The organism is Roseovarius carneus, from assembly GCF_020141465.1.
Taxonomy (GTDB): Bacteria; Pseudomonadota; Alphaproteobacteria; order Rhodobacterales; family Rhodobacteraceae; genus Roseovarius; species Roseovarius carneus.
In genome coordinates, this window is the sequence record NZ_JAHSPD010000001.1 from 1,831,595 (window position 1) to 1,888,521 (window position 56,927).

Consider the following 56,927-nt stretch of genomic DNA (forward strand, 5'->3'; position numbering starts at 1 on the left):
GCGCGCGCGCTGGCAGACCGGCTGGGTGCGCCGCTGATTATTCAGCGCTACAGCCGCCTGGTGCTTGATTGCAACCGCCCTGCGGGCTCTGCCGGGTCAATCCCCGAGGTGAGCGATGGCATCGCCGTGCCCGGCAATCAGGGGATTTCGGATCAGGACCGCGCGGCGCGACAAGAGATGATTTTCGATCCGCTCAACGCCGCCATTGATCAGGGCTTTGCCCATGTCCCACGACGCGCCGCCTTTTCTATTCACAGCTATACAAGGCGGATGCAGGACGGCGTGCGCCGCACATGGGATGCGGGGTTTCTCAGCCGCCATGATCTGGTGACGGCGCAGACCTTCGTGGACAGTATCTCAGGGTTGGAGCCGGGGCTGGTTCTTGGGGTCAACCAGCCCTACCAGATCGAAGCGGACAGCGATTGGTTCATCCCGCATCATGCGGAGCGGCGCGGGATGCGCCATACCTTGGTCGAGGTGTGCAACGATCAGCTGGGCACTGATGCGCAGGTCGCGCGTTGGGCCGATCTTCTGGCACATGCGGTGGGCGAGATACTGGCCGCGCCTTAAGCGTCAGCCCTGCCAAAGCGCCACTTCGGCCAGAACCTTGTCCAGCGTCTCCGTGATCATGTCCACGTCATCCGCCTCAATCGTCAGGGGCGGGCGGATTTTCAGGATGTTGTCCTTTGGCCCCTCGCTGCCGATCAGGATGCGGTGATCGCGCATCCGGTTCTTCACATAGGCGCAGATTGCGGTGCTTTCCGACCCATCCGTTTCGATTAACTCCACGCCCAGAAAAAGCCCCATACCGCGCACATCGCCCACGCAAGCGTGCCGCGCCTCAAGCGTGCGAAGCTGCGCCATCAACCGCGTGCCCATCGCCTCTGCGTTGCCCTGCAATCCTTCGTCATCGACGATATCAAGCACTTCCTTGCCGATCCGGCAGGACAGTGTGGATCCCCCGAAGGTGGAGAAAAACTCGATCCCGTTGTCAAAGCTCTGGGCGATTTCGCGCGTGGTGATCACCGCGCCGATAGGATGCCCGTTGCCGATAGGCTTGCCCAGAACGACCATATCGGGAAGGGCCTCTTGCTGCTCAAACCCGAAATAATACTGCCCCAGACGGCCCAACCCGGTCTGCACTTCGTCGGCGATACACAGCCCGCCGCTCTCGCGGATTTTTGCGTAGACCGCTTTGAGGTATCCCTTGGGCGGGATAATCTGTCCACCCACGGAGGGAAACGTCTCGGCGATGAATCCCGCAAGCCCGTGGCCGCGGGCCTTGAGCGCGGTGATGGCCGGGTCCACCAGATCCGCGAATTTATCCGCCCGCTCAGGATCATCGCGGCGGAAGGGCCCGCGATACTCATCGGCCACCTCGACCAGCTCCACCCAATCGGGTTTGCCGCTGCCGCCGGGCTTGGCGAATTTATAGGCCGAGATATCGACCGCCCCGGTGGTGTTGCCGTGATAGCCGTGATCGGGCGTGATCATCCCCTTGGCCCCGGTATGGGCGCGCGCGAGCCGCAGGGCCAGCTCGTTCGCCTCGGAGCCGGAATTGACAAAATAACAGACCTCGAACCTCTCAGGCAGCTTGGAGAGGATTTTTGCGGCAAAGGCGCTCTGGGCCGGGTGCAGATAGCGGGTGTTCGTGTTGATCCGGTGAAGCTGCTCTGCCGCCACGGCCTGAATACGCGGGTGTGCGTGGCCCACATGTGGCACGTTGTTATAGGCATCAAGATAGGCACGGCCCCATTCGTCAAACATATGGTGTCGCCAGCCGCGCAGAAGCATCACAGGCTCGGTATAGGTCAGGCTGAGATTGCCGCCGAAATGCTGCGCGCGACCTTGCGCGACCTTCGCCTTGGGCGGTGGGTCATAGCGGGTCTTGGCGTCGGGCAGATTCATCAGGCAGGCGGGATTGGGGCTGAGCGCCTCCCACATTTCCAGATCATCGGGGTCGGCCACGCCGGGCCATGAGGGGGCCATGCCATGCGAGGTCATCAAGAGCTGAAAATGCAAATGCGGGGCCCAGCCGCCGTTGCAAGCCTGCGTGCCAAGGGTGCAGAATGCCGCGCCTTTTGCGATCTGCGTGCCGGGGCTGAGATGCTCCAGAAACCCCGGATCAAGATGGCCGTAGAGGGTGAAGAACGCGTCACCCTCGGGTGTCTCATGGCGCAGGATGATCATCCCGCCATAATCCAGCGGATCGGCGCGGTATTCGGCAATCACGACCTCACCATTCAGCGGTGCGGAGACGGCCGCACCGGCAGGGGCGAAGATATCCACGCCCAGATGCACGCTGCGCCTGTCAGAGGCCTTCCAGCGGCCGGTGCGAAACGCCTTGTCGGTGTAGATCAACCTCGGCTCGCGGTAATATCCGAGCCACGGGCCACGCCCCTTCGCCGGATCGCCGCCCAAAAGAGCCGCCTCAGCTTGGGTGAGGTTGAACGGGTCCTGCGGCTCGGCGGAATGCTCTATCGACAAGGGGCCGAGCGGGGCTTCAGCCAGATCACCGTCCATAAGCGGTGCGAAGCTGCCGCGCGCGGTCTCGAGCCACGCCAGAACCCGCTCTGCGCCGTCGGCCACAGGCAGCCCGCAAGCGGCCCGTAGGCGGGCGCGGACCAGCGACGGATCGTGGGGCGCACCTTCCAAAAACCGCCATGCGGGCGCTTGGGAGATGGTTATGTAAGGATCATCTGGGTTTTCGCGCGCCATCAAGGTGGAATTTACCACGCTGACCGCAAGGCGCGCGCGCAGGAGGGGCCAGATAAGATCAACCTCCGCCGGGCTCAGCGGATTGGCCGCGTGATAGCCCTTGATCAGCGCGCCGAACGCGCGTTCGGGCGTGTCATGGTCCAGCACCATATAGGCCGCCGCAATTGCCAGATCGCACACCCGTGGTGCAGCGCACATATCGCCCAGATCAATCAGGCCCGACACGCCGAGCGCCTGTCCCATGCCACCCTCTATGAGAATGTTGTAATCATTCGCGTCGTTGTGGATCGCCTGCACGGGGAGGGCCGCCAGAGCGGGTTTGATGCGGGCGAAATCCTCGGTAATCTCGGCGATCAGAGCGCGGCGGGACGGGTCCTCCAGGCAAGTCAGATCATCCGCGATCCAATCCGCCTTCATCAGGTTCCATTTGAAATCGCGTGCGAGGCCGGGGTGGTCGAAATCCGCAAGCGCCAGTGCCGTGCCACCCAAAACGTGGCCCACTTGCTGGATCAGATCGAGGCCCTTGGGCGCGACCTGTGCATAGCAGCGCCCGGAAAGCTTGCTGAGCACCCATATGAGCCGCGTTTGCCCGTCTACATCCGCCGCTTCGGCAAACCCCGCGCCGTCTTTGGTGCGGATCACAGCGGGCAGGGGCAGGTCGGGGGCCTTGGCTGCGATATGCTCCAACGCGCGAATTTGCAGGTCGATCAGCTCGGGTGCGCAGCCCGCACGCATCACCTTCACGATATGGTCGTGGCCATCCGTGCCTTGCGCCAGAAAGTTGAGGTCATATTCCCCATCAAGCGGATGCAGCTGCGCCGTGATGTGCCAGTCCTTGGCCAGGGCCTGCGCCCACATATCCGTCGTCATGGTGTTTTCCTCGGGCTCTGCTGGGGCCGCTCAGCGCTTTTGTAGCGGGCCTCAGCGGCGTAGTAATCATCAAAGCCCACGGTGCGGCGCAGCTCATCAAAGGGCATCAGGGCGCCTGAGGGATCCTCGCCGGATTTAAGCGCCGCCAGTGCGCCCGTCATGGCGCGCATCGATGCCGATAGGCAGGTGAGCGGGTAGGCCGCAATCGCAAAGCCCAAATCGGCCAGCTGGGCAGGGGGCAGGATCGGCGTCTGCCCACCCTCCAGCATATTGGCCACCATCGGCGCGTCCACCTCCGAACAAAGCGTGCGCATTTCATCTACGCTCAGCGGCTCCTCAATGAAGACGATATCCGCGCCCAGCTCGGCAAACATCTGCGCGCGGGTGATGGCTTCTGCCAGCCCGTGACCCCGTCGCGCATCGGTGCGCGCCTTGATCAAGATGTCCGCGCGGCCCCTTGCCGCCACCGCAGCACGGATGCGATCGTAAGCCTCCTCGCGGTCCACCACGGCCTTGCCCGCCGTATGCCCGCAGCGTTTTGGCGCGATCTGATCCTCGATCATCACGCCCGCGCACCCTGCGCGCGCAAACCCTTCGACCGTGCGCTCCACATTCATCGGGTTGCCATAGCCGGTATCGCCATCCACCATCATCGGAATATCGATCCCCTCCAGCACGTTACGCGCCTGATCGCGGACCTCGCCATAGCTCATCAACCCCACATCCGGCGCGCCGATCCGCGCGGCGGAGGCGGCAAATCCCGACAGGAACGTCAGATCAAACCCCGCCTGCTGAATGAGCTTGGCCGAAAGCGCGTCAAAGCAGCACGGCATCATGATCAGAGCGTCATCCGCCAAGAGGGCGCGCAGCCGGTCGGCCATTGGGTTGGGGCGGGGATCAGTCATGGGGGCGCTTTCCTCGTCTGGTGGTCGCTGGGATGGTAGGGCAGCCGATAGGGTGTTGCGCTCTGCCCGGAATATTGATCAGTTTCATGCGTGTTACCCTATAAGGGAAATCAACACGGCTCCAACCGCAATGACGCAAGACGGCGCGTTTGGAGCGGATCAGCGAGGGGGAGGGCGGACCATATGCAGAGCTTTGCAGAGCGCGCCGCGCGTCTCACCGAGACGGCTCTGGCGGTCGCGCTTATTGCCTTGATGCTGGCCGTGGTGGTGCAGGTCGTGGCCAGCGCGCTGGATGTGAACCCGTTGCTGCGGCTCTCGGGCTCTGTGCCGCTGATCGGTGGCGCGGTAACGCTCAACAGCATGCTTGATTTGCAATGGCATCTTCTGGTGTGTCTGGGTCTCTTGCCCGCCGGGCTGGTCTGGCAGCGCAATGCCCATGTGCGGGTCGATTTTCTCTATCAGCACTACAGCCCTGCATGGAAAGCGCGGCTGGACCTCATGGGGAATCTGACCTTTGCGCTGCCGTTTTTCGCGCTGATCCTGCCTGCGTCCGTGGGCTTCATGCAGCGCGCGTGGCGCTCGGACGAAGGCTCGCGCAATGGGGGGCTGGAGGATCTGTGGTTGATCAAATCGGTGCTGCCGATGGGGCTTGGCCTCGTGGCGCTTTACGTGGCGCTTGAGACCCTGCGTCTGATCCGGGCCGCGCGATGAGCGCCTATGCCTTGCCCCTTACCATGGCGGTCGTGACACTTGCGGGCATCCTCGCGGGCTACCGCGTGGGCATGGTGCTGGCGGGGACGGCGGCGCTCTTCATCCTGATATCTGATCTGCCCTTGGCCTATTTCAACCTGCTGGTCAGCCGGATTTACGCCAATGTCCTGTCGAACTGGCTTCTGGTGGCGATCCCGATGTTCATTTTCATGGGGCTGATCCTGGAGAAATCAGGCGTGGCCGAGCGGGCGTTGCGCGCGGCGCAAACAGCGCTTGGCGGCTCGGCGGCGGGAATGGGCATCTCGGTGCTGCTGATCGGGGTGCTTCTGGCGGCGTCCTCGGGCATCGTGGGGGCGTCGGTGGTGCTTTTGGCCACGCTGGCCTTGCCGCGCTTGCAGGAGGCGGGGTATTGCAACGCGACCTCCGCGGGGCTTATTGCCTCGTCGGGCACGCTGGCCATATTGATCCCGCCTTCGGTCATGCTCATCGTGCTGGGGGATCAGCTTCAGACGCCCGTGCCGGATATGTTCGCGGGGGCGATCCTGCCGGGGCTGCTGCTGGTCGCCGCTTACGGCGTGCTGGTAATTCTCCGCGCACGTGGCCTGCCCCGGCAAGAGCGGAGCGCGCGCACCTCTCCACTGCGATTGATGATTGATCTGGGCCCACTTATCGCGCTTGTCGTCAGCGTACTTGGCTCCATCATCGCGGGTCTTGCGACGCCCACAGAGGCGAGCGGGCTGGGCGCGTTTGGCGCGATTTTGATCACCGCGATCTATGGCAAATTCCGCCTCTCTATCGTGATGGATGCCGCCCGCAAGACGGTAACGACGACAAGCATGGTTCTGCTTGTGATGATTGGAGCCACCTGTTTTGCAGCAGTCTTCAAAGCCATCGGCGGGGGCGATATGGCGCGCGCGGGGCTGACGGCCTTTGGCGAGGGGCCTTACACGGTGCTTTTTGTGGTGATGATGGCGGTGTTCATCCTTGGCTTCGTGCTGGATTGGTTGGAGATCACGCTGATCCTCGTGCCGATTTTTGCGCCCGTTGTGGCGGGGCTTGATTTTGGCAATGGCCTCACGGGGGAGGCCTTGATGATCTGGTTTGGTGTTCTCATCGCCGTGAACCTGCAAACCAGCTTTCTGACACCGCCGTTTGGCTTTTCGCTCTTCTATCTGCGGGGCGCGGTCGGGGATGCGCTCAGCATGTCCGAGATTTATCGCGGCGTTTTGCCGTTCATTGGCCTGCAACTCCTCGTTTTGGGGGTTCTGGTTGCATTTCCCGGTTTGATCACCGGGTTTGACTGACATGATTTACGTGTATGATTTAACGGGAGGAAAATGATATGAAACTGCACCTGACATTGGCCGCCATGGCGCTGGCGGCGACGCCCGCTTTTGCAGAGACCTACAATATGCAAAGCGCTTTTGGCACGGGCCTGCCGGTGCTTGGGCCTGCCGCCGACCGGTTCGTGGCCAATGTGGCAACGCTCACCGGCGGCGAGGTCACGTTCAAGCATCTGGGCGCGGGAGAGATGTCTCCTCCCTTCGAGATTTTCAACAATGTGGGCGTGGGCGCGATCGAGGCCGGCTGGTCCTTTGCCGCCTATGCCTCGGGCGAGGAGCCTGCGGCGGCGCTTTTCGGCTCCGTGCCCTTTGGGGGTGATCCGCTGTCCTATATCTCATGGCTCAACCATGGTGGCGGGATCGAACTTTGGCGCGAACTTTACGCGCCCTACAACCTCGTGCCCATGGCCTGCGGCGTGATCCTGAGCGAGGCAGGCGGGTGGTACACGCGCGAGATCACCGCGCCTGAGGATTTTCAGGGCCTGAACGTGCGTATTGGCGGGCTTGGTGGCGCGATCCTGTCGCGGCTCGGGGCCAATGCGATGGAGCTTCCGGCGGGCGAGATTTCGACCTCTCTGGAGACGGGCCGTCTCGATGCGACCGAGCTTAGCTTTCCTCTGGTGGACCGTCTTCTGGGCTTCAACAAGGTGGCGGAGAATTACTATTTCCCCGGCTGGCATCAGCCTGCGGGCTTTATCGAGTTCTACGTCAACAAGGACGTGTGGGACGCATTCACGGATGCGCAGCGCACCGCGATTGAGGTGTCTTGCAATGATATCAACCTCTGGACGTTGGGCGTGGCCGCAGGCGCGCAGGCCGAGGTTTTGGCCGAGTTTCGCGCAGGTGGCACCAATGTGCAGCGCTTCCCCGACAGCGTTCTGGGCGCGCTGCGCGTGGCCGCCGATGAGGTCTATGCCGAGAAGGCCGCCGAGGATGAGATGTTCGCACGGGTGATCGAAAGCTATCGCGCCTATGCAGCGGCCTACGCCGAGTATCAGGACCTTTCAGCGCTGGATTGACCTTCGAGGGCTCCGGCTATCTGCGCCGGGGCCGGGGCCGCGGGCGAGAATGGGAGCGGCATATGGCCTATAGCCTGCGCGATTTCGGCAGCTACACAGTGGGCGGGCGGATGCATGAGGTGACTTTTACGCGCGAAGCGTCCTTCACCTATGACCCGCGCGGCCATTTTGCGGTTGAGCAGACCTATGTGCAGTATTTCATTCCCGAGCGGCGTTTGGATGCCCCGCCCGTGGTGCTTGTTCATGGCGGCGGCATGACGGGCAGCACGTGGGAGACGACGCCAGATGGGCGGCCCGGATGGCTGCATCTCTTGCTCGACCGGGGTTACGCTGTGCATGTGGTCGACCTGCCCGAGCGGGGGCGCGCGGGCTTTGCGGCGGGTATCTGGGACGCGGCACCAATCCTGCGCTCCGCCGAGGAGGCATGGGGGCTGTTCCGCTTTGGCAGGGCTGAGGGTTTTGCCACGCGACAGCCCTTTGAGGGGCTCCAATTCCCGGTCGCGGCGTTTGATCCGTTCATGCAGCGGATCGTACCACGCTGGCTCGACACCACGCCGCTGCAAACCGCCGGGCTGGCGCATGTCCTGCGCCGTCTGGAGGCCGCCACGGTGATCTGTCATTCCCAAGGGGCCGAGATCGCGTTTGATGCGGCGCGTGCGGCCCCCGGCACGGTGCTGGGGATCGTTGCGGTAGAGCCGTCATCGCAACCGGGCGATGGGCTTGCCTGCCCGCTGATCATTCTGGGCGGGGATAACCTTGATTGCGCCGAACACTGGGATGCACGCGGGCGGGCTTGGGCCGCGTCCTGTGCGCGGATCACGCATGCGGGGGGTGCTGCGCGGTATCTCGACACTGCCGCTGAGGTCGCGCCGGGCGGCAGTCATTTTCTGATGATGGACGCGCATATGGCGGAGGTTCTGGACCTTGGGCTGAGGCATCTTGCCCGGCTGGCTCAGTAGTCCTTCTCAAAGAACACGCCCAAGCCGCTGCCGCCTTCGCTATCCACACTGCCCCGCACGGTGACATTGCGCGACACATCAAGGTTAAGGTTGATTTCCTCGCGCCCCTCGCTGTTGGCGGTGACTTCGGAATAGAGATTGTCCGCGATATATGTACCCGCACGCAGCTCGGTCGTGCCGTCCGCATTGGTGGCCACGTCCAGATCGCTGAGACCGACGGAGTTGCGCAACTGGCCCAGAACATCGTTTTCCGAGCGCCCGGCGAGGGTGGCCACGGCGGAGGCCAGCTGTGCCGCTTGCAGGGGGGAGATCGACGCGAGGTTACGGCCTAGAATAAGCTGGGAGATGATTTCTTCCTGCGGCAAGTCAGGCTCAGATTCGAACGCGATCTCAATCTCGCTGGCCAGCCCTTCGGCCACGATCCGCACCACGATGTCATTCGCTGTCGTCTCGGCGACAAAGCGCAGATAGGGATCGAGCGCGCCGCGCATATCCACCAGGCCTTCGGTCAGCAAAAGCCGTTTGCCCAAAAGGTCGTGCCGCCCACGGATCAGTTGGAAAGACCCGGACGGCACAACATCTTTGGTGGTGCCGCCCAGACGGATCTGCCCGCGCAACTCCGCGTCGAGCCCGCGGCCGCGCACGAACAAGCGCCGCGGTGCGTTGATGATCAGATTGAGCCCGAATGGGGCCGCGGCGCTGTTGCTTTCCTCAGCGATAAGGCCTGCAAACCGGCGCGTCTGGGTGACGGCGGGTGGCGCGCCTTCATGGGCCAGATCCTCAAAGATGACCGAGGACGTGGCGGTGCTGGAGGGGATACGGATCTCCGTCTCGTCCAAGGTGATGTTGCCGCCAATCACAGCGCCGCCCGTAAGGGGGCCGGTGATCGAGGCGGTGCCAGCTAGAAGAGATGTGTAGGTCAGATTGTCGGTGAGGCGAATGGAGGTCAACTGTGCGCTGAGATCGGCGTTGAAAGGGGCGGTGAGGGCGATGGGGCCAGTGACGGTAAAGGTGCCACCCTCCCGAAGTCGGCCCGCAAGCTGCGTCTGCGCGCGTCCACCCGTGAGGGTGATATCGCCAGTGAGCCCCTCAATCGCGATGCCGAGGCGCGGCAGTGCGATCCGCGCGCCCTGCGTGGACAGCGCGCCAGAGAGCGACGAAAGCGCGGGGCGGCCATCGATGCGCAGGTCATAGCGCGCTGTGCCCTCGATGGATTGGGGTTTGATGAACGCGTTGGCAAGGCCCAGCGGCGCGGACCCTTGCAGATCAAGCGCCATGCGCGCGCCAAGGTCAAATAGCGTGCCGCGCAGCGCGGCGGTTGTGCCACCCGGCCCCTCGGCGTTCAGGTTTAGCGACATCTCACGCGCCTCGGGGCCTTTGATCTGTGCCTGTCCTGTCGCGCTCACCGGGCCGCTGAAATCTGGCGCGAAGAGGCCCAGATTGGCGAGCCGGAAGCGCAGGTCGAGCGGCGCGCCGGGCGCGCCCGAGACCGCATTGGCGTTGAGCGAAAGCTGCCCCGTCTCGACGGAAATAGCGCGGATATTGATCGCATCTCCTGTCCTCCCGCCATCGGCCGAGATCGTGACATCGCCGGTCAAAAGCTTGTCCAACTCCGCAATCCCGCTGCGCAATCCGCTGCCCCTGAGGGCGGTTTGCAGATCAAACGTGCCTGCCTGCAGCGCTGCACGTCCGCTCAGATCGGCGTTGAGATTGCCCGCCAGACGTTGCCCGGCAAGGGCGGCAAACCGCGACAGGTCCGCGATCTGCGCAGAAAGCTGCCCCTTGGCGGGCAGGCCGGGCGCATCGGGCGAAACCGTGCCTGAGGCGGTGATGCGGCTCTGGGCCACCTCAAGCGTCAGGTTTTCCACGTTGACGGCCCCACCGAATTCCCAATTGAGCGCTGTGTTGACCTCTGCGGGGCCGGTGAGGCGTGGCTCTGCACGCGAGACATCAGGCATTTGGGCGCTCAGGCTCAGCGCGCCGCGCGTCTCGTCGCTGCGTCCTTGAGCATTCAGCGACAGGGCTGAATTGGTGATCTCCAACTGCTCCAGAACGGTCGCTTCGGTGTCGCGCCGCACCCGCACGGCCAGATCGCTGGCACCCGCCAGAAGCGGGTCGAGCCGCGCGATACCCGTCTGAAGGTCTTGGGTCTGGGCGGTGAGGGCCAGATCGAACGCCCCGCCCAGAAGTGCTCCGGTGCCGCTCAGCTCTGCGGTCCCGGCCCCGCCCAGATCGCGGTCCGCCAGAGCGGCAAAGCGGCTGAGATTGCCCATGCGCAGGGCGACCTCGCCAGAGGCGGGAAAACCCGCCTCAAGCGTGCCGAGCGTGCCCGCGCCTGTGATGCGCAGATCGCCCGAGATCACGTCCAAGGCGCTGATGCTGAGCGGCGTGCCGCTTGCCCAATCCGCCTGCAATTGGCCGCGCAGGGCGGTGCCGAGGGCCTCCGCTATGGCGGCATCTTCATGGGACGCGCCCGCTGCGCTGAACGTGATTGTGGCTGAGACGCCTTGGGGCGCGTCCCGGCGGATCGTGCCATTCGCACGCAAGCTGCCGCTGTCGATCTCAAGCGCCTCTTGCGCAAACCCGTCAAAGCGGATCTCGGCGCGCCATTCATTGCCCGAGGCGGCATCAAAGGCCGCAGAGATGCGGGCGCCGTCAATGAAGGTGGCCGGGCCGGAGCCGGGCAGGCGCAGCGGGGCATCAGCGCTCATTGAGCCGCGTGTCGGCGGGGCCAGCGTGCCGTTCAGATCAAAGCGGGTGGGCCAGCGATCCGCCCCCAGCGCGAGCTGCCCGGTGAGTGACAGAGCGGCGGAGCGGAGCGACAGCTCCGACAGGTCAAGCGCGCCATCTGAGGCGCGGAGCCCCTCCACGCGCAACGCGCTGTCACCGCCGAAAAAGGGATGAAACGCAGGCTCAAAAAGGGGGCGCAAGTCCCCATCGAGCGCGGCTGAGAAGCGCTGCGTGCTGGTCTCGTCCTCGCGTATCTCAACGGTGCCGCCCAAGCGCTCGGTCCCGTCCGAGCTGAGCGTGATGGCGGCAGTATAGTCCGAGAGCGGGTCCTCGCCCTGTACCGAAAGCGCCAGCGCAGGCTGCCCCGGCAGGTCCAGAAGCCGCGCGATGATCCCGCCTTCCTCCTCCTCCAGCGCCAGATCAAGGGCGAGAAATCTCGTCTCGTTGGCATAGCTCGCCTCAAGCCCAAAGGTGCCGCGCCCGTCGCCGCGCAGAACGCTGAGGTCCATCGCACCTGCGCCATCCGCGAGCGAGACGGAGCCTTCTACCGAAAGGGTGACCGCCTCACCCAGAATGGGTGTGCCAAGGCTGACGCGGGTCGCAGTGATCTCGCCGATCTGCACACTGACGGGCAGGTCGGGCAGGGCGAATTCGGTCGCGACGGTGGCCTCGGGCGTGACGCCTTCTTCCGTGTTGGGTAGGCGCGGCACGTCGATTGTGGCCGCCGACAGGGTGTTGATGCTCAGCCGTCCGCGCAACAGGGCCGCACGGTTCCAATCCAGCACCAGATCGGTGAGGGTGATCCACACGCCCGCATCATCGGAGATGGTCAGTTGCTCCATCGTGGCTTGCGACGACAACGCGCCTTTGAATCCCACAATGCGCACCTCGCGGCCCGCGCCCGAAAGGGTATCCTCCAAGAGGGCCTGCAAATACCCGCGGTCTTCGGCCTCCTGTGTGGCCTCCGCTGTGACCTCGTCCTGCGCCCAAGCCGATTGGGGCAGGGCGAGTGCTGCGCAAAGCGTAAGCAGGGCGATAAGCTGTTTCATCAAAACGCCTGTCCGATGCCGATATAGATCTCGAAATCCTGCCCCGCATCGCCATCCAGCGGCGTGGCCAGATCAATGCGGATGGGCCCCAGCCCGGTATTGTAGCGCCCGCCAAGCCCGGCGCCGCTATGCCAATCGCCCACGCCTTCCCCCAGCGCATCGCCCCCGATAAACCCGGTATCCGCAAAGGCTACGATCTGAAACGTGTCGTTTATGTCGGCGCGAATTTCGCCGCTGAACCCCAGAAAAGACCGCCCGCCGACGCGTTGCCCGCCCGGCAATGTGATGGCGAGCGATTGGTAGGGCTGTCCGCGCACCGTGTCCGGTCCGCCGGAGAAAAACAAAAGGCCCGGCGGCACGTCGGCGGTGCTGGCACCGGCCACCGTGCCAAGCTGCGCGCGTGCGGCAAAGGTCAGCCCGTCTTCGGCTCCGATTGTGCGGTAGGCCCGTGCATCCGCAAACACCCGTGTCCCGTTGCCGCCGCCGCTCAACCCGAGAAACGCCGTGGTATCCAGCCCGATATAGAAACCGCGATTGGCATCCAGCGGGTCGTCACGCGTGTCCCAGCGCAGCTCTGCGGGGGCGAATAGCTGCTCAATTGTGCGCGAGCCGAAAGCGTCGTCAATCTCGCTATAGCGATAGCCGATGCCCAATTCTCCCTCAAGCTCGTCGGAGAAAATATGAGTGAAGCCGCCGCCCACCTCTACTTTGCGCTCGCGGTATTCGGGCTCGCTTTCTTCCGAAATGGTCGCTCCGAGGTAGAGGCCGGTATCGGGTGTGAAGGTCGCCGGGCGCTCAAACCGCACCCCGAGAGAGTAATCCTCACCGCCCGAATTGCCGCCAATGCCGCCCACCTCTATGTCAAAGCGCAGCCGTTCGGCCCCGCCCAGCAGGTTGCGGTGCAGCCAGAACGCCGAGAGGCCCAGACCTTCGAGCGAGGAGAGCTCGATCCCCACGCCCACGCGCCGCCGCCGGGCATCTGCCAGTTCGGCGTTGATATCGAGCCTGTCGCCCGGCCCGATGTCCTCGGCATCCTTCAGAGCGACCGAGCGGAACGCGCCGCTGCGCCGTAGGCGGTCGGCGGAGCGTTTGAGCTTTGCCGGGTCATAGATCTCGCCCGTGGGCAGGCCCGCAATCTCGCGGATGCGCGCATCCCGTACGCGGCTCTCGCCGGGTATGTTGAGCGCGCCGAAGGTCAGGCGCGGGCCGGGGGCGAGGGTGATTTGGGCCGAGAGGGCGCTTTGCGGGTGCAGGGCTGTGATCTTCTGCCCCGTGACGGCAACCTTTGCGTGGCCTGCATCGCGCCAGGCGGCCACGCTCGCGTCGGCGGCATTTTGGACCAGATCGCCGCGGGCTTGCGCGCCTGTGCGGAACTCTTCGGGCAGCTTGGTGCCCGGCGCAAGCGGGGTCACTTCGGCGCGTGAAAATGTGAAGGGCGCGCCTTGGTCCACGGTTATGTCAATGCGGTTGACCTGCGAGGGCGCGCCCAAGGGCGGCACGCTGCCCGCCTCGCGCCCGTCCACCTTGATTGAGATGACGGGGCCGTAATATCCGGCCGCATAAAGCACCCCGATAAGCCGGTTGTAATCGGCTTGAGCGGCAGCCAGCAGGTCCTGCGGGGCGGCGTTGCCGTCAGCCGCGCTTTGGATGCTGAGCGACGCGGATTTCAGCCTGTCGGTGAAGCCCTCAGATGCGCCGGGCGCTGTCAGGTTGACCTCGGTGGCCAGAACGCTGCCAGCCAGATAGATCGCCAGAAAGGCGCTCAGCGAAGCACTGATGAAGGGTCTTGCGAGCACGTATGTGCCTCCATTGGCTGAGCCGGAGTATATCGCATGTTTGGGGTGAGGATAACACCTGAAGATGCGTGTTTTCTAGACGCGGGGGTTTTGCGCCGGTGGCCTCAATAGTGGGTGAAAGTCATTGTGGCACAAGGTGTTGCGGGTGGTTGTCGGTTTGGCCGTGAACTGCGGATCATCGCATGGGGCGCACACGCCGCGAATATGCATAGGTTTCGCGCCAGTGAAAGCTGAGATTTCGGCGTTGTTTTTAGGCAGGGCGAATAGCCAGAGCGGGCCCGTCCAGCAATGATTCGACTTGGTGGAATTCGGCGTCTCGCCTCCCTCTCGCTTGGGGGTAAGGGTTTATGCGGCAGGTAAGCCGCTGCTTTCAAACGATACCCCCCGTGCGGTGTCAAGATAACTAGACACTTTGCTATGATCGGGTATTTTGGTCGCAGGGCGTCGGTGCAGTATTTCCTTAGTGTTACACTCAGGATAAGATTAAGCTGCAAAGATTCGTGCCGAGATTGAGGACCGCGATGGTTTTGAGGCTAAGACAAGAGGCGTATCCAGCCCCCGACCCGGTGGCACCGGAAGGTGGGCTGACGCTGATCAATCATCTTCGGGTGATCGGACTGCGCTGCCGCGCGGCGCGCGAGGCGGCCCCTTTGGAAAGCTGTGCCCTGATCGGTGCGACCGACGATACAGCGCGGGCGCTTCATGCGGAAACGCTGATGCGTGCGCTGCCACATGCGCTGGGGCACGCGCCGGTGCTCTACCGTCCGGGCAGCGCGGCGCTTTCGTTTGACGAGGCTTGGATCATGCAGTTGGCGCGCGCTTTGGCATCAGGCGACATGCCGAGCGCCGAATTTTTGCTGCGGTCTCGTGTCCCGCTTCATGCACGCAGGAGCCTTTCTTTCTTGCTGCGCTCAGTATCCGAGCATTTTACTCTGATTTAGAATTATTCTAAAAACTACTTGGCAAGCGCGTTTGAGACCTTATGTATGGCTCAAGCCAGCCAGCCCTGTTGCCAGCCAGCACCCGAAAATCCATCATCATCGAACCTCTATAAAAGGGAGATATCACGTGACCCAGACCGCAATCTCGCTCACGCCGGACGCAACGGCAGCCATTGCCGAAGCACTCAATCAGGCTGTGGCGGAAACCGCTGTGACCACCATGCTGGCACAGAATTTTCATTGGAACGTCACGGGCATGTCCTTTGGACCGCTCCATGAGATGTTCCAGAAAATCTATGAGGACCATTTCGTCGCACAAGACGATCTGGCTGAACGGGTCAAGGCGTTGGGCGCACATGCGGATGGCACGCTGGCCGGGATGCTGAAACGCTCCAAGGTCGCCGAGCATGATGGCACGGCCACTGCCGAAGAAATGCTCGCAGCGATGCTGAAAGCCCAAGAAACGCTGGCCGCAACGCTGGCCGCTGCGGGGGCTCTGGCGTCGGAGCATGGCGATACGCTGACCGAGGATCTGTGCATTTCGCGCGGCCAGGAGCATGAGAAGCTGGCGTGGTTCATGCGCGCTCATCTGCGCTAAGCGATCCAACATCCGATGTAAAAAGGGCGGCCTCCGGTGTGGAGAGCCGCCTTTTTTATGCGTGGTGCAGAGGTCTCAGGCGAATTTGCCGCCTGCGAGCTTTTCCCAGACCGCTTTGGCCTTCTTCTTGGCTAGCTTCTTGGCATAAGCCGGGCCCCAATGCTTGTATTTGCCAAGCGCCTCTTGCTGTTGGCGCAGCATTTGCACGAACGCAATCCGGTGCTTGTCTTTCTTGACCTGCTTGAACAGCGATTTCTGCGCTTTGGTCATCGAACAACCCAGGCAATGGCCTTGGCGTTTGAACTTGCAGACGTCGATACACGGGCTGGGGATCTCAGTCATCGTCTCTCCTGGCGGCGCGTTACTTGGTCAAGATCAGCTTGCCCGCGCGGGTGATACGCAGGGTGTAGACTTGGGTGTCGAGGGTGATGTGGGCTTGGCCTTGGGGCCCGACAAGATCGCAGGCGGCATAGGCGGGCGGGCGCGGGGCTTGTTCTTTGGGTGGGGGAGTGCAGGTCGCCATGGCCGCAGCCTTTTCTTGTCGCAAAGGGTAGGTTGTTTCTATGAGACAATACTTGACGGAAACTATAAGGTTTGTCAAACGCGATAGACAAAAAGAGCGGCAGTGGATGTGTCCACGCCGCTCTTATCCTGCTTTACACAGAGTTGCCGGTCACGCGTCAGTGGTTTGAGTGATCAACGTCCTTCATCCCGTCTTTGCGGGATTCGACGTAGAAAACCACATCGACCGGGCCTGCCTCTTCAAAAATAAGGGTCGCTGGGATCGCCTCGCCTAGCTCAAGCGGATCACCACCCAGCCCCATGAACATCACATGCAGCCCGCCGGGCTCAAGGGTCACAACCGCACCTGGCGCGATCTCCACACCGTCCGGCTGGGGCAGCATCCGGGCCACGCCGTCCTGTTCTTCGGTCCGGTGCAGGGAGACACGATCAAAATCTGCCTCCACGCTCATAAGGCGGTCGGGCGTGTCGCCATTATTGGTGATGGTGAGAAAGCCGATGCCGGTTTGGGCGGTCGCGGTTGTCTCAAAGCTGTAGGGATGGCCGATCACGAGATCTGAGGCGGTAAACTCATGTGCAGCGGCGGATTGGGCGGCGATCAGCGTGGTGAAAGCCGCGATAAAGAGGGGACGCATAGGGCGCTCCTTTATGATGTGTCATTTGGAATTAGAGGGGTGAGGCCCTCTGGCATAGTCGTTGGGGGATCAGGCGGCCTTGGGCGGCGCGCGCGCCGGTGGCAGGGCCACGATGACGCCCGCAATACGCCCGCGGGGGAGGGCCATTGCACGGGCCGGGGCGAGCATCATGCCGGGTGCGCCTGGCCCGGCATAGGCCGTCTCCGGCGTGGCGTGGCATAGCGGGCAATGGCGCGGGTCTATCGCCCCACTGGCGCAGATATCGGTTTGCTCCACCACGATCCCGAGAGCGGCGGCGCTTTGGGCAACCGCGCTGGCCTCGATCCGCGCGCCTGCGGAGGCCCCAAAGGCCAAAGTCATCACCACAAGGGCAAAACCGCAGAGCGCGGCCATGAGGCGGGGGGCAAATCTCATAGGCTCAGAGTTAGATCACCGGGGCCTGCCTGCCAAGGGGGGCGTGCATCCCGGTTCAGGTGCTCAGGCTGTCGCGGATCGCGATGACGCCTGCCAGCGCGTTGAGGGTCTGCGCGTCTATGAGGTAATCGGGCCATGTGGAGAGCTTCACAGCCATGAAATCCGTCTCAAAATCGAGATAGATCAGCTGGCCGAACACACCGCGCGCCATGATATCGCCACGGCCTGCGTCATGAATCCACCACTGGTTGCGGTAGGCGCCTTTGGGTGAGGCGCCTGTATAGGGCGCGCCGAAGGCGGATGGATCGCCTTGTCGTGTGGCGTTTATCCAAGCCTCGGGCACAATGCCTTCGCCGCCCGCCAGAAGCATTGCGCCAAACCGGGCGTAATCGCGCATCGTGGCGTTGAAGCCGCCATCGGCGAGCGCGGTGCCTGCGGCGTCCACGGTGAAAAACCCGTCGCGCTCTGCGCCGATTTTCTGCCAGATGCGCGTGCTCAGAAGCTCCGCCAAGGGCGCTTGCGCTGCGCGTTCCAGCGCCCATGCGACCACGTCTGTCTCGATGGAGCGATACTGAAACGCACCGCCATGGTCGCGCTCCAAGGGCAGGGTCTGAATCACATCGCGGATGGTGGGGCGGGCCTGGCCCTCGGGGGTGGGCCGCCAGCCGCAGGCGATGTCGATCCGGGTCATGTCGGAATTGGGCAGGCCGTAATCTTCGGTGAAGCGCGCGCCCGAGCGCATGTCGAGCACTTGGCCCAGCGTGGCCCCGGCGTAGCCCGAAGTGGCAAGCTCGGGGATGAGATCGGTGATCAGGGCGGCGGGATCAATCAGCCCTTCCCCCTCCAGCGTTCCCGCCAACGCGCCCACGAGGGATTTGGCCACAGATTGCGACAGGTGCGGCGTATGCCCGGCCATGTCGTTGAAATACTGCTCGGATATGATCTTGCCTTTGTGCATGACCAAAAATCCGTCCGTATAGCTTTGCTCCAGCCAGTCGCGCACGCTCAGCGCGCCGCCATCCGCCCCGGTAAAGGGGATGCGGCCCAGCTCTTGCGCCGCGCGGGGCATCTCGGAGGGGGCCGTGTCGCCGCGCCGCACATCCGTGGTAGGAAACATCGAGCGCATGTTGAGAAATGCCCAGCGGTTCATCGGGCCAAGGTCCCATGTCATCGGGTCCGGGCGGGCACCGGGTGGGGGCGGGAAGCCCTGCATCAGGCCCAATTCGCGCGCGGTTTTGGGGGCGGCAGGTGCGGCGGGTTTGGAGCGCGTGGGCATGAAAGGGCCTTTCGGGGCTGAAGGGGGAATGTGAAAACGGCGGACCCCGATGAGGAGGCCCGCCGCCAGTGTCTCAGCCTAGCTTTGGCTTATTGCTTCAGCCGGGTCCAGATGCGGTTGTAGAGATCGGTCACTTCCTGCGCGCAGGGTTTGACGAAATCCGGTGTCGGCGCATCCGCCGGCATGACGATTTCCGGCGCGCTCAGCATCTCGGCGTCCATAAACTCTTCCGAGCCCATGATCCCGTTGGCGTAGCGTGCGAAGTTGGAGATCATCGCGGCATTCTCGGGGGCCATGATGAAGTTCACGAAGAGCTTCGCATTGTCCATGTTGGGCGCATCCTTCAGCACGGCCACATTATCCATCCAGCCGGTGAAGCCTTCCACGGGATAGGCGTATTGCAGGGTGGGGCGCTGCTCGCGGGCACGCATGGCGGCCCCGTTCCAGTTCTGGCTGAGATCCACATCGCCCGAAGTCAGCTTCTCGATTGTGGAATAATCCATCGTGCGCCAGTTTTCCTTGGCCGCGATGAGCATCTCTGTCACATCGCGCAGCTCATCGGGATTTTGATTGCACCGCTCATACCCGCGAAAGCGCAGACCGGCGTTGATCACGTCATTCATGTCGTTGAGCATGTTGATCCGGCCTTTAAGCTCTTCGGGCGGATCGAACATCAGGGCCAGCGTGTTGATATCGCCGGTGTAAACTTCGGTATCGACGGTGAACGAGGTCGTTCCCCACTGCCATGGCACCGAATAGTTCCGGCCCGGATCCCACCAGACATCAACCCATTTGGGGTCCATGTGCTTGAAATTCTCCATCTCGTTTGGCTTGATCTCGGCCAGCATGTCCAGACCGATCATGATCTGCACGGTGCTGTCGCCGGGCACGACGATATCGTAGCCGGTATTGCCTTCGCGGACCTTGGCCAGCATGGTCTCGTTGCTGTCATAGCCGTCGAGATTGACCTCGATGCCGAACTCGGCCTCGAATTTCTCGATCAGTTCGGGGTTGGTGTAGTTGCCCCAGTTATAGATGTTGAGCTCCCCCTCGGCGAGGGCCGGGCCAGCAAGGCCAAGACCCGCCGCGAGTGCGGTGGCCATTTTCAGTTTGGTTTTCGTCATTATAGTTCCTCCTTGTTGAAATGGGTCATGCGGCGGGCGCTTATTTCTTGCGCCCTACCATGAAAAATGCGGCCACGAGGATCACCGTCAGACCCAGAAGCAGGGTGGAGACGGCGTTGATCTCGGGGGTGATGCCGCGGCGGATCTGGCCGAGGATATAGATGGGCAGCGTCGTCTCGCCCGGCCCCGCGATCAGCAGCGAGATGATAACATCATCCAGCGAGACCACAAAGGCAAGCATCGCGCCCGCCACGATCCCCGGCGCCATCAACGGCAGGGTCACGCTGCGAAAGACCTGAAACGGCGTGGCATAAAGATCGGCTGCGGCCTGCTCCAGCGTGAGGTTCATATCCTCAAGCCGGGCGCGGATGGGCATATAGGCAAAGGGGATACAGAACACGGTGTGCGCCAGCATCAGGTAGCCGATGCCGCTCACTCCGGTGAGTTTCTTGATCAGGGTGAAAAAGGCGAGCGTGGCCACGGCGGTGACGATCTCGGGCACCATCAAGGGCTGATTGATGATCGCATAGGCCAGCGTCTGCCCGCGATAGGACGGTGTGCGCGTGGTGGCCAGCGCCGCCATCGTGGCGAAGATGGTGGAGAATACCGTGGCCACAGCCGCGACCTTGAGGGAAATGATCGTGGCTTCGCGGATGCCGTCATTGTCGAAGGCCTCAATATACCAGCGAAAGCTAAACTCGGTCCACAGAACCACCGAGCGGTTGTCGTTGAACGAGAAGATCACCAGCACGACGATGGGCGCATAGAGGAAAAAGAGGCAAGTATAGGCCAGAAACTCAAAGCCCGGCTGCTTGCGCAGGTCCTTCATGCGGCGCGGTTTAGCCATGCGCCCGCTCCTTGCCCGCGTAACGAACATAAATGATGAGCGAGAGCATCACGACCACCATCAGGATCAAGGCCGCCGCCGAGCCAAAGGGCCAGTTGCGCGAGCCGCCAAATTGCAACGCGATAAGGTTGCCGATCATCAGTTCCTTACCGCCGCCCAGCAGTTCGGGCGTGATAAAGGCCCCCAGACCGGGGATGAACACAAGGATGCAGCCCGCGACGATCCCCGGCTTGGCCATCGGCACGATAATGTGGCGCAGCACTTGGAACCGGGTAGCGTAGAGATCGTATGCTGCCTCAACCAGCTTGAAATCAAGCTTTTCTAACGAGGCATACAGCGGCAGCACCATGAAGGGCAGGTAGCTGTAGATCAGCCCGAGAAACACCGCGCCATCGGTGTAGAGCATGCCGAGCGGCGCGTCGATGATCCCAAGCCCCTGAAGCGAGACGTTGATGATCCCCTCATCGCGGATGATCAAAAGGATCGCGTAGGTGCGGATCAGCAGGTTGGTCCAGAAGGGCAGGGTGATCAGGAACAGCCAAAGATTGCGCTGATCCGGGGGTTTGGAGGCGATGAAATAGGCCATTGGAAAGCCAATGAGAAGCGCGCCGACCGTGGCCCCGAAGGCGAGGCCGATGGAGCGGCCATAGATGCTGAGATAGGTCGTCGAGAAGGTCAGTGTGTCATCGAAGATGTCGCGCTCAAAGAGGAATTGCACATAGGCATCGGTAGAGAATTCCCACGTCACGCCGCCAAAGTCACCGGGGCTGAGGAAGGAATAGATGAGCGTGATGGTCAGCGGAAAGAGCCCGAAAATGCCGATCACGATTATTGATGGCGACAAAAGCTGCCAGCGGCGGCGCCGCGCGCCGCCCTCAATCGCCTTGCGCGCAATGGCGAGATTGGCCGCATTGGCCTCGGCCCCGCGTTTGGGCTCTGATTGGGGTTCGGGCAGGGCGACCATCAATCGGCCAACACTTGCACGGCTGCGGGTAGCTTGATGCGCACCTCGGCGCCTTTTTCGGGCGCGTCTGCGGCGCAGCGCACGGTGATATCCTCGCCCGACGGCAGGGCCACATGCACGTTGGAGCCGACGCCGAAATAGACCACGTTGCTGACCGTGCCGCGCAGCGCGCCCTTTGTGTCAAAGCTGATGTCTTCGGGGCGGATTGCCACGCTGACCCGGCCGCTGGGGGCGGGGCCATTGGGCAATTGCGCGGGTATTTTGACACCACCCTGAAGCGTCACCTCGCTGCCGTTCGGGGCAAGATCGGCCTCCAATATGTTGATATCGCCAATGAAATCGGCCACGAAGCGGCGCGCGGGCTGGGTGTAGATCTCGCGCGGGGGGCCGACCTGAAGGATCTCACCCGCCGCCATGACCGCGATCCGGTCCGACATGGTAAGCGCCTCTTCCTGATCATGGGTCACGAAGACAAAGGTGATGCCCGTCTCGCTCTGGAGGCGCTTCAGCTCGATCTGCATCTCCTTGCGCAGCTTGAGGTCGAGTGCCGACAAGGGCTCATCGAGCAAGAGAACCTTGGGATGGGGTGCAAGTGCGCGGGCCAGCGCCACGCGCTGTTGTTGGCCGCCTGACAACTGATCGGTGCGCCGACCCGCCAGATGCTCCATCTGCACCAGCGCCAGCATCTCATTGATGGCACCATCGACCTCCGCCTTGGGCCGCCCCTGCATCTCAAGCCCGAAGCCGATATTGCGCGCCACACTCATATGCGGGAAGAGCGCATAGTTCTGAAACACTGTGTTCACGGGACGTTTGTATGGGGGCAGGTGGCCAATCTCCTGCCCGTCCAGAAGGATCGTGCCCTTGGTGGGCAGTTCAAACCCCGCGATGAGACGCAAAAGCGTGGTCTTGCCACAGCCCGAGGGGCCGAGAAGGGTGAAAAACTCGTTCTTGCGGATCGCGACGGACACGTCGCCCAAAGCGGTGACGAGGCTGTCGCCCTGCCCAAACGTCTTGGTAACACTATCGGCCAGAATCATCGTTTCAAGTGAATTTTCGCTCATGTTTTCTGCGTCCCCAAGGCGACCAGCATCCGATTTGAGCCGGGCAGAATTTGATCATAAGCAGAGGCTTGGGCTTTCGTAAACTGCTAATCTGGGTGTCGCAGGCCGGGTTGTGGCGGGTCGCCCTATTTTTTGGCGGGCGGCTTAGGGCCGATGAAAAGGTGTTTACTGAGACAGCATGATAGCTCAGTCTTCACGATATATTTTAGCGCAAAAGGAAGGGCTCCGCATGGCGCATCAGGCAGACAGAGTGATCGTCAACGGGCGGGTTTTGACCATGGACGCGAGCGCACCGCGCGCCGAGGCCGTGGCGATGGCAGGTGGCGTGATTCTTGCCGTGGGCAGCACCGCCGAGATGCGCGCCTTGGCCGGGCCGGGGGCCGACATTGTTGATGCTGGCGGCAGCACGGTTTTGCCGGGGTTCATCGACAGCCATGTGCATCTCTTCCAAGGCTCCGCCGCGCTTGAGTTTATGACCATGGACGGTGTGATGGGGTTTGAGGCCGTGCGCGACACAGTGCGGCGCTACGCAGCGGATAACCCAGACGAGCCGCTGATTGTGGGCACGGGGACAAGCTATGGTCTCATGATCGGGCGCAACCCGACCCGCGCCGATCTCGATGACATTATGCCGGACCGGCCTTTGGCGCTTCTGGCGCCCGATATCCACACGGTCTGGGCGAATACGATGGCGCTTGAGGCGGCGGGGCTTTTGCACGGCGCGCCCGTGCCCGAGGGCAGCATCATTGTGATGGGTGAGGATGGGAAGGCGACAGGTGAGTTGCTGGAGACGGGTGCGTTCGGGCCTGTCTTGCAACTCTCGCGCACCGGTGGGCGCGAGATGCTGGGCTATGTCACCGGCGCGGAGCCCGAGCCGCCCGCGACCGAGGCAGAGCGCGCCTCTGACCGCGCGCTGATCACAAAGGGGCTGAAACACGCGGCCTCTTTTGGCATCACGACGATGCATAATATGGACGGGAATTTCTATCAGCTTGAGCTTCTGAGCGAGATCGAGGCGGCGGGCGGTCTGGCATGCCGGATGGAAATCCCGATGCATCTGAAGAATTATGACCCGCTGGAGCGGATCGCGGAAGCCGATGAGATGCGCAGGCGGTATAACTCCGACACGCTCTGGTCGGGCCGGGTGAAAATGTTCATGGACGGCGTGATGGAGACGCGCACGGCGCTGATGTTGCGCGATTATCCCGACACGCCCGGTGTGATTGGCGAGGCGGTGTTTGAGCCTGAGCATTTCAACGAAGCGTGCCGCCGGATCGACGCGCTGGGCCTGCAAATTGCGGTCCATGCGATTGGCGATCTGGCCGTGCGGCGCACGCTGGATGGGTATGAGGCTGCACGCAAAGCCAACGGTGCGCGCGATAGCCGCCACCGGATCGAGCATATTGAGCTGATTGACCCCGCGGATATTCCCCGCCTCGCAGAGCTTGGAGCGGTCGCTTCAATGCAGCCGCGCCACGCGGCGTTTGGCGGCTATTTCCCGCCCTATGACCGGGATACGGTGATGTATGACGACCAGCTTCCCTATGCGTTTGCGTGGCAAAGGCTGCGCGATGCGGGCGCGCGGATGGTGTTCTCGACCGATTGGCCCGTTGTTCCCGTCGATGTGATGGGCAATGTGCAGGCCGCTGTGGCCCCTGTCGATCTGGGCGCAGGGTGGGATATTCGCGCGCAATCGCTGCTCGACACGCTGGAGAGCTATACGGCAGGCAATGCGTGGGTGGCGTTCCGCGAGGGCCGCAAGGGGCAATTGGTGGCAGGGCAGATGGCCGATGTGGTGATCATGGACCGCGATCTTGAGGCGGAAGCGCCCGAGCAATTGCATGCAGCCCGGCCCGTGATGACGATCTGCGGCGGGCGGGTAACCTATTCGGGCTGAGGGGCTTCGATGATCAGCATCAGGTTGTTGGCGGGCATTTTGCGCCATGTCGGCTTGATGAGGCCCGCCGCCTCGGCCCATGCCCCGATCTGGGCCGTGTCCTTGTAGCCGATCTCCGGGTCCGATGCGCGCAGGGATGCGTGAAAGGCGGCGTCACCTTCGGAGGTGGCACGACCATCCCGCAAGAAGGGCCCATAGAGCAAAAAGCGCCCGCCGGGCGCCAACGCACGGGCGGTCTCATGGATCACCGTCTGTGCCTCAGCCTCGGAAATCAGGTGCAACAGGTTGATCATTACGATCAGGTCCTGGCCGTAATGGTCCTTGTGCCATCCCGGTTTGGCCGCATCCAGATGCAGAGCCGGGCGCAGGTTTGGCAGCCCTGCGCGCAGGGCGTAGGCATCAATGCTGAGGCGGCGCATCGCGTCTGGCTCGGTCGGTTGCCACATGAGTTCGGGCAGGGCGGCTGCGAATTGCACCACATGCTGGCCCGTGCCGCTGGCAATCTCCAGCGCGCGTCCGCGAAGCGGCGTGATCTCCTGCATCACGGCGGTGATCACGGCGGCATTGCGCGCCGCGGCGGGTGCGTTCATGCGGCCATCCGCGCCGCTGGTGGCTTGGGAGGCATTGGGGATACGCTCGGCCAGATCACGCAGGCGGGGTGGGTCTTCCATGCCGAGCGCCACATTCTCGGCCACGCTCATCGCATTGAACAGGGAGAAATGCTGAAACACCATGGCGATGCCGGCGGCGCGTGGCGTGGCCAGGGCGAAGGGCGCGCCGGAAAGCTGCATGGTGCCGCTAGCGGCTCGCACCAGACCGTAGATTATTTTCACAAGCGTGGATTTGCCCGCGCCGTTTTCGCCTAGAAGCGCACGGACCTCGCCGGGGGTAATCTCAAGGCTCACATCCTCGTTGGCGATGACGCCGGCATAGGCCTTGCTCAGACCATTCAGGCGCAAAGGGGGTCGCTCACGCCATGCCTGCTCAAATCATGCCTCCTCAACCCGTGCCGCGCGCCCCCTTCTAGCAGAGCCCGCGTGCCACGCAAAGCCCCTCTGGTGGGGGGGCTGAGCCTGCGTTAGGCTGGCACGTATGAGCAATGATCCGCGATTCATCCACCTGCGTCTGCACACCGAGTATTCCTTGCTGGAAGGGGCGGTGCGGCTGAAGAAACTGCCGCAGATGTGCATCGATGCGGGCATGCCCGCTGTGGCCGTTACGGACACAAATAACATGTTCGCGGCCCTTGAATTCGCCGTCTCTGCGGCGGAGGCCGGGGTACAGCCGATCATGGGCTGCCAGATGGATCTCGCCTATCTCGACGCCGCCCCAGGAGAACAAGCCCGCCCCCGCGCGCCCCTTGTTTTGCTGGCGCAAAACGAGGCAGGCTATGAGAACCTGATGAAGCTTAATTCCGCGCTTTATCTGCGCGGGGACGCGCAATTGCCCCATATCACGCTGGAGGATCTGGAGGCGCATGGCGCGGGTCTCATCTGTCTCACGGGCGGGCCGGAGGGCCCGATCGGGCGGCTCCTGTACGGCGGGCAGCGCCCTGCGGCGGAGGCTTTGATGACACGGCTGGCCGCGATCTTTGGCGACAGGCTTTATGTGGAGTTGCAACGTCATCCCGGCGAGGGCGGCGCGCCTGAGGCAGAGCGCCTGACCGAGCAGGGCCATATCGAGATGGCCTATGCGATGGACCTGCCTATCGTGGCCACAAATGACGTCTATTTCCCCAAAGAAAAGATGTATGAGGCCCATGACGCCATGCTCTGCGTGGCCGATGGCGCTTATGTCGATCAATCCGCGCCGCGCCGCCGCCTCACGCCGCAGCATTACTTCAAGACACCGCGCGAGATGGTCACGCTTTTTGCCGATCTGCCCGAGGCGCTGGAGAACACGATCGAGATCGCCCGGCGCTGTGCGTTCGCGGCTTATCGCCGTGATCCGATACTGCCGAAATTTGCCGATAACGAGATTGAGGAGCTGCGCCGCCAATCCAAAGAGGGGCTGGTTGAGCGTCTCAAAGTGATCCCCCATGCGGCGAGCGTCCAGGAGTATGAAGCGCGGCTGGACTTCGAGCTTGGCATCATCGAGGGGATGGGATTTCCGGGCTATTTTCTGATCGTGGCAGACTTCATCAAATGGGCCAAGGATCGCGACATTCCGGTAGGTCCCGGTCGTGGTTCGGGCGCGGGCAGCCTTGTGGCCTATGCGCTGACGATCACCGATCTTGATCCCCTGCGTTACTCGCTCTTGTTCGAGCGTTTCCTGAACCCCGAGCGGGTCTCGATGCCCGATTTTGACATCGACTTCTGCATGGATCGCCGCGAGGAGGTGATCCAATATGTGCAGGAAAAATATGGCCGCGACCGGGTGGGGCAGATCATCACCTTTGGTGCTTTGCTCTCCAAGGCCGCCGTGCGCGACATTGGCCGGGTCTTGCAGATGCCATATGGGCAGGTGGATCGCCTCAGCAAGATGATCCCCGTCGAGGGCGTAAAGCCCGTGAGCATCGAGCAGGCGCTAGCCCAGGAGGACCGTCTGCGCGAGGAGGCCCGCAATGAGGAGGTCGTGGACCGCCTTTTGAAATACGGGATGCAGGTGGAGGGGCTTTTACGCAATGCCTCGACCCACGCCGCCGGCGTGGTGATCGGGGACCGCCCTCTGGATGCGCTTGTGCCGCTCTACCAAGATACGCGCGCGGATATGCCCGCCACGCAGTTCAACATGAAATGGGTGGAGCAGGCGGGGCTGGTGAAGTTCGACTTTCTGGGTCTCAAAACCCTCACGGTCGTGCAAAACGCGGTGGAGCAGATCCTTGCGGGGGGCGGCGCGCTGCACCTCAAGGCGGATGGGACCGAGCTTTACCAGCCGCCCGAAGGGGCCGAGAACGATATCGGTGCGATCCCTCTGGATGATGAGGCGACGTATAAGCTTTACGCCAGCGCCAAGACCGTGGCGGTGTTTCAGGTGGAAAGCTCGGGCATGATGGATGCCCTCAAGCGGATGAAGCCCAATTGCATCGAGGATATCGTGGCGCTTGTCGCACTTTACCGGCCCGGTCCGATGGAGAATATCCCGAAATATTGCGAGGTGAAGAACGGGCTGAGCGCGCGCGAGAACCTGCATCCATCTGTCGATCATATCCTCGACGAGACCCAAGGCATCATCGTCTACCAAGAGCAGGTGATGCAGATCGCGCAGGAAATGGCGGGCTACTCGCTGGGCGGTGCGGACCTTCTGCGCCGTGCGATGGGTAAGAAAATTCAGGCCGCGATGGATGCGGAGCGGCCCAAATTCCTCAAAGGTTCCGCCGAAAACGGCGTTGACAAGGACAAGGCGATGGAGGTTTGGAACCTTCTGGATAAGTTCGCCAATTACGGCTTCAACAAATCCCACGCGGCGGCCTATGCGGTGGTCAGCTACCAGACCGCATGGCTGAAAACCAATCACCCGGTGGAGTTCATGGCCGGTGTGATGAATTGCGATATCCACCTCACGGATAAGCTGGCGGTGTATTTCGAGGAAGTGAAAAAGGGGCTGGAGCTGCCCTATGCGCCGCCTTGCGTGAACCGCTCGGAGGCCACATTTGTGGTCCGCGATGGCACGCTGCATTACGCGCTGGGCGGGCTCAAAAATGTTGGCGTGGAGGCGATGAAGCTGATCTGCGAAGGGCGGCGGATCGAAGGGGTCGAGAAGCCTTTTGCCACGGTCTTTGACTTTGCCCGGCGGGTTGACCTCAAACGGATTGGCAAGCGGCCCTTGGAGATGCTTGCCCGCGCCGGGGCGTTTGATCAGTTGGACCGAAACCGGCGGCGGATGTTCGAGAGTGTCGAGGCGCTCACGAATTACTCGGCGGCGATCCATGATCAGAAAAGCTCGGCTCAGGTTTCGCTCTTTGGGGAGGCGGGCGACGATCTGCCCGAGCCGCGCCTGAGCGGGGCCGAGGATTGGCTGCCCGCCGAGCGGCTGACAGAGGAGTTCAAGGCGGTGGGATTCTATCTGTCTGGCCATCCTCTGGACGATTACATGGCGATCCTGAAGCGCAAAGAAATCAAGACGCTGGACGAGGTGATGGTGCAGGCCGCGCGCGCGCCCGCTGTGGTCAAGATGGCCGGGGTCGTGGCCGGGCGGCAGGAGCGTAAATCAGCGCGCGGCAACCGCTTTGCCTTTGTGCAGCTGAGCGACACGACGGGCGGCTATGAGGTTACGATGTTTTCCGAGACGCTGGAGAAATCGCGGCCCCATCTGGAAACGGGCGCGCAGCTTGTCATAACCGTCGAGGCGACGATGGAGGCCGAGCAGCTCAAGCTTCTGGCCCGTGCGGTCGCACCGATTGATGGGATCGTGGCGGATGCAGGCGCGATGGGTCTGCGGATATATATCGAGGCGCCGGATGTCCTCAGCGCCGTGGCCAACGTGCTGGAAGGCGCGCGCGGCGCGTCCAAAGCCCGGCCCGGCCCGGTGCAGTTTTGCCTCAGCGGGCCGGATTTGCCGGGTGAGGTGGAGCTGTCGGCGGGGCGGGATTTTCCGGTCAATCCGCAGATCAAGGGCGCGATCAAGAGCCTTGAGGGCGTGATCGATGTCGAGGACCTTTAACGCGGCTCAGTAATGCGGCGGGCGCTCATTGCCCAAAGTGACCTGACCGCCCATGGCGCTTTCGCGCTCGGCCTCGCGGCTGATCAGCATCTCGGTGCGGCGGGTGAGGCGGTCGATCTCGCTCTGTTGGCGCGCGACCACGTCCGAGAGATCATCGACGCTGCGCATCAGGTGGGCGATTTTTTCTTCGAGATGTTCCATGAGAGCGAGGTAGGCTTTGGGGCGTTCCGCGTCAATCCCTCGCGCCGGGGCCTGTGCAGCGCGGGCCGAAGTTTGAGTATTTGGGCAAAGAAGAAGGGCAGGGCGCGCGCTTGCCCCGGCAGGGTGCATCCGGTAGACCGCGCGGCAAACGTGCACGGAAGGTGTGATCAGATGGCCAAGCCTAAAAAGACCCCTCGCCCCAAGGCCGAAACGCCCAAAGGCTTCCGCGATTATTTCGGGGCCGATGTGGTCGAGCGGGCGCGGATGCTGGAGGCGATTGCGCAGGTCTATCACCGCTATGGGTTTGATGCGCTGGACAGTTCCGCCGTTGAGACGGTGGAGGCGCTGGGGAAGTTCTTGCCCGATGTGGACCGGCCCAATGAGGGGGTGTTTGCGTGGCAGGAGGAGGGTGGTGGCGACAAGGCCGGCGATTGGCTGGCGCTGCGCTATGATCTGACGGCGCCGCTGGCGCGGGTTTATGCGCAGCACCGCAATGATTTACCGACGCCTTATCGGCGCTATGCGATGGGGCCTGTCTGGCGCAACGAGAAGCCGGGGCCGGGTCGGTTCCGGCAGTTTTATCAATGCGATGCGGATACGGTTGGCGCGGCAAGCGTGGCGGCGGATGCAGAGATTTGCGCGATGCTGTCTGATTGTCTGGAGACGGTGGGGATTGCGCGCGGCGACTATGTTGTGCGGGTGAATAATCGGAAAGTGTTGAATGGGGTTTTGGAAGCCACAGGTCTTACGGATGGTGCAGAGCGCGATGCGGTTTTGCGCACGATCGACAAGTTTGACAAGGTTGGTGCCGCTGGTGTTGCAGAGCTTTTGGGCAAGGGGCGGCTTGATGCGTCTGGTGCCTATATCGACGGGATCGGTCTGAGCGAGGAGCAGGCAGGGCCGGTGCTCGCGTTTTTGACCTCAAAGGGTGCGGATGCGCGCGAGACGCTGGCCAATCTGCGTGCGGCTGTGGCGGGATCGGCGGCGGGGCTTGAGGGCGTCGCCGAGCTTGAGGAGATCGCGGAGCTTTTGGCGGCGCAGGGTTATGGCCCCGACCGTATCATCATTGACCCATCCGTGGTGCGGGGCCTTGGCTATTATACCGGGCCTGTCTTCGAGGCGGAGCTGACTTTTGATATTCTCGACGAGAAGGGCCGCAAACGGCAGTTTGGCAGCGTGGCAGGCGGCGGGCGGTATGATGATCTGGTCAAACGCTTCACCGGTCAGGCGGTGCCGGCCACGGGGGTGAGCATTGGCGTGGATCGTCTTTTGGCCGCTCTGCGCGCGCAGGGGCAGGCCGGTGCACCGTCTGCGGGTCCTGTGGTTGTGACCGTGATGGACCGGGGCCGGATGGCGGCCTATCAGAGCATGGTGGGCGAATTGCGCAGCGCGGGCATCCGGGCGGAAGTGTATCTCGGCAATCCCAAAGCGTTCGGTAATCAGTTGAAATACGCCGATAAGCGCGGCAGCCCGATTGCCGTGATCGAGGGCGAGGACGAGGCGGCGCGCGGCGTGGTGCAGGTGAAAGACCTCATCCTCGGGGCGCAGATCGCCCAGAGCGCCACCCTTGAGGAGTGGAAAGAGCGGCCCAGCCAGTTTGAGGTGCCGCGCGATCAATTGGTCGCGAAGGTGCTTGAGATTTTGGAAAGCCAGCGGTGATGCGGGCCGAGGTCAGAGCAGAGGCGGCGCGCCTGCGGGACCTTTTTGAGGCGGCGGGGGCGGCTGTGGTCGAGACGGGTATCTTGCAGCCCGCGGCCACGCTTTTGGACCTTTATGGCGAGGATATGCGCGCGCGCGCCTATGTGACCTCGGACCCGCTGAAGGGGGAGCAGATGCTGCGCCCGGATTTCACCGTGCCTGTGGTCGAGATGCATATGGCCGAGGGTGCGGAGCCCGCGCGCTATACCTATGCGGGCGAAGTGTTTCGCCGCCAGGAAGAGGATGCGGCGCGCGCCTCGGAATACATGCAGGTGGGGTATGAGGTGTTTGAGCGGGGGGCTGCTGCGGCTTGCGATGCGGAGGTTTTCGCACTCATTCACGATATTCTGTTGCCATTGGAGCTGCGGGCCGCCACCGGCGACATCGGCATTCTGCGCGCCGCCGTCGAGGGGCTAAGCACAAGCGATGCGCGCAAGGCAGCGCTCCGGCGGCATTTGTGGCGGCCCCGGCGGTTTCGCCAGTTGCTTGAGCGGTTTGCGGGGCGCGTCGCTGTGCCCGCTTCGCGGGCGGCCCTTCTGGCGGCGGATGATCCGATGGCGGGTGCGGGGCCCATGATCGGGTTGCGCGGGGCGGCGGAGATTGCGGCGCGGATCGAGGTGCTGCGCGCGGATGCGGTAACACCGCCGCTGGCTGAGGGGGAGGTGGCGCTTCTCGATGCGATCTTGGCCGTGCGCGAGACGGCCCCCAACGCGCTGGCGCGGCTTCATGATATCGCCGTGGACATGCCCGCGATCGCCGAGGCGGTGGCCGGGGTCGAGGCGCGGCTTGAGGCGCTGGCGGCGCGGGGGATCAATGTGGACACGCTGCCCTTTGAGGCGTCCTACGGGCGCACGCAGATGGAATATTATGACGGGTTCGTCTTTGGATTTACCTGCGAGGCACGGCCCGATCTGCCGCCTGTCGCCACGGGCGGGCGTTATGACGCGCTGACCCGGCAATTGGGGCGCGGGCGCGAGATCCCGGCAGTGGGCGGTGTGATCCGTCCGGGGCTGGTATGCGCGCTGCGCGGGCAGGGGGCAGAGGCATGAGTATCCGGCTGGGTGTGCCCTCCAAAGGGCGGTTGATGGAGAAAACCTTTGAGTGGTTCGGCGCGCGCGGCGTGGGCCTTGGGCGCAGCGGGTCGGACCGGGAATATGCGGGCGAGGTGACAGGGATCGACGGCGTTGAGCTGATCCTGCTCTCGGCCGGGGAGATTCCGCGCGAGCTTGCTGCCGGGCACATTCATCTGGGCGTGACGGGCACGGATCTGGTGCGCGAAAAGCTCAGCGTCTGGTCTGAGCGGGTTGAGGTGATGGCGGAGCTTGGCTTTGGCCATGCCGATCTGGTGCTGGCGGTGCCGAATGCATGGGTCGATGTGGGCACGCTGGATGATCTTGACGCAGTGGCGGCTGCGTTTCGCGCGCGGCACGGGATGCGGCTGAGGATTGCGACGAAATATCACCGGCTGGTGCGGGAATTCCTGCGCGAGGCGGGCGTGGCGGATTACGTGCTGATCGACAGCCAAGGCGCCACGGAAGGCACGGTCAAGAACGAGACCGCCGAGGCCGTAGCCGATATCACGTCGAGCGGGGACACCCTGCGCGCCAATCACCTCAAGCTTTTGGACGATGGGCTTATCCTGCGCAGTCAGGCCACGCTTTTCCGCGCGCGTCAGGCGGATATGACCGATGCGGAGCGCGCCGTGATGTCAGCCCTTCTGGAGCGGTTGCGCGTCGATTGAGGCGCAACCCCGCTTGCCGGAGCTTGAAGATGCGGTCTAGGCGCTGCCCCAAGAGCCGGTGCTTGGTGTGACGCTCGATCCCATCGCGTTAGCGCGGTGTCTGGAGAAGGCCCCTACCCCTCGGCCGGAACCGGGGGTAGGGGGGTCGTTTTCGCAAGCTCATCAGTTGAGCGTTCCGCGCAGTTCGCCTCAGTTGAGTGCCTCAAGTTTAAGGCGAAACACTTTAGGCATAAGGTATATGCTTTAGAAGCGGAACGTTGCGCGGGCCTGGACGGTGGTTGCTTCAACGTCCAAGGTCGAGTTGTTGAAGTTGTCAAACTCGTGGTAGAGAACTTCGGCGCCGAGCGAGATGTTCTGGGCAACCAGATGCTCGTAGCCAGCGCCGACGAAGTAGCCATCGTCGCTACCCAGCGAGTTGGTGTCGGCTTGGGCGTAACCACCCGTCCCGTAGAGCAGACCGTTGCCGATCTTGTAGCCGCCGCGCAGCTTCAAGCGCCAGACGCTGTCGAGGTCCGTGGTCGCGTTGAGGCTGACGTCGGTCCAGTCGTAATCAGCACCAGCACCGATGACCCATTGACCGAAGTCATAGTCGTAACCAACGGTAAGGCCGCCGATGACGCCGTCGCCATCAACACCCGCGACGTTGGTATCAACAGTGGCATAGCCAAGCTGACCACCTGCGTAGAAGCCGGTCCAGTCAGGGCTGGTGGGGGCTGGGGGTACAGCGACGGGCGCCAGCGCGGGCTCCATCACGGGCTCCGCTTTGGAACCTGCAAGGGCGGGACCGGCGGCAATCATGGCTGCCGCGGCAATGGCGAATGTCGTTTTCATAGTGATATCCTCTCATAATCTGCTCAGGGCGACCTCTTTGCCGCCTCATGCTTCCTATTTTGTTTCTTGAGCGAAAAGGGCAAGGGGGGAGTGGGTCTCGGCGGATCAACTCAATGTGAGTGATCATGCGCGGGTTTTTGCCAGATAAGCATTCGGCTCAGCGAGTTGCTGCCGGATGGCGTAAATTATCGTTTTTTATCATGAGGCTGATTTTTGGGCCATGCGTCTGAGCGGGCCGGCAGTTTCTTGCTGGTGTTGCTGCAAGGAACCGCCTGTGTGTCTGTCACAGAACACCGATATCCGAAAGTGCCGCAGACAGGCCGGGCGGTAAAGCGTCTTCGGCCTCTCGCCCCTTGGCCAGATCGAGCGGCGCATCAGCCCCTTTGAGATAGCGCCACCCCTGAAACGGGCGTTTGAGCGCAGCGCTGGTACGGATCAGCTCCGGCTCCAGCACGATGGCGCAGCGGCGGATACCGTCTGAGCCGATAACTTCGTCCAGCCGGATGATCTTCTGGCGACACTGGATCACGCCTTGGATGACCCAAAACACCGAGCCACCGCCCGAAAGCAGCTCGTCCTCCCGGCGCGGCCACATCCGTGTGACGTGGCGGGGATGTCCGTCGGCCCCTTTGGCGCGCGGATTTGCGTGCCACGCGGCCAGATCCTCGACGCTTTGGGTGCCGACGCTGAGCTTGATGATGTTGAGGGGCGCTGTCATGTGCCAAGCCTCAGGGGATTCGCGCCCAAGCGCAATGGGGTGTGGCAGTATCGGTGTGCCGTATATCGGGGTAAGACGCTGGGCCGCGCCGCGTTTTGTCCGGCCTGGCGCGTCTGGAAATTCTTGACCTCGGCGCCGCCTCAGCATAGTGTGAACGCTCCCCGAACATGCCCTCGGATGCTGTGCCATGACACGTTTTTCTGCCCCGATTGCTGAACAAATCTGGAATATGAAGTATCGCTTCACACCTGCCGAGGGGCAGGGGGATGCGACGCTGGAGGATAGCTGGCGGCGGATTGCGCGGGCCTTGGCCGTGGTTGAGGAGGAGCCTGAGGTCTGGGAAGAGCGGTTTTACGAGGCTTTGGAAGATTTCAAGTTTCTGCCTGCAGGCCGGATCACCGCCGGGGCGGGCACCGGGCGCAAGGTCACGCTCTTTAATTGCTTCGTTATGGGGACCGTGCCGGACGATATGGGCGGCATTTTCGACGGGTTGCGCGAGGCGGCCCTGACCATGCAGCAGGGCGGCGGCATCGGCTATGATTTCTCCACCATCCGCCCCAAGGGCGCAGATGTGAAAGGCGTGGGGGCGGACGCCTCGGGGCCGCTCAGCTTCATGGATGTGTGGGACGCGATGTGCCGCACAATCATGTCCGCAGGCGCACGGCGCGGCGCGATGATGGCCACGATGCGCTGTGATCATCCGGATGTGGAGGCGTTCATCGCCGCCAAATCCGATGCGGCGCGGCTTCGGAACTTCAACCTCAGCGTCCTGATCACCGATCCTTTCATGGACGCGGTGAAGGCCGACGGCCCTTGGGAGCTTGTGTTTGACGGCAAGGTCTACCGCACATTGCAGGCGCGCGATCTTTGGAACCGCATCATGCAAGCGACCTATGATTATGCCGAGCCAGGCGTGATTTTCATCGACCGGATCAATGCGGCCAACAACCTGAATTACTGCGAGACGATTGCCGCCACCAACCCGTGCGGCGAGCAGCCTTTGCCCCCCTATGGCGCGTGTTTGCTGGGCTCGATCAACATGGCGAAGCTGGTGCGGGACGCATTTGAAGCTGATGCCGCTATGGATGAGGCTGCGCTCAATGATCTCGTCGCCGTGGCCGTGCGGATGATGGATAATGTGGTCGACGCGAGCCAGTTCCCCTTGCCAGAGCAGGCGCGCGAGGCGAAGGCGAAGCGCCGGATCGGGCTGGGGGTCACGGGGCTGGCCGACGCGCTTTTGATGGTCGGTCTGCGCTATGGCTCGGAAGAGGCGGCGGCGCAGACGGAGGCGTGGCTGCGCGCGATTGCGCGGGCGGCCTATCTCGCGTCCGTGGATCTGGCCCGCGAAAAAGGCACGTTCCCGTTATTCGACGCCGAAGGCTACCTCTGCAGTGGCACGATGCAGATGATGGACGAAGATGTGCGCGCTGCCGTGGCCGTGCATGGCATCCGCAACGCTTTGCTCACGTCAATCGCGCCCACTGGCACGATCAGCCTTTATGCGGGCAATGTGAGCAGCGGGATTGAGCCGGTCTTTGCCTATTCCTACACCCGCAAAGTGCTCCAGAAGGATGGCAGCCGCACCGAGGAAGAGGTCGTGGATTACGCCGTGGCCCTCTGGCGTGAAAAGTTCGGCGACGCACCCCTGCCGGAGTATTTCGTGAATGCCCAGACGCTGCCGCCCGCCGATCATGTGCGGATGCAGGCGGCGGCGCAAAAATGGGTCGACAGCTCGATCTCTAAGACGATCAACTGCCCCGAGGACATCTCCTTTGAGGCCTTCAAAGAGGTCTATATGCAGGCATGGGATCTGGGCTGCAAAGGCTGCACCACATACCGGCCCAATGACGTGACCGGTAGCGTGCTGAGCGTCTCCGAGAGCGCCGATGTTGCCCCCGGCGAGGCCCCGGCACAGGTGCGCGATTACCAACATGAGGGGGCTGAGGTCGTCTATATGTCCGAGCCGCTGGACCGCCCTGAAACGCTGGAGGGGCAGACCTACAAGCTGAAATGGCCCGACAGCAATCATGCGATCTACATCACCGTCAATGACGTGATCCTTGGCGGGCGGCGCAGGCCGTTTGAGGTGTTCATCAACTCCAAGAACATGGAGCATTTCGCGTGGACTGTGGCGCTCACCCGGATGATCTCGGCGGTGTTCCGCAGGGGCGGCGATGTGAGTTTTGTCGTGGAGGAATTGAAGGCCGTGTTCGATCCGCGCGGGGGCGCGTGGATGAAGGGCAAATACGTGCCGTCCATTCTGGCGGCCATTGGCGGCATCCTGGAGCAGCACATGGTGCGCACCGGATTTCTCGCGGGCGAGGGGATGGGCCTCAAGGTCGATCCGCAGGCCGAAGTCGTTAACCTTGGTGGTGGGCTCGGCCCCGCATGCCCGTCTTGCGGAGATTACGGCATGCGCATGATCGAGGGCTGCATGACCTGCGCCAGCTGTGGGTACTCCAAATGCGGGTGATGCGCTGGTGGGCCCTCGCGCTCGCATTAAGCGGCGGGCCTGTCGCGGCGCAGATGATGGACGGCCACGGCCCGGACGCTTGGGCCGTGACAGGGGTGGCTGCCGACGATCGGCTGAACCTGCGCGCAGGTCCGGGCACGCAATATGCGCAGCTTGGTAGCCTCGGGCCCGATGCGCGCGGCATTGAGATGATGGTCTGCGTGCCAACGCTCAACTTTGAGCAGTTTCAGACGCTTGAGGCGGAAGGGCATGTGTTTCAGCCGCGCTGGTGCCTTGTGCGTCTTGAGGGTGAGAGCGGCTGGGCGCGGGCACGCTACTTGCGCGAAGACGGCTGAGCCGGGGCGAGCGTAAGCTCCATCAGAGGCAGGCTGCGCCCCCGGATCGACGCAGACGGCACCCGGCCCACGCATATCGCGCCCATTTTTGCGTAGAACCCTTCGGCGAACGGGTCTGCATCAAGGCGAATGCGTGTCGCCCCGCGCCGTTTGGCCTCGTTGATAGCCCAGTTCATCAGCATTTTCCCGACGCCATGCCCCATCGCCTCGGGCGCTACGAAAAGACTGTGCAATTCGCAGCTTTCCGCGCCCGCCTCTGGCCCGCTCAACCCACAGAGACCGATCAGAACGCCGCTCTGCTCGGCCACCTGATAGGCGGAGTTGCGCAGATCAGCGGCGGTCACGGTCAGCTCTTCGCGGCAGGCCTCCATGAATGTGGCGTCATAGCCCCAATGCGCCTTGGCGCGGAGCGAGATATCGGTGAGCGTGGCCAAATCTTCGGGCCGCGCAGGGCGCAGGGTTGTGGCGCGCGCGGTCACGGCCCGGAGACCAGCACCGCCTCGACCCGGCGGTTCGCCTCGCGGCCTTGTGCCGTCATGTTCGTCGCAATAGGTGCCAGATAGGCCATGCCGCGCGCCTCGATCTGGGTGCTCGGGACGCCGTATGTCTCGCGCAGGCGGGCTGCGACCAGCTCGGCCCGGCGCAGCGACAGCGCCGCGTTGGTATCAAAGCCGCCTGTGATATCCGTGTGGCCGACAAGGGCGATGCGGCGGGTCTCATCCTCCAGAAGATACGCCCCAAGTGCGGTAAGCGACGGGAACGGCCCATCCCCCAGCTGCGCGTCCCCGGTGCCAAAATCGAGATCACCAAGAATGACGCGGCCTGCGCTTTGCAGGGCAGCGGGCAGATCCTCGGGGGTGGGTCGTGCGGGACCCATGCCACCTGCAACAGGGGCCTCTGCGGGACGCGCGCCGGTCACCACCGAGAGCGCCGCCGCACCGTTTGGCGCGACGTGGATCAGTTGCACATAGGCCGTGTTGGTCGAGAGGCTGATCAGAAGGGTGATGTATTCAGGGCCGCTTGCGCCCACCCTGCGGGCTGATAGAAACCGATAGTCGAAAAGATCGACGAACATATCCGGCGCGGGCAGCACCGGCGTTGCGAAGCGGAAATCAAATCCGCCACAGCCCTGACCATTGCAGCGCAAAAGCGTCTCATACCCCTCTGCATCCAGCTGGGCGGCGAGAGGGGCCATGACCTGAAGCGTGGTCAGCCCACTCGCCTCGATCCGCCACGCTTGCGTGACGACGCGGCCCGTCACCTCCAGCGTGGGCAGCACGCCCTCGGCCCATGGCGCGACGGGCAGGGGGTAGGTGCCGGGAGCCTCCACATCTTCGCGCGAGAGCGTGCCATTGCCGGGCAGCGCCAGATCGAGGGCTGCGGCGGGTAGGGCCGTGACCGCAAGGAGGAGCGCGAGCGCCCTAGCGTGCCTGCGCATGGTAATCCTCGTTGGGGCGCATCCCCGTGGCGCTGGCCACGCGGTTGGACATGTTGAAAAACCCGGTGACATTGGCAATGTCCCAGATGTCGTGGTCGGTGAAGCCCGCATCGCGCAGCGCCTGCCGGTCGCCTTCGGTGATGCGCGCGCTGGCCTCTGTGACCTTCTCGGCGAAGGTGAGCATGGCGATGTGGCGCGGCTCCAAATCGGCGGCGCGCCAGTTCATCACCATGGCCTCGCCCAATGCCGGATCACCGGAAAGCTGCCTGACGGCGGCGCCGTGGGCGACCTGACAATACCAACAGCGGTTCATGGAACTCACCACGACCGCGATCATCTCGCGCTCCAGCTTGCTGAGCCCGCTGCCCGCCAGCATCAGCTCATTGTAGAGCGCGGTGAAGGCGTCAAGCTTTTCAATACTGAACGCATGGGCGCGCAAAACGTTGGGGACCATGCCGAGCTTGTCTTGGCAGATGTCGAAATATTTCTGCGTGCCCTCGGGCAGGGGATCGACTTGAGGCAGGTCGAGGGCGGTCGGGTGTTCGGTCATGTCACGGGCTCCTGAGGCAGGTGGCGGTAATGGTAGCGCGCGGCGAGGGTCATCCCCAGCTCTGCATAGAGCGCGTTGGCGGCTGTGTTCGCCTCGGTGCAGATGACGGCGAGCGTGCCTGCCCCTTGCGCTTTGGCCCAGAGAGCGGCCTCTTGCATCATATATCGCCCGAGGCTGCGGCGGCGGTTTTGCGGCAGCACTTCGATGGCGTGGACCATCGCAATGCCCTCGTGGAGGGCCACATATCCTGTCCCTGCGGGCCGGTCGCCGTCGCGGCCCAGAATGGCGGTCTTGGCGCAGGTGCTGCGGCTCATGACGTCAAGGCGCGCGGCGTCGATGCCGCCGCTGGCCCAGATCTCGCGCTGAATCTCAAGCGGAGGCCAGATGTGGAATGTCGCGGTGCGCGGTGGAGCGGGGCTGGTTAATGCCCCTGTGGGCACGATGTAGATTTTGACAGGGTCGATTACTGCATAGCCTGCCTCCGCCAGGCTTGCGTCGAGTGCATCCTCGCCCGCGCGGATCATGAAGAGCGGGGCTTGGCCCATTGCGCGCATCGCGTCCTCTGCGGCCATGCGCTTCTGCGCCCCTGCGGCCGCCCTCGCCGTGGCCGCGCTCACGCGTTTGCCGCCGCCTGCGCCCTGGCGCAACGTGAAGGGGCCGCAGACATGGGTGCTGGCGGGGGGCCATGTGGCCTCAACCACGGCGTAAAGTGTCTCGGGTGTGATGCGTGGCACGCTCATGCGAAGAGCCTCGCGAGGGCGACCATCGCCGCATCTATCTGCGCGCCGTCCTGACCCCGCACGACTATATTGGCGCCATATGCTCCGTGGCGCTGAAACGGGTAGGAGCCGAAGCTAAGTTCGGGATAGCGCGCCGCCAGATCGCCCAAAGGCCCCGCGATATCACCCTCGCCGCGCTGCACCTCCAGCGATTGTGACAGCACTGGCGCGCCGCCCGTGAGGCTGGGCAGAAGGCCCGCCAGCATCGCCTCGAAAATCTTGGGCACACCGGCCATGACATGCACATTGCCAAGGGTGAAACCGGGGGCCGCGCTGACCGGATTGTCGATGAGTATGGCGCCCTCTGGGATGCGCGCCATACGCAGGCGGGCGGCGTTAAGCTCAATCCCCGCGCGGTCGTAATGCGCGGCAAGGATGGCGCGGGCGTCGTCGCGTATGTCAATGCGGGCCCCCATGGCGGCGGCCACATTATCGGCGGTGATATCATCATGGGTGGGGCCAATGCCGCCGGAGGTAAAGACGTGGGTGAAGCCCGCACTCAGCGCCTTGGCGGCGGTCTGGATCGCCACGGGATCGTCGCTGACCACGCGCACCTCGCACAGATCAATCCCCGCGGTCGTCAGGGCATTGGCCAGATGGTGCATATTCGCATCGCGGGTGCGCCCCGACAGTATCTCATCCCCGATCACAAGCATGGCGGCTGTAGGGTTCGGCATGGGACGCGCTCCTTGAATGGTCTGCCTGCCCGGTATAGGCCTGCGCCCATGCGGTTTCAAACCCCTCTTATGCGGGCGCGGCTGGTGCGGCGCTATAAACGCTTTCTGGCCGATATCGTGCTGGAGGACGGGCGCGAGGTTGTGGCCCATTGCGCCAACCCCGGTGCGATGACGGGGCTGGCCCAGCCCGGTGCCGCGATCTGGGTGGAGCCGAATGACGACCCCAAGAAAAAGCTGAAATACGGCTGGCGGCTGACCGAGCTTGAGGCGGGGCATATGGCTTGCGTGGACACGGGGGCCGCGAACCGGCTGGTACGCGCAGCACTTGAGCATGGGCTTGAGGGGTTCGAAGGTTATGACCAGATCCTGCCCGAACAGAAATACGGCGAGGCCAGCCGCATTGACTTTCTTCTGCGCGGTGCCGGGCGCGTGGACGCCTATGTCGAAGTGAAATCCGTGACCCTGTCACGCCGCACTGGGTTGGCAGAATTCCCCGATACGGTGACCGCACGCGGCGCACGGCATTTGCACGAGTTGGCCCATGTGGCGCGGACAGGGGCGCGGGCCGTGCTGCTTTACGTGGTGCAACGCTCCGATTGCACTCATATGAGTGTGGCGGGCGATATTGATCCCGCCTACGCCGCAGCTATGGACGCGGCACGCGTGGCAGGGATGGAAATCATGGCGCTGGGCGCGCACCCGACCCCGGATGGCATCACGCTGACGGAGCTTCTGCCGCTCCTGTGAAGGATGTGCCGTAATTGGCCGCGCAACACTGGCCCTTTTGCGGAAATTCCCCTACATACGCGCCATAGCTAAAACGCATGAGGCCCACCTTGAAAAAAGAGCACCGCGGACGCGTGACACGGGACGGGATTCGCATCTATTCGGATGCGGATTTCGCAGGCATGCACAAGGCAGGCGCCCTCGCCGCTGCGATTCTCGATAGGGTAGCGCCCGAGGTACAAGTGGGCCAAAGCACGGCAGCTCTGGACGCGATGATCGAAGCGATGGTGGATGAGGCTGGTGCCACTTCCGCCACGATCGGCTACAAGGGCTACAAACACGCCAGCTGCATCAGCGTGAACCACGTGGTCTGCCACGGCATCCCCGGCGAGAAGCTCTTGAAGGATGGTGATATTCTCAACATCGACGTGACGGTGATTGTGGACGGCTGGTTCGGCGATACCAGTCGCATGTATGTGGCAGGCAAATTGCCCCGCAGGGCCGAGCGGCTGATCGAAGTCACACATGACGCGCTGATGAAGGGGATCGAGGCGGTGCGCCCCGGCAACACATTTGGCGATATCGGCGCGGCGATCCAAACCTATGTCGAGGCGCAGCGCATGTCGGTCGTGCGTGATTTTTGCGGGCATGGGCTGGGTCTCGTCTTTCACGCGCCGCCCAATGTGCTGCACTATGGCCGCGCGGGCACGGGGCCAAAGCTTGAAGAAGGCATGTTCTTTACGATTGAGCCAATGGTTAATTTGGGCCGGCCCGAAACCAAGGTACTCGCTGATGACTGGACCGCGGTGACGCGCGACAAATCCCTCTCGGCGCAGTTCGAGCACTCAGTCGGCGTGACGTCGGATGGGGTGGATATTTTCACCCTGTCGCCCGGCGGACTTTTCCACCCAACCTATTCTGCGTGATCTTTCAGGCTTTCTTCTTTGCATAAATACTCAATGCTGGGCCACGCTTAAGGCGCCTCCGGCGGGAGTATTTGGACTAAGAAGAAGCTTTGGGGGCTAAAGGCGGGCCGCGATTGCGGCTGCGGCGGCGGCGCCTGAGCTCCACGCCCATTGGAAGTTGTAGCCGCCGAGCCAGCCTGTGACATCCGCCGCCTCTCCGATGATGAAGAGGCCGGACTGGTGGCGGCTTTCCATGGTTTTGGATGATAGCCCATCGGTGTCCACGCCACCCATCGTAACTTCCGCTGTGCGGTAGCCTTCGGTGCCGCCGGGGGTGAGCTGCCAGTGGCGCAGGCCCTCTGTCAGCGCGGTCAGGGCCGCGTCGGATTGATCGGCGAGTTTGCTGGTCAATGAGAGGTTCAGCTCCGCCTCCAGCACCGGCACGAGGCGGGCGGGGAGGTGGCGGCCAAGCTCGGTGTTGATTTGGTGGCGACCCGATCGGCTGCGTTGCGCGCGCATGGCCTCCATCAGAGTGCCCTTGGGGTCGAGATCGACGCTGATCGGCGCGCCTTCTTGCCAGTAGGAGGAGATTTGCAGCATCGCGGGGCCGGAAAGCCCGCGATGGGTGAAGAGAAGATTTTCTTCGAACTCTGTGCCACCGGCGCTGGCGCGCACGGGAACGGAGAGGCCGGAGAGGGCCGCGAAGCGGCCTTCGGGGAAGGTAAAGGGCACAAGGCCCGCGCGGGTGGGTGTGAGCGTGTGGCCGAATTGTTGCGCGATGTCGTAGGCCAGCCCGGTCGCGCCCATTTTCGGGATGGATTTGCCGCCTGTGGCGAGCACGAGGTGACGCGCGGTGACAGGGCGTTGTGCGCCTTCTTTCTCCAGCGTGGCTTGGAAGTGGGTGCCGTCATGGCTGAGGTCTTTGAGCGACGTTTGCAGCCAGAGTGCTGCGCCTGCGCGCGTCATCTCGGCGCGCAGCATCGTGATGATGTCCTTGGCAGAGGTGTCGCAGAAGAGCTGTCCCAGTGTTTTCTCGTGCCAAGCGATACGGTGCTGATCCACGAGGGCTATAAAGTCCCACTGGGTATAGCGGCTGAGCGCGGATTTGCAGAAATGTGGGTTTTGCGACAGGAAATTTTCGGGCGCTGCATGCATGTTGGTGAAGTTGCAACGCCCACCGCCGGAGATGCGGATTTTCTCGCCCGGCGCGCGGGCGTGGTCAATCACAAGGCTGCGGCCTTTGCCGCGTGCCGCGCACATCATACCCGCCGCCCCGGCGCCCAATATCAGCGTATCCACATCCATGCAGGCGGCGTGCCTGATTGCGGGGGCTGGGTCAAGGGACGCCTCACCTGCGCAGATGGCCGGGTGCTGTGGCGGGGCACCGCTTTATGCAGTTGGCTCTGCAAGTCACACCACAAGCTTTTGCGCCCTTCCCTAAAAGGCGCGGTGCTGTTAAACTAAAAGCATAGATCCCGAAAAGGGGCGTGTTCAGAGGCAATAATCGGCGTGGTGTCATGACAGAGATGGTCTATGGGTCGGTCCCGGTGCGGGAAGTTGAGCCCGTTCTTCCCAAGTGGTGGCGGACAATCGACAAATGGTCGATATCTTGCGTGTTTGTTCTTTTTGGGATCGGGCTTTTGCTTGGTTTTGCGGCGTCGCCGCCCTTGGCCGAAAAGAACGGCTTTGATCACTTTCATTATGTGCAGCGGCAGATGTTTTTCGGCGGCCTTGCGATGACGGCGATGGTGTTGACGTCGATGATGACGCCGCTTCTGGTACGCCGTCTGGCGGTGATCGGGTTTTTGATCTCGCTTGTGGCTTTGATGCTGTTGCCGGTGTTGGGTACTGATTTTGGCAAAGGGGCAACGCGGTGGTATTCGCTTGGGTTCGCCTCGATCCAACCGTCTGAGTTCCTCAAGCCCGGTTTTGTCGTCGTGGGCGCGTGGATGATGGCCGCAAGCCGCGAGATCAACGGGCCTCCGGGGCTCAGCTGGTCGTTCGTGCTGACGATGGTGATCGTGGCGTTTTTGGCGATGCAGCCTGATTTCGGACAGGCGGCTTTGGTGCTGTTTGCGTGGGGCGTGATGTATTTCGTGGCGGGTGCGCCGATTGTTTTGTTGATGATTATGGCCGGGTTGGTGGTTTTTGCAGGCACTGTCGCCTATTCAAACTCCGAACATTTCGCCCGCCGCATCGACGGCTTTCTGAGCGCCGATCTGGACCCTACAACGCAGTTGGGTTTTGCTACAAACGCTATCCGCGAGGGCGGATTTTTTGGTGTGGGCGTGGGCGAGGGCACTGTGAAATGGTCACTCCCGGATGCGCATACCGACTTCATTATTGCCGTGGCGGCTGAAGAATATGGGCTGGTTCTCGTGATTGTGATCATCACTCTTTATGCGTTGATCGCTGTTCGGTCGCTTATGCGGCTGATGCGGGAGCGCGATCCGTTTATCCGCCTTGCAGGCACCGGTCTCGTGGCTATTTTCGCGGTGCAGGCGATGATCAATATGGGCGTCGCGGTGCGGCTTTTGCCGGCCAAGGGCATGACGCTGCCCTTTGTGAGCTATGGGGGCTCGTCGCTGATTGCTGGAGGGATTGCGTTGGGGATGCTTTTTGCATTCACGCGCCAACGCCCGCAAGGTGAGATCGGAGATATCCTCAGAGGGCGCGGAAGATGAGCGCGCCGCTCCTGCTGATGGCCGCTGGCGGCACGGGTGGGCATATGTTCCCGGCGCAGGCGCTGGCTGAGGTGATGCTCAAGCGCGGATGGCGGGTGAAGCTGAGCACGGATGCGCGCGGCGCGCGCTACACGGGCGGGTTTTCGCATGCCGTGGCGATCGAGCAGGTCGCCAGTGCGACGTTCTCGCGCGGGGGGCTTGCCTCCAAGGCGATGGCGCCGTTTCATATTGCAGGCGGCGTCATGGGGGCGGCCTTGCGCATGGCACGCGAAAAGCCCGATGTGGTCGTGGGCTTTGGTGGCTATCCGTCCATTCCGGCGCTCGCGGCGGCCACACTCCTGCGCCGTCCGCGCATGGTGCATGAACAAAACGGCGTGCTGGGCCGCGTCAATCAGGTGTTTGCCACCCGTGTCGATGCGGTGGCCTGCGGCACATGGCCGACCGCGATGCCCGAGGGTGTTGAGGCCACGCATGTGGGTAACCCGGTGCGCGCCTCGGTGTTGGAGCGGGCGGGCGCGGGCTATATCCCGCCCGGCGATTATCCGATGGAGATCCTTGTGATCGGCGGCTCTCAGGGCGCGCGGGTTCTGTCGGACACGGTGCCCCCCGCGATTGCGGCCCTTCCGATGGAGGTGCTGTCGCGCGTGCGCGTGAGCCATCAGGCACGCGATGAGGACATGGTGCGCGTGGCGGATTACTACGCCGAGCACGGCATCACCGCCGAGGTGCAGCCCTTCTTTCGCGATGTGCCGCGCCGGATGAGCGAGGCACAGCTTGTGATCAGCCGCGCGGGCGCGTCCTCGGTCGCGGATATCTCGGTGATTGGCCGCCCCTCGATCCTGATCCCCTATGCGGCGGCCACGGGTGACCATCAGAGCGTCAATGCCCGCGCCCTCAGCCAGGCAGGTGGCGCAATCTTGCTGCCGGAAAGCGCGCTCACGACTGAGATGTTGGCCGCGCAGATCGAGACGATTATGACAAACCCTGACGGTGCGGCGCAGATGGCCGAGGCGGCTCTTGGCTGCGGCTTGCCCGATGCGGCCGAGCGGTTGGCTGCCCTTGTCGAAACTCTTGCCAGCAAAGGCCGCAGGTCATGAACGCAGCAACCAAACTTCCCGGCGATGTCGGCCCAATTCATTTTATCGGTATTGGTGGGATCGGCATGTCGGGCATTGCCGAAGTGCTTTTGAACCACGGCTATGTGGTGCAGGGCAGCGATCTGAAATCCTCTGCTTTGACCAAACGGCTGGCCAAGAAAGGTGCATTGATCTTTGAGGGGCAGCGCGCTGAGAACATTGAGGAGGCCGAGGTCGTCGTGATCTCCTCCGCGATCAAGCCGGGCAATCCGGAGCTGGACGCGGCGCGCCTCAAAGGTCTGCCCATCGTGCGCCGGGCCGAGATGCTGGCGGAGCTGATGCGCCTCAAATCCAACGTGGCTGTGGCAGGCACCCATGGCAAGACGACGACGACTACCATGGTCGCGGCCCTTCTGGATCACGGCAAGTTCGACCCCACGGTGGTCAACGGCGGGATCATCCACGCGTATGGGAGCAACGCGCGCGTCGGGCAGGGCGAATGGATGGTGGTCGAGGCCGATGAGAGCGACGGCACGTTCAACCGCCTGCCCGCGACCATCGCCATCGTGACCAATATCGATCCCGAGCATATGGAGCATTGGGGCACCGTTGAAGCCCTACACAAAGGCTTTGAGGATTTTGTGAGCAATATCCCGTTCTACGGTCTTGCGGTCTGCTGTACCGATGATGCGGATGTGCAGGCGCTTGTCGGCAAGATCACCGACCGGCGCGTGCTGACCTATGGGTTTAATACGCAAGCGGATGTGCGCGCGGTCAACCTGCGCTATGCCAAGGGGATTGCACATTTTGACGTAGCGCTTCAGGCCGAGGGGCTGATGATCGAGGGCTGCACCTTGCCGATGCCCGGCGATCATAATGTGTCCAACGCGCTGAGCGCCGTGGCCGTAGCCCGCCATTTGGGTATGAAACGCGACGAAATCCGCGCGGCATTGGCCGCGTTCGGCGGCGTGAACCGGCGCTTTACCCGCGTGGGCGAAGTGGACGGCGTTACCATTATTGACGATTACGGCCACCACCCGACCGAGATCGCCGCCGTGCTGAAAGCCGCGCGGCAAGCCACCGAAGGCCGTATCATCGCGGTGCATCAGCCGCATAGATATTCCCGGCTAAGCCATCATTTTGAGGAGTTCTGCGCCTGTTTCAACGAGGCGGATGTGGTGGCGATTACGGATGTATTCTCGGCGGGCGAAGAGCCGATTGACGGCGCGAGCCGTGATGATCTGGTGGCGGGCCTCATGCGGCACGGGCATCGCCATGCGCGCGCCATTCGCGACGAGGATGATCTTGTCCGGCTCGTGCGCGAGCAGGCGGGGCCGGGCGATATGGTGGTGTGTCTCGGGGCAGGCACGATTGGTGGCTGGGCCACGGGGCTTCCCAAACGGCTGCAAAAGGCGGCGGCGGCATGAGCATATCCCTGATCCTTGCGTGTATCTGGGCGTTGAGTGCGAACCTTCTGGCGATGATGCCGAGCCGGGACATGCACTGGAAGGTGGCTTACGGGTTGATCGCAATCGGCATCCCCATCCTTGGGTTTGTCACCTACCAAAACGGGCCTTGGGTCGGGCTTTTCGTGCTGGCGGCGGGTATGTCGATGCTGCGCTGGCCGGTGCGGTATCTAGGCCGCTGGGTCATGGGCCTTCTTGCGGGGCGCACGGGCGGGGGGGCTGGGCGGTCGTGAAGAATTTTGAGTATTTTTGCAAAGAAGAAGGGCATGGCTGAGCGTGTGGCCCTGCCAGAGGTGCGCGGGAAGCTGACGCCGGGGCGCAGCCTTGCGGAGCTGACATGGCTGCGCGTGGGCGGGCCCGCGGATTGGCTGTTTCAGCCTGCGGATGTGCAGGATCTGGCCGATTTTCTGGGGGCGCTTGATGGGTCCGTCGATGTGTTTCCCATGGGGGTCGGCAGTAATTTGATCGTGCGCGACGGGGGCTTGCGGGCGGTGGTGATCCGGCTGGGGCGCGGGTTTAACGGCATCGAGATCGACGCAGACCGCGTGATTGCAGGGGCGGCGGCACTGGATGCGCATGTGGCCCGGCGGGCTGCCGATGCGGGGCTGGACTTGACGTTTTTGAGGACAATCCCCGGCGCGATTGGCGGGGCCGTGTGTATGAATGCGGGCTGTTATGGCAGCTATATCGCGGATGTGTTCGAGAGCGCAGAGGTCGTGACGCGGGCGGGCAAGCGGATCACGCTGAGCGCGCAGGATTTGCAATTTGCCTACCGTCATAGTGATGTGCCCGAAGGTGCTGTGATTGTGAGCGCTGTTTTGCGGGCGCCTGAAGGCGATCCGGCGGTACTTCATGCACGGATGGAGGCGCAGCTGAAAACGCGCGATGAGACGCAGCCCACCAAGGAGCGCACCGCGGGCAGCACGTTTCGCAATCCGGCCGGATTTTCCAGCACTGGCGCGGCGGATGATGTGCATGACCTCAAGGCGTGGAAGGTGATTGACGCGGCCGGGATGCGCGGCGCACGGCGCGGGGGCGCGCAGATGAGTCCGATGCATCCCAACTTTCTGGTCAATACCGGGGGCGCGACGGCGGCCGATCTGGAAGGTCTTGGCGAGGACGTGCGAAAAAAGGTTTTTCAAAGTAGCGCAATAGAGTTAGAGTGGGAAATCAAGCGGGTCGGTGTAACGGCCCCGAAATCCGGTCAGGCAAACGGTTAAACTGAGAAAACGCGAATAATAAGATAACAAGGGCCGCAAAGGCTCGGGACATTGAGGCAATCAGGTGGTGCGTTCGAGCAGAACAGCCCCGACAGTTGCGGTGATAATGGGCGGACCTTCGGCTGAGCGCGAAGTGTCATTGTCCTCAGGGCGTGAATGCGCCGCCGCGTTGCGGGATGAAGGCTACAAAGTGGTCGAGGTCGATGCAGGCCGCGACCTTGCTATGCGTCTGTCCGAGATTGCCCCCGATGTTGTGTTCAACGCCCTGCATGGCCGCTGGGGCGAGGATGGATGCGTCCAAGGCCTGCTGGAATGGATGCAGATCCCCTATACCCATTCGGGCGTGCTGTCCTCCGCTTTGGCGATGGATAAGGAGGCGACGAAAGCCGCCTACCGCGCCCACGGATTGCCTGTGGTGGACAGTATTCTGGCCCCCCGCGACGAGGTGCGCCGCCGGCATGTGATGGCACCGCCCTATGTGGTGAAACCCAATAATGAAGGCTCCTCGGTGGGCATTTATATTGTGCATGAGGCGGCCAACGCCCCCCCGCAGCTGGCCGATGATATGCCCGAGATGGTGATGGTCGAGACTTATGCGCCGGGGCGCGAGCTGACCACCACGGTGATGGGCAAACGCGCGCTGACGGTGACGGATATCCTGACCGATGGCTGGTATGATTACTCGGCAAAATACGAGGTGGGTGGCTCGACCCATGTGGTGCCTGCGGACCTGCCGGGCGAGATTTTCACGGCGTGCATGGATTACGCGCAGCGCGCCCATGAGGCGCTGGGCTGCCGGGGTCTCAGCCGGACTGATTTTCGCTGGGACGAGACGCGTGGCAAGGATGGCCTGATCCTGCTGGAGACCAACACCCAGCCTGGCATGACACCAACTTCGCTCAGCCCCGAGCAGGTGAGGGCGCTGGGCATGAGCTTTGGGGCGCTGTGCAAATGGATGGTGGAGGATGCATCATGTCTGAGATGAATACGCGCTGTGATCCCGCGCCGTCGCGCTGGTCTTACCGCTATCAGCGAGTGATGCTGACGCCGCTTTACCGCAGGCTGTTGTGTGTGGGCATTCCCTTTTGCCTCACATTTGGGGTCGCCACCGCTTATCTTTCCGATGAAAAGGTGCAGCAATCGCTGCTGCTTGGGTATCTTGATCTGCGTCAGCAGGTGCAATCGCGCCCGGAATTCATGGTTAAGCTTCTGGCGGTTGAAGGTGCCAGCGAAGTTGTGGCAGACGATATACGTGTGACCTTCCCCTATGCCCTCCCGCTCAGCTCGTTCGATATGGATCTTGATGCGGTGCGTGCCGCGGTGGAGGAAATCCCTGCGGTAAAAACCGCTGCCGTGCGCCTGCGTCAGGGCGGCGTTCTGGATGTGCAGGTGACCGAGCGGGAGCCGGCAGCGCTTTTGAGAACCACATCCGGGCTGATGGTTGTGGATGCTGAGGGCTTGGTGATCGATATCGCGCAGATGCGCGGCGATCATCCGGGCCTGCCTGTTCTGACCGGGGATGCTGCAGAGCGATCGGTGCCCGAGGCGTTGGAAATTCGTACGGCGGCGGGGCCTTTGACCAACCGGATGCGCGGCCTTGTGCGCATGAACGCGCGGCGTTGGGATGTGGTGCTGGAGGGTGATGTGCGGATCATGCTGCCGGAAGTTGGACCTGTGCGTGCGTTGGAACGGGTGATCGTTCTGGATCAGGCACAAGATATTTTGGAGCGCGATATCGTGGTGGTGGACATGCGCCTGCCCGAGCGTCCGACGCTGAGAATGAAAGAGCGCGCCGTCGAAGACTGGTGGCGTGTCAGGGACTTGAGTGTAGGGATAGCCGAGCAATGATTGAACTTTACGAGTCCCAACGGGCGATGCGAAACATGCGGCGCGCCGCGATGCAGCGGGGCGTTGTGGCGGTGCTCGATGTGGGTACATCCAAGATCGCGTGCCTTGTGCTACGCTTTGACGGGACGGATCGTCTGGCCGAAGCGGACGGCATAGGCGCCATGGCGGGGCAGGCGGGGTTTCGCGTGATCGGCGCGGCCACGACACGCTCGCGCGGGGTGCGCTTTGGCGAGATTGAGCAGATGGTCGAGACCGAGCGCGCCATTCGCACCGCTGTGCAGGCGGCACAGAAGATGGCCAATATCCGCGTCGATCATGTGATCGCCTGTTTCTCGGGCGCGGCCCCCCGAAGCTATGGCCTTGCCGGGCAGGTGGAGCTTGAGGGGCATGTCGTGACCGAACAGGATGTGAGCCGCGTACTCAGCGCCTGTGATGTGCCTGATTTTGGCGACGGGCGCGAGGTTCTGCATGCGCAGCCGGTGAATTTCGCGCTGGACCACCGCTCGGGCCTGATTGATCCGCGCGGGCAGATGGGTCAGTCGCTCTCGACCGATATGCATATGCTGACCGTGGATAGTGCTGCGATCCAGAACCTCGCGCATTGCGTGAAACGCTGTGATCTGGAGCTGGCGGGCGTGGCCTCCTCGGCCTATGTCAGCGGGATTTCGTCGCTGGTCGAGGATGAGCAGGAACTGGGGGCCGCCTGTATTGATCTGGGTGGCGGGACCTCCAGCATCTCGATCTTCATCAAGAAGCACATGATTTATGCTGATAGCGTGCGTATGGGCGGCGATCACGTGACGGGCGACATCTCCATGGGGTTGCAAGTGAACCAAACTGCCGCCGAGCGGATCAAGACCTTTTATGGCGGCGTCGTGGCCACGGGCATGGATGATCGCGAGATGATCGAGATCGGCGGCGACACTGGCGATTGGGACCATGACCGCCGCACCGCGAGCCGGGCCGAGCTGATTGGGATCATGCGGCCCCGCGTCGAAGAAATTCTCGAAGAGGTGCGCGCGCGGCTTGATGCGGCGGGCTTTGATCACCTGCCCAGCCAGCAGATTGTCCTCACGGGCGGTGGCAGCCAGATCCCCGGTCTTGACGGGTTGGCGAGCCGTATCCTGGGCCAGCAGGTCCGCCTCGGGCGGCCGCTGCGGGTGCATGGCCTTCCGCAAGCCGCGACCGGCGCGGGCTTTGCCAGCGCGGTGGGCATGTGCCTCTTTGCGGCCAATCCGCAGGACGAATGGTGGGACTTTGATTTGCCCGTGGACCGCTATCCTTCGCGGTCTCTCAAGCGGGCGGTGAAGTGGTTCAAGGATAACTGGTAACCGCTATATGCGGTAGAGTAGGCGAAATACCGCGAAAAAGGGCCAAAAAGAGCCCATATTTTGTGGTTAGCTTGCGTTTTTTAGGTGACGATACGATGACGCATAGGTAATAATGCGTTAATTCAAGCGTTTCGAGAAAATCTGAGGCACTGCTTTTCTCGAAGCGCGCGCAACACAGAAGGTCAGCGCGCGTTTCAAATTATCTTCGTGCCTCGGGAATAATTTGAAACGCATTAGGCAGAAAAACGGCCCGAAACTGCGGGCGCAACATCAGGCGGACAGCACATATGGCACTCAATCTCACCATGCCCGGACATGAAGACCTCAAGCCTCGCATCACCGTGTTCGGTGTTGGCGGCGCAGGCGGTAACGCGGTCAACAACATGATCGAAAAGCAATTGGACGGGGTCGATTTTGTCGTCGCCAACACAGACGCGCAGGCCTTGCAGCAAAGCAACGCTGAAAACCGCGTGCAACTGGGCGTCAAAGTGACCGAGGGCTTGGGTGCGGGTGCCAAAGCCTCCATCGGGGCCGCCGCTGCCGAAGAGAGTATTGAGCAAATCGTCGATCACCTTGCGGGCGCGCATATGTGCTTCATCACCGCCGGGATGGGCGGGGGCACCGGCACCGGGGCCGCGCCAATTATTGCACAGGCCGCGCGCGAATTGGGCGTTCTGACCGTGGGTGTTGTGACCAAACCGTTCCAGTTTGAGGGCGGCAAGCGGATGAAGCAGGCCGAAGAGGGCGTCGAAGCCCTGCAAAAGGTCGTTGATACGCTGATCATTATTCCAAACCAGAACCTTTTCCGCCTCGCCAATGAAAAGACCACCTTCACCGATGCGTTCTCCATGGCCGATGATGTGCTTTATCAAGGTGTGAAAGGTGTGACCGATCTGATGGTCCGTCCGGGCCTCATCAACCTCGATTTCGCCGATGTGCGCGCCGTGATGGATGAGATGGGTAAAGCCATGATGGGTACCGGCGAGGATAGTGGCGAAGATCGCGCAATCCAGGCCGCCGAGAAGGCGATTGCCAATCCGCTTCTGGACGAAATCAGCCTGCGCGGTGCCAAGGGTGTTCTCATCAACATCACCGGTGGGCATGACCTCACGCTCTTTGAGCTGGACGAGGCCGCCAACCGTATCCGCGAGGAAGTGGACGCCGACGCCAATATCATCGTGGGCTCCACGCTTGATCCCTCCATGGAAGGCTCCATGCGCGTCAGCGTCGTGGCCACCGGCATCGACGCCAACGAATCCGTGCATGACATCCCCGTGCCGCGCCGCTCCATGGCCGAGCCGCTGCGTGCCAGTGTTGCCGCAGAAGCGCCCGCGCCTGCGGTCGAAGAGATGCCCGAACCCGTTGCTGCTCATGTTGAAGAGGCGGAAGAGCCATCGCTCTTTACCTCGGTCGAGGCCGAGCGTGCCGCTGCGGAAGAGCAGATGGAAGACATCTTTGAGCCACGTGAAGCACCCCAGCCCGGACCTCAGCGTGCGGCCTACGCGCCTCAGGCAGAGCAGCAGGCCGACGATCTGCCGCCCCCAGCCTATGTGCCGTCCGTGCAACAGCAGCCCGAAGAAGAGCCAGAGCTTGCAGCCTTTGTGGCGCCGCGTGCCCCTGCGCCGGGCACCCCGTCGCCCGAGGCGATGGCCCGCCTTCAGGCCGCTGTCGGTCATGCCCAGCAGTCTCGCGGTCAAGAAGCAGCCCCTGCTCAGCCACCGCAATATACGCAACAGAAAGCCGCCGAGGTGACCCCTGCATCCGAGCGCCCACGCTTTGGTATCAACTCGCTTTTGAACCGCATGACGGGCCATTCCGGCGAAGCCGAAGCCCCACGCACTAGCCGTCAACAGCCGACCTTGCAGGCCCAGCAGCCTGCCCGCGCCGAGCCCGAAGATGAGCGCGACGAGCAGATCGAAATCCCGGCATTCCTGCGCCGACAGGCCAATTAACGCCTCACAGATCTGACATGAATTGAGCGAAGGGCGGTGTATTCACCGCCCTTTTTTGTGTTTAAAGGTCTTTGAGGTGGGGTAACCATTTGACTGAATAAGGAAATATCGCGCTGCGCGGAAACTTGCCGCTTTACCGCTCACGGATGTTTCAAAGAGTCGTAAAGATTGAATTGAGGCTCCTGGTTCCACGCCGTATCACTCTCCCACAGGATGAGAAGCCGGAAATAATGCCGAAAGAGGCGCAGTTGCAAACCACGATCAACACACCCATCGCCTTTGACGGCGTCGGCCTGCACTCGGGCAAGCCTGCACGTCTGGTGATCCATCCCGCTCCGGCGGGACATGGGGTTGTGTTTCGCCGCGTGGACTGTGCCTTCGGCACCAGCGACATCCCCGCCCTCTGGGACCGTGTGAACCAATCGCCGCTCTGCACCCGGATTGAGAACGAGCATGGCGTGACGCTGTCTACGGTCGAGCATATCATGGCCGCACTCATGGGTTGCGGCGTGCATAACGCACTGGTGTCGGTGGACGGCCCCGAAGTGCCGATCCTCGACGGAAGCTCGGTCGCGTTCGTCCGCGGTATTCTGAGCGCTGGTTTCCGCCGTCTGGACCGTCCGGTGCGCGCGATCAAGGTTCTCAAGACCGTCGAAGTGCGGCGCGGTGAAGCATGGGCGCGGCTGACGCCGCAAGACAGCCTCAGCATTGATTTCGAGATTGATTTTGAAGACGCCGCCATCGGTGTTCAGCGCAAGACGCTGAACATGGCTAATGGCAGCTTCGTACGCGAGCTGAGCACATCGCGGACTTTCTGCCGCAAATCCGACGTGGATACGATGCGCGCAAACGGGCTGGCCCTTGGTGGCACGCTTGATAATGCGGTCGTGGTGGATGGGGCCGATATCCTTTCGCCGGGTGGTTTGCGCCATGCGGACGAGGCCGTGCGCCACAAGATGCTGGACGCTTTGGGCGACCTGGCGCTGGCCGGTGCGCCGATTATGGGCCGCTATGAGGGCCGCCGTGCGGGCCACGCCTTGACCAATGACCTGCTGCGCGCGCTGTTTGCGATGCCGGGTGCGGTGGAATGGGTGGAGTGTGATGAGGCTGCTGCGGCCCGCCTTCCGGGCGCGGGCGTGCACTGGGGCGAAGTGCCTCAGGTCGCGTGACCAGCCCAAGACCCTTTCTGAAAACAAGCTCGAAATCGCTATGCAGTCAGGCAGGGATGCGGCCTTTTTGCGGACATTTCGCGGCGGCTGCATTCAAATGCGCCTAAGGCGTTTTGCCCGCTGGATTTCTATGCTAGCACAGCATTAACGATTGGGATAAACCCAATACAGCATCGGTAATCGGCGGACGACGTAACTATGCGCAAAAGTAAAATCGGCACGAGCTTGGGGAAACAAAGCGCGCGGCTTGCGGCGGCAGCTTTGATTGCGGTGAGTGTGAGTGCCTGTTCCGGCCCAACCGGACAAGTTGAACGTGGTGAGTTGAACTACGAGAACTTCACGGCCCAGCAGATTTTTGAGCGGGGCGAGTTTGATCTGGCCGACCGCCGTCCGGGTCTCGCGGCCCAAAGCTTTGCTGAGGTGGAGCGTCTTTATCCCTACTCGGACCTGACCAAGCGCGCTGTGATCATGCAGGCTTATGCCCATCACCTTGACGAGGATTACGAGGCCAGCCGGTCCGCCGCTCAGCGCTATATTGATTTCTATCCCACCGACGAAGATGCGGCCTATGCGCAATACCTCCTCGCGCTCAGCTATTATGACCAGATCGACGAGGTCGGCCGCGATCAGGGCCTGACCTTTCAGGCGTTGCAATCCCTGCGCCGCGTCATCGAAGTCTACCCAGACAGCGAATATGCCAGCACCTCGGTGCTGAAATTCGATCTGGCCTTTGATCACCTCGCGTCCAAAGAAATGGAAGTGGGCCGCTATTACCTGCGGCGTGACCATTTCGCGGCGTCGATCAATCGGTTCCGTGTCGTAGTCGAGGATTTCCAGACCACATCGCATACACCCGAAGCGCTGCACCGTCTGGTGGAGGCTTATCTCTCGCTGGGTCTGACCGATGAGGCGCAGACAGCGGGGGCGATCCTTGGGTTCAACTACCAATCGACCGATTGGTATGAGGACACTTTCCGTCTGCTGGCGCTGAATGGTCTGACAGCTGAGGCGCAGGGCGACAACTGGCTCCGGCAGGTTTACCGCCAGATGATCAAGGGCGAGTGGCTGTAACGCGGCTCCCGCCGTGGCCCGCCACTGCCTTGCACGCTAAGGTCTGAGCTATGCTGCGCACGCTCGATATCCGCGACATGCTGATCATTGATCGGCTTGAGTTGAGTTTTGACGGTGGCCTCAATGTGCTGACTGGCGAGACCGGGGCGGGTAAATCTATCCTACTGGATTCTCTTGGATTTGTGCTGGGCTGGCGTGGCCGGGCCGAGCTTGTGCGCAGCGGTGCGGCCCAAGGCGAGGTCACGGCAGTTTTTGATTTGCCCGAGGGGCATGGCGCGCATGCGGTGCTTGAGCAGGCGGGCCTGCCGGGCGGTGATGAGCTGATCCTGCGCCGGGTTAATTCGGCTGATGGGCGCAAGACGGCTTGGGCGCAGGATCGCCGCTGCTCGGGCGAGGTGCTGCGCGCGCTGAGTGAGACGCTGATTGAGCTTCATGGGCAGCATGATGATCGCGGGCTCTTGGACCCCAAGGGGCACCGCGACATGCTGGATACTTATGGCGCGCTCGAGGCCAAGCGCGAGGCGTTGCGCGGTCTGTGGCGGCGCGCGCAAGAGGCCCGAAAGGCCGCCCGCGTGGCCGAGGAGGCGATTGCGGCCATTCGTGAGGAAGAAGAGTATCTGCGCCATGCAGTTGCCGAATTACAGGCGCTGGACCCCCAGCCCGGTGAGGATGCCGATCTCGATCGCCGCCGCCGCCTGATGCAGGCCGCCGAGCGCATTCGCGTGGATATTGGCAAGGCCGCCGATGCGCTGGGGGCGAACGGGGCCGAAGGATCGGCGGGCGATGCGCTACGCTGGCTTGAAGGGGCGGCGGAGCAGGCGGAGGGGCAGCTTGACGGGCCGATAGATGCGCTTGGCCGTGCGATGGTTGAGATGGATGAGGCTGCGCGGGGGGTGTCGGACTGCCTTGAGGCGCTGGCCTTCAACCCGCTGGAGCTTGAGGAGACCGAGGAGCGACTCTTTGCCATTCGCGCAATGGCCCGCAAACATGATGTGGGGCCTGATGCTCTTGGGGAATTCACACAAGGGCTTGTTGCGCGGCTTGCCGCCTTGGA

51 protein-coding genes and 1 pseudogene (2 of these 52 running past the window's edge) are annotated in these 56,927 nt (G+C 62.7%); 28 read left to right on the forward strand and 24 right to left on the reverse strand.

The annotated features are described in order from the left end of the window. Positions 1-570, forward strand: the 3' portion of a protein-coding gene (locus KUD11_RS09240) for an N-formylglutamate amidohydrolase (RefSeq protein ID WP_224380177.1). It extends 189 nt beyond the left edge of the window; only the last 570 of its 759 coding nucleotides appear in the window; its start codon lies beyond the left edge, outside the window; it ends in the stop codon at positions 568-570. A 3-nt stretch (positions 571-573) separates the two neighbouring features. Here the strand turns inward: KUD11_RS09240 and KUD11_RS09245 are convergent, their stop codons facing one another. Beyond that, on the reverse strand, positions 574-3,588 hold the full coding sequence (locus KUD11_RS09245; protein WP_109384958.1) for an aminotransferase class III-fold pyridoxal phosphate-dependent enzyme: 3,015 nt from the start codon (positions 3,586-3,588) through the stop codon (positions 574-576). Then, complete coding sequence (locus KUD11_RS09250; RefSeq protein WP_109384957.1) at positions 3,585-4,493, reverse strand: isocitrate lyase/PEP mutase family protein; 909 nt, start codon at positions 4,491-4,493, stop codon at positions 3,585-3,587. The genes KUD11_RS09245 and KUD11_RS09250 overlap by 4 nt, the downstream gene beginning before the upstream one ends. Before the next feature lie 183 nt (positions 4,494-4,676). Here KUD11_RS09250 and KUD11_RS09255 point away from each other — a divergent pair, with 183 nt between their 5' ends. The 4 genes from KUD11_RS09255 to KUD11_RS09270 all read left to right on the forward strand — a co-directional run bounded on the left by KUD11_RS09255 (position 4,677) and on the right by KUD11_RS09270 (position 8,525). Continuing rightward, positions 4,677-5,204: a TRAP transporter small permease subunit gene (locus KUD11_RS09255; protein WP_109384956.1), complete on the forward strand. Its 528-nt coding sequence runs from the start codon at positions 4,677-4,679 to the stop codon at positions 5,202-5,204. Next, positions 5,201-6,508, forward strand: coding sequence for a TRAP transporter large permease (locus KUD11_RS09260; RefSeq protein ID WP_224380180.1), 1,308 nt, complete (start codon positions 5,201-5,203; stop codon positions 6,506-6,508). Before KUD11_RS09255 ends, KUD11_RS09260 begins: the two co-directional genes overlap by 4 nt. Positions 6,509-6,546: 38 nt before the next feature. Then, positions 6,547-7,566, forward strand: a complete 1,020-nt coding sequence (locus tag KUD11_RS09265) for a TRAP transporter substrate-binding protein (protein ID WP_109384955.1) — start codon at positions 6,547-6,549, stop codon at positions 7,564-7,566. Between the two features lie 62 nt (positions 7,567-7,628). Further along, on the forward strand, positions 7,629-8,525 hold the full coding sequence (locus KUD11_RS09270; RefSeq protein ID WP_146190837.1) for an alpha/beta fold hydrolase: 897 nt from the start codon (positions 7,629-7,631) through the stop codon (positions 8,523-8,525). Here KUD11_RS09270 and KUD11_RS09275 read toward each other — a convergent pair. Together KUD11_RS09275 and KUD11_RS09280 are read right to left on the reverse strand one after the other, a co-directional pair. Further along, positions 8,519-12,304 (reverse strand): translocation/assembly module TamB domain-containing protein, encoded by a 3,786-nt coding sequence (locus KUD11_RS09275; protein ID WP_109384953.1) that lies wholly within the window; start codon positions 12,302-12,304, stop codon positions 8,519-8,521. The genes KUD11_RS09270 and KUD11_RS09275 overlap by 7 nt on opposite strands. Next, positions 12,304-14,100: an autotransporter assembly complex protein TamA gene (locus KUD11_RS09280; RefSeq protein WP_224380182.1), complete on the reverse strand. Its 1,797-nt coding sequence runs from the start codon at positions 14,098-14,100 to the stop codon at positions 12,304-12,306. The genes KUD11_RS09275 and KUD11_RS09280 overlap by 1 nt, the downstream gene beginning before the upstream one ends. Before the next feature lie 527 nt (positions 14,101-14,627). Between KUD11_RS09280 and KUD11_RS09285 the strand changes: the two genes are divergently transcribed. Both KUD11_RS09285 and KUD11_RS09290 read left to right on the forward strand, forming a co-directional pair. Continuing rightward, complete coding sequence (locus KUD11_RS09285) at positions 14,628-15,041, forward strand: hypothetical protein (RefSeq protein WP_146190836.1); 414 nt, start codon at positions 14,628-14,630, stop codon at positions 15,039-15,041. A gap of 127 nt (positions 15,042-15,168) precedes the next feature. After that, entirely contained in the window at positions 15,169-15,639 is a 471-nt protein-coding gene (locus tag KUD11_RS09290; RefSeq protein ID WP_109384951.1) for a Dps family protein, read from the forward strand. A 75-nt stretch (positions 15,640-15,714) separates the two neighbouring features. On the opposite strand, the gene KUD11_RS09295 is transcribed toward KUD11_RS09290, so the two are convergent. The 9 genes from KUD11_RS09295 to KUD11_RS09335 form a co-directional block, all read right to left on the reverse strand. Next, a complete protein-coding gene (locus tag KUD11_RS09295; RefSeq protein ID WP_109384950.1) occupies positions 15,715-15,981 on the reverse strand; it encodes a DUF1289 domain-containing protein in 267 nt (88 codons plus the stop codon). 19 nt (positions 15,982-16,000) lie between these two features. Then, positions 16,001-16,162 (reverse strand): hemin uptake protein HemP, encoded by a 162-nt coding sequence (hemP, locus tag KUD11_RS09300; protein WP_109384949.1) that lies wholly within the window; start codon positions 16,160-16,162, stop codon positions 16,001-16,003. Between the two features lie 157 nt (positions 16,163-16,319). Beyond that, on the reverse strand, positions 16,320-16,796 hold the full coding sequence (locus KUD11_RS09305; RefSeq protein ID WP_109384948.1) for a copper chaperone PCu(A)C: 477 nt from the start codon (positions 16,794-16,796) through the stop codon (positions 16,320-16,322). Positions 16,797-16,865: 69 nt separating this feature from the next. After that, positions 16,866-17,210, reverse strand: a complete 345-nt coding sequence (locus tag KUD11_RS09310; RefSeq protein ID WP_146190835.1) for a hypothetical protein — start codon at positions 17,208-17,210, stop codon at positions 16,866-16,868. Between the two features lie 55 nt (positions 17,211-17,265). Continuing rightward, on the reverse strand, positions 17,266-18,486 hold the full coding sequence (locus tag KUD11_RS09315) for a serine hydrolase domain-containing protein (protein WP_219930173.1): 1,221 nt from the start codon (positions 18,484-18,486) through the stop codon (positions 17,266-17,268). An 89-nt stretch (positions 18,487-18,575) separates the two neighbouring features. Continuing rightward, a complete protein-coding gene (locus KUD11_RS09320; RefSeq protein ID WP_224380184.1) occupies positions 18,576-19,610 on the reverse strand; it encodes an extracellular solute-binding protein in 1,035 nt (344 codons plus the stop codon). A gap of 40 nt (positions 19,611-19,650) precedes the next feature. Beyond that, positions 19,651-20,457, reverse strand: a complete 807-nt coding sequence (locus tag KUD11_RS09325) for an ABC transporter permease (protein WP_109384946.1) — start codon at positions 20,455-20,457, stop codon at positions 19,651-19,653. After that, entirely contained in the window at positions 20,450-21,424 is a 975-nt protein-coding gene (locus KUD11_RS09330) for an ABC transporter permease (protein WP_224380186.1), read from the reverse strand. Before KUD11_RS09330 ends, KUD11_RS09325 begins: the two co-directional genes overlap by 8 nt. After that, positions 21,421-22,485, reverse strand: coding sequence for an ABC transporter ATP-binding protein (locus KUD11_RS09335; protein ID WP_224380187.1), 1,065 nt, complete (start codon positions 22,483-22,485; stop codon positions 21,421-21,423). Before KUD11_RS09335 ends, KUD11_RS09330 begins: the two co-directional genes overlap by 4 nt. Before the next feature lie 229 nt (positions 22,486-22,714). Between KUD11_RS09335 and KUD11_RS09340 the strand changes: the two genes are divergently transcribed. Continuing rightward, positions 22,715-24,382: an amidohydrolase gene (locus tag KUD11_RS09340; RefSeq protein ID WP_109384944.1), complete on the forward strand. Its 1,668-nt coding sequence runs from the start codon at positions 22,715-22,717 to the stop codon at positions 24,380-24,382. Here KUD11_RS09340 and KUD11_RS15280 read toward each other — a convergent pair. Next, complete coding sequence (locus tag KUD11_RS15280) at positions 24,370-24,972, reverse strand: DUF938 domain-containing protein (RefSeq protein ID WP_318010161.1); 603 nt, start codon at positions 24,970-24,972, stop codon at positions 24,370-24,372. The two genes, KUD11_RS09340 and KUD11_RS15280, sit on opposite strands and share 13 nt — an antisense overlap. Positions 24,973-24,996: 24 nt before the next feature. Beyond that, positions 24,997-25,341, reverse strand: a pseudogene (locus KUD11_RS15285) (ATP-binding cassette domain-containing protein); the annotation flags it as partial. A 133-nt stretch (positions 25,342-25,474) separates the two neighbouring features. On the opposite strand from KUD11_RS15285, the gene dnaE reads away from it, so the two are divergent. Then, a complete protein-coding gene (dnaE, locus tag KUD11_RS09350) occupies positions 25,475-28,984 on the forward strand; it encodes a DNA polymerase III subunit alpha (RefSeq protein ID WP_109384942.1) in 3,510 nt (1,169 codons plus the stop codon). A 6-nt stretch (positions 28,985-28,990) separates the two neighbouring features. Here the strand turns inward: dnaE and KUD11_RS09355 are convergent, their stop codons facing one another. Beyond that, positions 28,991-29,185 carry a SlyX family protein gene (locus KUD11_RS09355; protein ID WP_109384941.1) on the reverse strand — a complete coding sequence of 65 codons (195 nt, stop codon included), beginning with the start codon at positions 29,183-29,185 and terminating at the stop codon, positions 28,991-28,993. Positions 29,186-29,356: 171 nt separating this feature from the next. Between KUD11_RS09355 and hisS the strand changes: the two genes are divergently transcribed. From hisS to hisG, 3 genes are read left to right on the forward strand one after another with little or no spacing between them, the layout of a single operon-like run. Next, positions 29,357-30,844, forward strand: a complete 1,488-nt coding sequence (gene hisS, locus KUD11_RS09360; RefSeq protein WP_109384940.1) for a histidine--tRNA ligase — start codon at positions 29,357-29,359, stop codon at positions 30,842-30,844. Beyond that, positions 30,844-31,932, forward strand: a complete 1,089-nt coding sequence (locus tag KUD11_RS09365) for an ATP phosphoribosyltransferase regulatory subunit (RefSeq protein ID WP_109384939.1) — start codon at positions 30,844-30,846, stop codon at positions 31,930-31,932. Before hisS ends, KUD11_RS09365 begins: the two co-directional genes overlap by 1 nt. After that, positions 31,929-32,624: an ATP phosphoribosyltransferase gene (gene hisG / locus KUD11_RS09370; protein WP_109384938.1), complete on the forward strand. Its 696-nt coding sequence runs from the start codon at positions 31,929-31,931 to the stop codon at positions 32,622-32,624. Before KUD11_RS09365 ends, hisG begins: the two co-directional genes overlap by 4 nt. A gap of 243 nt (positions 32,625-32,867) precedes the next feature. Here hisG and KUD11_RS09375 read toward each other — a convergent pair whose 3' ends face one another. Continuing rightward, positions 32,868-33,455, reverse strand: a complete 588-nt coding sequence (locus tag KUD11_RS09375; RefSeq protein WP_109384937.1) for an outer membrane protein — start codon at positions 33,453-33,455, stop codon at positions 32,868-32,870. A gap of 283 nt (positions 33,456-33,738) precedes the next feature. Next, on the reverse strand, positions 33,739-34,173 hold the full coding sequence (locus tag KUD11_RS09380; RefSeq protein WP_109384936.1) for a DUF1489 family protein: 435 nt from the start codon (positions 34,171-34,173) through the stop codon (positions 33,739-33,741). Positions 34,174-34,360: 187 nt separating this feature from the next. Here KUD11_RS09380 and KUD11_RS09385 point away from each other — a divergent pair, with 187 nt between their 5' ends. Beyond that, on the forward strand, positions 34,361-36,646 hold the full coding sequence (locus KUD11_RS09385; RefSeq protein ID WP_109384935.1) for an adenosylcobalamin-dependent ribonucleoside-diphosphate reductase: 2,286 nt from the start codon (positions 34,361-34,363) through the stop codon (positions 36,644-36,646). After that, positions 36,646-36,981, forward strand: coding sequence for an SH3 domain-containing protein (locus tag KUD11_RS09390; RefSeq protein ID WP_109384934.1), 336 nt, complete (start codon positions 36,646-36,648; stop codon positions 36,979-36,981). The genes KUD11_RS09385 and KUD11_RS09390 overlap by 1 nt, the downstream gene beginning before the upstream one ends. Here the strand turns inward: KUD11_RS09390 and KUD11_RS09395 are convergent. From KUD11_RS09395 to KUD11_RS09415, 5 genes are read right to left on the reverse strand one after another with little or no spacing between them, the layout of a single operon-like run. Next, positions 36,960-37,460 carry a GNAT family N-acetyltransferase gene (locus KUD11_RS09395; RefSeq protein ID WP_224380189.1) on the reverse strand — a complete coding sequence of 167 codons (501 nt, stop codon included), beginning with the start codon at positions 37,458-37,460 and terminating at the stop codon, positions 36,960-36,962. The genes KUD11_RS09390 and KUD11_RS09395 overlap by 22 nt on opposite strands. Continuing rightward, the gene (locus tag KUD11_RS09400; RefSeq protein WP_109384933.1) at positions 37,457-38,419 is read right to left on the reverse strand and encodes an OmpA family protein; all 963 of its coding nucleotides are present in this window, start codon (positions 38,417-38,419) and stop codon (positions 37,457-37,459) included. The genes KUD11_RS09395 and KUD11_RS09400 overlap by 4 nt, the downstream gene beginning before the upstream one ends. Beyond that, positions 38,403-38,969, reverse strand: coding sequence for a peroxidase-related enzyme (locus KUD11_RS09405; protein ID WP_109384932.1), 567 nt, complete (start codon positions 38,967-38,969; stop codon positions 38,403-38,405). The genes KUD11_RS09400 and KUD11_RS09405 overlap by 17 nt, the downstream gene beginning before the upstream one ends. After that, positions 38,966-39,709, reverse strand: a complete 744-nt coding sequence (locus tag KUD11_RS09410; protein WP_109384931.1) for a GNAT family N-acetyltransferase — start codon at positions 39,707-39,709, stop codon at positions 38,966-38,968. Before KUD11_RS09410 ends, KUD11_RS09405 begins: the two co-directional genes overlap by 4 nt. Then, on the reverse strand, positions 39,706-40,425 hold the full coding sequence (locus KUD11_RS09415; RefSeq protein WP_109384930.1) for a competence/damage-inducible protein A: 720 nt from the start codon (positions 40,423-40,425) through the stop codon (positions 39,706-39,708). The genes KUD11_RS09410 and KUD11_RS09415 overlap by 4 nt, the downstream gene beginning before the upstream one ends. Before the next feature lie 48 nt (positions 40,426-40,473). Between KUD11_RS09415 and sfsA the strand changes: the two genes are divergently transcribed. After that, positions 40,474-41,172 carry a DNA/RNA nuclease SfsA gene (gene sfsA / locus KUD11_RS09420; RefSeq protein WP_109384929.1) on the forward strand — a complete coding sequence of 233 codons (699 nt, stop codon included), beginning with the start codon at positions 40,474-40,476 and terminating at the stop codon, positions 41,170-41,172. Positions 41,173-41,261: 89 nt separating this feature from the next. Beyond that, a complete protein-coding gene (gene map, locus KUD11_RS09425; RefSeq protein WP_224380191.1) occupies positions 41,262-42,077 on the forward strand; it encodes a type I methionyl aminopeptidase in 816 nt (271 codons plus the stop codon). A 96-nt stretch (positions 42,078-42,173) separates the two neighbouring features. Here map and KUD11_RS09430 read toward each other — a convergent pair whose 3' ends face one another. After that, entirely contained in the window at positions 42,174-43,361 is a 1,188-nt protein-coding gene (locus KUD11_RS09430; RefSeq protein WP_109384927.1) for a BaiN/RdsA family NAD(P)/FAD-dependent oxidoreductase, read from the reverse strand. Between the two features lie 212 nt (positions 43,362-43,573). On the opposite strand from KUD11_RS09430, the gene ftsW reads away from it, so the two are divergent. From ftsW to recN, 12 genes are all read left to right on the forward strand, one after another. Further along, positions 43,574-44,740: a putative lipid II flippase FtsW gene (ftsW, locus tag KUD11_RS09435; protein WP_109384926.1), complete on the forward strand. Its 1,167-nt coding sequence runs from the start codon at positions 43,574-43,576 to the stop codon at positions 44,738-44,740. Further along, positions 44,737-45,837 carry a UDP-N-acetylglucosamine--N-acetylmuramyl-(pentapeptide) pyrophosphoryl-undecaprenol N-acetylglucosamine transferase gene (locus KUD11_RS09440; protein ID WP_109384925.1) on the forward strand — a complete coding sequence of 367 codons (1,101 nt, stop codon included), beginning with the start codon at positions 44,737-44,739 and terminating at the stop codon, positions 45,835-45,837. The genes ftsW and KUD11_RS09440 overlap by 4 nt, the downstream gene beginning before the upstream one ends. Next, a complete protein-coding gene (gene murC, locus KUD11_RS09445) occupies positions 45,834-47,243 on the forward strand; it encodes a UDP-N-acetylmuramate--L-alanine ligase (protein WP_109384924.1) in 1,410 nt (469 codons plus the stop codon). Before KUD11_RS09440 ends, murC begins: the two co-directional genes overlap by 4 nt. Beyond that, positions 47,240-47,515 carry a DUF2484 family protein gene (locus KUD11_RS09450; protein WP_109384923.1) on the forward strand — a complete coding sequence of 92 codons (276 nt, stop codon included), beginning with the start codon at positions 47,240-47,242 and terminating at the stop codon, positions 47,513-47,515. The genes murC and KUD11_RS09450 overlap by 4 nt, the downstream gene beginning before the upstream one ends. 33 nt (positions 47,516-47,548) lie before the next feature. Continuing rightward, positions 47,549-48,502, forward strand: coding sequence for a UDP-N-acetylmuramate dehydrogenase (gene murB, locus KUD11_RS09455; protein WP_109384922.1), 954 nt, complete (start codon positions 47,549-47,551; stop codon positions 48,500-48,502). A 106-nt stretch (positions 48,503-48,608) separates the two neighbouring features. Beyond that, positions 48,609-49,487 (forward strand): D-alanine--D-alanine ligase, encoded by an 879-nt coding sequence (locus tag KUD11_RS09460; RefSeq protein ID WP_258305381.1) that lies wholly within the window; start codon positions 48,609-48,611, stop codon positions 49,485-49,487. Then, positions 49,475-50,350: a cell division protein FtsQ/DivIB gene (locus KUD11_RS09465; RefSeq protein ID WP_109384920.1), complete on the forward strand. Its 876-nt coding sequence runs from the start codon at positions 49,475-49,477 to the stop codon at positions 50,348-50,350. The genes KUD11_RS09460 and KUD11_RS09465 overlap by 13 nt, the downstream gene beginning before the upstream one ends. After that, positions 50,347-51,681, forward strand: a complete 1,335-nt coding sequence (gene ftsA / locus KUD11_RS09470; protein ID WP_109384919.1) for a cell division protein FtsA — start codon at positions 50,347-50,349, stop codon at positions 51,679-51,681. Before KUD11_RS09465 ends, ftsA begins: the two co-directional genes overlap by 4 nt. Before the next feature lie 287 nt (positions 51,682-51,968). Continuing rightward, positions 51,969-53,633 (forward strand): cell division protein FtsZ, encoded by a 1,665-nt coding sequence (gene ftsZ, locus KUD11_RS09475; RefSeq protein WP_109384918.1) that lies wholly within the window; start codon positions 51,969-51,971, stop codon positions 53,631-53,633. A 248-nt stretch (positions 53,634-53,881) separates the two neighbouring features. After that, positions 53,882-54,802: a UDP-3-O-acyl-N-acetylglucosamine deacetylase gene (lpxC, locus tag KUD11_RS09480; protein ID WP_181375345.1), complete on the forward strand. Its 921-nt coding sequence runs from the start codon at positions 53,882-53,884 to the stop codon at positions 54,800-54,802. 198 nt (positions 54,803-55,000) lie between these two features. After that, positions 55,001-55,873: an outer membrane protein assembly factor BamD gene (locus KUD11_RS09485; protein WP_109384916.1), complete on the forward strand. Its 873-nt coding sequence runs from the start codon at positions 55,001-55,003 to the stop codon at positions 55,871-55,873. A 50-nt stretch (positions 55,874-55,923) separates the two neighbouring features. Then, positions 55,924-56,927 carry the 5' portion of a DNA repair protein RecN gene (recN, locus tag KUD11_RS09490; protein WP_109384915.1) on the forward strand. Its footprint extends 646 nt past the window's final position, so only the first 1,004 of its 1,650 coding nucleotides appear in the window; its start codon is at positions 55,924-55,926; its stop codon lies beyond the right edge, outside the window.

Bases quoted from the DNA above. Each gene is read 5' to 3' on its own strand.
- KUD11_RS09245 (WP_109384958.1), bottom strand. From the start codon at position 3,588: ATGACGACGGATATGTGGGCGCAGGCCCTGGCCAAGGACTGGCACATC.
- KUD11_RS09275 (WP_109384953.1), bottom strand. From the start codon at position 12,304: ATGAAACAGCTTATCGCCCTGCTTACGCTTTGCGCAGCACTCGCCCTG.
- KUD11_RS09485 (WP_109384916.1), top strand. From the start codon at position 55,001: ATGCGCAAAAGTAAAATCGGCACGAGCTTGGGGAAACAAAGCGCGCGG.
- KUD11_RS09385 (WP_109384935.1), top strand. From the start codon at position 34,361: ATGACACGTTTTTCTGCCCCGATTGCTGAACAAATCTGGAATATGAAG.
- KUD11_RS09440 (WP_109384925.1), top strand. From the start codon at position 44,737: ATGAGCGCGCCGCTCCTGCTGATGGCCGCTGGCGGCACGGGTGGGCAT.
- KUD11_RS09465 (WP_109384920.1), top strand. From the start codon at position 49,475: ATGTCTGAGATGAATACGCGCTGTGATCCCGCGCCGTCGCGCTGGTCT.
- KUD11_RS09250 (WP_109384957.1), bottom strand. From the start codon at position 4,493: ATGACTGATCCCCGCCCCAACCCAATGGCCGACCGGCTGCGCGCCCTC.
- KUD11_RS09375 (WP_109384937.1), bottom strand. From the start codon at position 33,455: ATGAAAACGACATTCGCCATTGCCGCGGCAGCCATGATTGCCGCCGGT.
- hemP (WP_109384949.1), bottom strand. From the start codon at position 16,162: ATGGCGACCTGCACTCCCCCACCCAAAGAACAAGCCCCGCGCCCGCCC.
- ftsZ (WP_109384918.1), top strand. From the start codon at position 51,969: ATGGCACTCAATCTCACCATGCCCGGACATGAAGACCTCAAGCCTCGC.
- KUD11_RS09405 (WP_109384932.1), bottom strand. From the start codon at position 38,969: ATGACCGAACACCCGACCGCCCTCGACCTGCCTCAAGTCGATCCCCTG.
- sfsA (WP_109384929.1), top strand. From the start codon at position 40,474: ATGCGGTTTCAAACCCCTCTTATGCGGGCGCGGCTGGTGCGGCGCTAT.
- KUD11_RS15280 (WP_318010161.1), bottom strand. From the start codon at position 24,972: ATGAACGCACCCGCCGCGGCGCGCAATGCCGCCGTGATCACCGCCGTG.
- KUD11_RS09430 (WP_109384927.1), bottom strand. From the start codon at position 43,361: ATGGATGTGGATACGCTGATATTGGGCGCCGGGGCGGCGGGTATGATG.
- murB (WP_109384922.1), top strand. From the start codon at position 47,549: ATGGCTGAGCGTGTGGCCCTGCCAGAGGTGCGCGGGAAGCTGACGCCG.
- KUD11_RS09410 (WP_109384931.1), bottom strand. From the start codon at position 39,709: ATGAGCGTGCCACGCATCACACCCGAGACACTTTACGCCGTGGTTGAG.
- KUD11_RS09310 (WP_146190835.1), bottom strand. From the start codon at position 17,210: ATGAGATTTGCCCCCCGCCTCATGGCCGCGCTCTGCGGTTTTGCCCTT.
- KUD11_RS09450 (WP_109384923.1), top strand. From the start codon at position 47,240: ATGAGCATATCCCTGATCCTTGCGTGTATCTGGGCGTTGAGTGCGAAC.
- ftsA (WP_109384919.1), top strand. From the start codon at position 50,347: ATGATTGAACTTTACGAGTCCCAACGGGCGATGCGAAACATGCGGCGC.
- KUD11_RS09255 (WP_109384956.1), top strand. From the start codon at position 4,677: ATGCAGAGCTTTGCAGAGCGCGCCGCGCGTCTCACCGAGACGGCTCTG.
- KUD11_RS09315 (WP_219930173.1), bottom strand. From the start codon at position 18,486: ATGCCCACGCGCTCCAAACCCGCCGCACCTGCCGCCCCCAAAACCGCG.
- KUD11_RS09335 (WP_224380187.1), bottom strand. From the start codon at position 22,485: ATGAGCGAAAATTCACTTGAAACGATGATTCTGGCCGATAGTGTTACC.
- KUD11_RS09270 (WP_146190837.1), top strand. From the start codon at position 7,629: ATGGCCTATAGCCTGCGCGATTTCGGCAGCTACACAGTGGGCGGGCGG.
- KUD11_RS09365 (WP_109384939.1), top strand. From the start codon at position 30,844: ATGCGGGCCGAGGTCAGAGCAGAGGCGGCGCGCCTGCGGGACCTTTTT.
- KUD11_RS09325 (WP_109384946.1), bottom strand. From the start codon at position 20,457: ATGGCTAAACCGCGCCGCATGAAGGACCTGCGCAAGCAGCCGGGCTTT.
- KUD11_RS09400 (WP_109384933.1), bottom strand. From the start codon at position 38,419: ATGCGCAGGCACGCTAGGGCGCTCGCGCTCCTCCTTGCGGTCACGGCC.
- KUD11_RS09265 (WP_109384955.1), top strand. From the start codon at position 6,547: ATGAAACTGCACCTGACATTGGCCGCCATGGCGCTGGCGGCGACGCCC.
- ftsW (WP_109384926.1), top strand. From the start codon at position 43,574: ATGACAGAGATGGTCTATGGGTCGGTCCCGGTGCGGGAAGTTGAGCCC.
- KUD11_RS09340 (WP_109384944.1), top strand. From the start codon at position 22,715: ATGGCGCATCAGGCAGACAGAGTGATCGTCAACGGGCGGGTTTTGACC.
- KUD11_RS09295 (WP_109384950.1), bottom strand. From the start codon at position 15,981: ATGACTGAGATCCCCAGCCCGTGTATCGACGTCTGCAAGTTCAAACGC.
- dnaE (WP_109384942.1), top strand. From the start codon at position 25,475: ATGAGCAATGATCCGCGATTCATCCACCTGCGTCTGCACACCGAGTAT.
- KUD11_RS09380 (WP_109384936.1), bottom strand. From the start codon at position 34,173: ATGACAGCGCCCCTCAACATCATCAAGCTCAGCGTCGGCACCCAAAGC.
- KUD11_RS09305 (WP_109384948.1), bottom strand. From the start codon at position 16,796: ATGCGTCCCCTCTTTATCGCGGCTTTCACCACGCTGATCGCCGCCCAA.
- KUD11_RS09415 (WP_109384930.1), bottom strand. From the start codon at position 40,425: ATGCCGAACCCTACAGCCGCCATGCTTGTGATCGGGGATGAGATACTG.
- KUD11_RS09460 (WP_258305381.1), top strand. From the start codon at position 48,609: ATGGGCGGACCTTCGGCTGAGCGCGAAGTGTCATTGTCCTCAGGGCGT.
- hisG (WP_109384938.1), top strand. From the start codon at position 31,929: ATGAGTATCCGGCTGGGTGTGCCCTCCAAAGGGCGGTTGATGGAGAAA.
- KUD11_RS09355 (WP_109384941.1), bottom strand. From the start codon at position 29,185: ATGGAACATCTCGAAGAAAAAATCGCCCACCTGATGCGCAGCGTCGAT.
- KUD11_RS09390 (WP_109384934.1), top strand. From the start codon at position 36,646: ATGCGCTGGTGGGCCCTCGCGCTCGCATTAAGCGGCGGGCCTGTCGCG.
- KUD11_RS09320 (WP_224380184.1), bottom strand. From the start codon at position 19,610: ATGACGAAAACCAAACTGAAAATGGCCACCGCACTCGCGGCGGGTCTT.
- murC (WP_109384924.1), top strand. From the start codon at position 45,834: ATGAACGCAGCAACCAAACTTCCCGGCGATGTCGGCCCAATTCATTTT.
- KUD11_RS09260 (WP_224380180.1), top strand. From the start codon at position 5,201: ATGAGCGCCTATGCCTTGCCCCTTACCATGGCGGTCGTGACACTTGCG.
- hisS (WP_109384940.1), top strand. From the start codon at position 29,357: ATGGCCAAGCCTAAAAAGACCCCTCGCCCCAAGGCCGAAACGCCCAAA.